The organism is Mogibacterium diversum (genome assembly GCF_938028775.1).
GTDB classification, from domain to species: domain Bacteria; phylum Bacillota; class Clostridia; order Peptostreptococcales; family Anaerovoracaceae; genus Mogibacterium; species Mogibacterium diversum_A.
On sequence record NZ_CALIZG010000008.1, the window covers coordinates 115,343 to 173,013 of the forward strand.

Consider the following 57,671-nt stretch of genomic DNA (forward strand, 5'->3'; position numbering starts at 1 on the left):
GCCTGCAAGGTAGAAGTTTCAAGCCTTCTGTGCTAGTATTTACTAAAATACGAAAAAAAATTTATGCATATTTTTTGCACTTCATTTGCACATACGAGCACAAGATATTGTGCCATATATGGAGGTAATACATATTATGAATAACTTCGATTGGTATGCACCTACGCACATTGTTTTTGGCAAAGGAACTGAATCCGAGGTGAGCTCTCTACTCAAATCATCAAAATGTAAACGTGTTCTCCTTCACTATGGAAGTGGTAGCGTGATTCGCACCGGTCTGCTCGGCAAAATCAAATCTTCGCTAGATAAAGCGGGGATAGATTACGTAGAACTTGGAGGCGTGGTCGCTAATCCAAGGCTGTCTCTCGTTTATGAAGGCATCGAACTTGCGAAATCTGAAGGTGTAGATTTCATACTCGCTGTTGGTGGTGGCAGCGTAATAGACTCTGCGAAGGCAATCGCATACGGCGCAGTATCTGATTTCGATGTCTGGGATCTATATGATAGAAAGAGAACTCCAGAGTCCGCCCTTCCGGTAGGGGTTGTACTCACAATCGCTGCTGCAGGTAGCGAGATGAGCAATTCTTCTGTAATCACTAACGAAGACGGGGGCATCAAGCGTGGCTATAGCAACAATATGGTTAGACCTAAATTCGCTATACTAAACCCAGAGCTGACGATGACTCTTCCAGACTACCAGACAGCATGCGGCTGCACAGATATCATGATGCATACGATGGAAAGATATTTTACGTCAGCAGAAAATATGGAATTGACCGACGGGATTGCCGAAGCACTGCTCCGTACAGTAATAAAAAATGCATTGATACTAGTAGAAGATCCGAAGAACTACGAAGCTCGTGCAGAAGTGATGTGGGCTGGAAGTTTGTCTCATAATGGTCTTACAGGATGCGGTAATGGTGGTGACGATTTCGCTACGCACCGAATTGAACATGAGATTAGTGGCATGTTCGACGTAGCACATGGTGCGGGGCTAGCAGCAATCTGGGGAAGCTGGGCTAGATACGTTCTAAATGATTGTCCACCTAGATTCAAGAAATTTGCTACAAATGTATGGAATGTTGAGGATTCTGGTGATGACCGTGAAGTCGCACTCGAAGGCATAGCGAGAACCGAGGACTTCTTTAAAAGTATTGGTATGCCTATATCTCTGAAGGATTTTGGATTTGAGCTAACAGATGAAGTTATAGATGAGCTTGCTGAGAAATGCGAGAAAGCTGTTGGCGGCAAAGTAGGTGCTGCAAAGGTTCTGTACAGAAACGACTTCAAAGAAATCTACAGAATGGCTTATGATACCAAGTAGGGAACTAACAGAAAAAGATGCGCAAAAATGCGCCCCGTATGGGGCGCATTTATATTGCTTTATGATTCTGCGGTCTCTACCATCCGTCCTCTCACGTTAAATCGCCGCACTCACGTTCAGATGCAGGGCCTTTTACATGAAGTCTCTTATAATTGCGAAGATTAATAGCGCAGAGCAGTAAACTCCGATCAGGATTTTGTTCCACAGTGGCATGCGCTTTTCTGCATAGCTCAAATACACATTATACACTATCTCAAACAGTATAAATGGGATAGTTGTGAAGATGAACGGATTGGCATAGAAAGCGTCGATAAACCTGAACCTCAGTATACTTACGCACATCGTTGTCATACCACAGCAAGGACACCTATAACCGGTTATTGATCTAAAGATGCAAGGGATGTACAAGTGCGTCATCCTTAGCCAAATATAATACACGAATCCTAAAACCACAAATGGAGCAGTTTTTCTTATTAAATATTGCAGAAAATTGCACCCCTGATCATCATCCAATGGTTTCATATTTAGCCCTGACTTCATGCACTTGGTAAAATTCTAGTTAATTATCCTCTTAACTGCCAATATACTCTTGCCGCTATAGGTAGTCTTAGTACCTGGCTTATAGAGATCAATCTCACAAATATCATGTGCTGGATCCATAGCGTGTACAACGCGGCCATTTCCCGCATACATTGCAACGTGAAGTCTCCTAGTACCTCTGCCAAAGAAAATTATATCCCCTGGCTTCATATCATCTACTGACACAAGTGTACCACCGCAATTATCATAGAGCGTATTAACCGAACCCATCTTCCAGTTGTAACCATACTCCTTATATACCAGTGTTATGAATGAAGCACAATCACATCCGTTAGTGAGGCTCTTTCCACCGAGCACATACGGCTTACCGATAAACTGCCTTGCAAATGAAATTACACTCGCCCGCTTTTCCTCTGACACCTTGATATTCCTCTCAGTCTCAGCATTAGTGATTGTCGCCTTCATCCCAGTCGATTCGCTTGATTTATTATCAGAGCTAATTGTCTTGAGAGTGGCCAGGTTTAGATACGTAGTCACAACACGTCGGTCATTTATAGCATCTGCTTTAACGACAATAGTCGATACCATCACTACCATGAGTAGCAATTCAGTAACGACTATCACCTTAATATTCTTAAAAGCTGTTCTTAGCTTTGATACCATACGTGCTTTTCCAATCCTTCTGTTCTAAATAATATAGTGGATACTATATTATCATAAAATGTACGGTATGGCATGTGTAGTTTTTATATAAATTCTTACTGGAACTTCTCCTTGTAGTGTTCCATGATTTCGTCCATCACCTGAACGCATTCAAGAGTTCCTACATATTCACCATTCGCGTCTCGAACAGCCCTGTAGCTCACGAGGACATCGCTTCCGCCTTTATTCATCCATACCTCTACCTTGTCTTGCGCACCTGATTTGAACGAAGATATGATGCTGCGAACCATAGGTTCAATCGTTGGTGGGTGGCAAGTATACACCTCTCTATCGAGCGAACTGATAGGCCTCTTGAAGAGCTTCTTCTCACCGTTATCATTGTAGTATCTGTTCATGTCTACATGGTCAACGAACGTCAATTCGAGCGGAATAGTGTTGAGCATAGCCTCCAGCTGGTATGGAGTCATATGACCTAGTGCAAAGATAACTTCGTCATTTCCAGCAGCTCCGTTCTTACCTTCTTTTGCGGCTCTATGCGTATAATCTTCCTTCGATGCCTTCTCCCACTCTGCTGGCTCTTCCTTAAGCAGGCAGAAATCGTACTCCTTGAGGTCACGACCAACTTCCTCCCACTCCTCATCCTTGAAGAACTGTACGCAGATTGGAAAGAGGATATTGGCCTCTTTGAAGAGCATTTCATCTGCTCTCTTAACAACTGCCTTGGATCTCTCAAGCCACTCTTCGTCAGGTAGTGTTCCGTCAGTTACACGTCTTAGTTCATCTCTGATTTCATCATCGACTGTCCACATTACATCAGATGGGCCTGTTACATCGTATCTGCTCTTAAGTATCGTGTAGATTATGTCGCCTTTCTTTGCATAGTGAATAGAGACATCACGAAGTTTATTTAGTTCATCTGTAATTACAGAACGGTCCGCACCTTCCTCAAATAGCTTGTTAATTACTGCAATCTGTTCAGCAATTCCCTCGTTCTCGAGAGTCAGCACATTTAACGGATGTCCAGGTTCAGCGATAAGCGTCTGAGCCTTAATTTCCGCCGCTTTTCGATCATTTGCGCCATTCATTCTTCTCTGAGCAGCTTCTTTTGATGCTGCAACGGCTTTCTCAGCATTCATAATCTTTTCCTGCTTAGTTGAACCGTGGAATAGTGCAGAATGCACATCACAAAGCTTCTGAACCTCTTGGTAAGGCACTCCACTTTTTATCAGATGCTGCTCCGCATTAGCAATCTCAAGAGCATCGACTTCTTTGAAGTTCTGGACGAACTCTTTTCTTACCGTTTCAAGATCTTCGCCCTTAGTAAGTCTCTCTATGTAGCTGCGAAGCAGAACCTCTCTCTCACTAGCATTCTTAGGCTTGTTAGTTTCCTCGGATGCAGGTACTTCTTCACGCTTCGCATCACTACCTGATGTAAAAGATGGTAGCTTGCTTGGATCGATTCTTCCATCAGCATCTAGAAAGTTCTTGACGAAATCAGGTACTTTATCTACATCCACAGTTCCGTCTTCTCTGATGTAAGCCTTTGCAAAATCAGGAATATTAAGCCTGCTGATATCGAATGCTGGCTTTGAAGATTCTTCTTTAACCTCAGGGGTTTTAGCTGCTTCCTTCTTCTTTAGCTCAGGAACATTTATAACCTCAAATCCCTTTTCTTCAAACAGAGATACAATTGAATCCAGGTCTATTCCCTTAATCTGTGAGCCCTTTGGAATTGTCATCACCCTTCCCATAGTATTAAGAGCAACCGGATTCGAGATGTCCTTGAATCCAAGCTCAATCATGATATCTATCACCTCTGGGTATTCTGTAGCCAGATCGTGTACATTTTTCTTCATATCTAATACTTTTTCAGCCATGTCTATTTCCTCCTTTAAATTAATCTTATCTTTTTTCATAATCCGCCGATGTTGCGGCCGTCATACTGTGTTTAATTTACTTTTTATTGTATATACATTATACATTAAATGCATCTAATCTCCGTAACAGATGTTACAATTTATTGTTATTTAGAAAAAAATTCTTGATAACAGCAAAAAAAGACGCTTTCCAACCGTTATCTGAAGTTCATTCACTTCAGATAACGATTTAGTTAAGCATCTAATTTTCTTCGCATTATGCTTTCACAACGAAGGCATTGTATATAGCTCTAATAGCTCTCTGATAATCGGATTCCGATACACCTACTTGCACGCTGATACGCTCTGGTGCATGATCGATGAACCTTACATTAACATGAGCACTGGATAATGCTTCAAATATCTTCATTGCAACAGAAACTTCTCCTGAAATATTCCTCCCAACTACAGCTATCGCTGCAATACCCGTGGAGATAGTGATCTCATCAGCATCAGTTGCGCTTCTTAGCTTCTCCGTTAGCGCTTCCTCACAGTTAGCTACACTTTCTGAACCGACGATGACCGAGAATGAGTCGAGCCCAAGCTGCTCACTTTCAACTGTGATGTTGAACTCGTCGAGAATGCTCTGTATTCTTTCGCGATACTTCGCATCATCATTCAGTTTCTCTCGCTCGATAAGAATTGAAGAATACCCCTTCTTACCGGTTATACTGGAAATTTCAAGGCGGTTCTCGTATGAGTCAGCATTCTTAACTATGAGAGTGCCAGGCTTTTCTGGCTCTAATGTACTCTTAATATTGATTGGAATTCCGCACTGGCTCACAGGTCTAACGGCATCTTCGTGGAGAACTTCAGCGCCTCTGAGCGCAAGCTCCCTAAGTTCTTTGTATATAATTACAGGAACACTGAGTGGATGTTTCACAATGCGAGGATCCGCCATCAGTAGTCCAGGCACGTCTGTCCAATTCTCATATAGATCAGCCTTTGCCGCTGATGCTATAATCGCGCCAGTGATGTCTGATCCACCTCTCGAGAAGGTCACAACTTCCCCTGTTTCATTTGAACCATAGAATCCAGGAAATACTATTCTCTTATGATTTTTAATAAGCTTCTCGATGTTAGTTCTCGTCGCATCATCAAGCAGTTTCCCCGTGTCATCAAACTTAATAACTTCAGCTGTGTCTACAAAATCATACTGAAGCTGTTCAGCCATAAGCTGGGCAGTTATGAACTCCCCTCTGCTGATGAGATAATCTCGGCACCTAGAATCCTTATACTTTTCAATTATCTTATCAAAGATTTCATCGATATTAATCTCTGAACCTAGTCCAATTGCAAGGTTCTTGAATCGATTTCGAGCCTGAGTCATCTTGGTATCGAATTCATCTGGGTTTTCGTGAGCAGAAATCAGAAGATCTGTAATCTTTACCTTTTCGTTATCGTGGACACCTGGAGCCGAAACAACTACATAGCGTCGTGCTTTATTTTGACGGACTACTTCTGCGGCGTTCCTGATACGCTCAGCTGTAGCAAGTGACGATCCTCCAAACTTCGCTACTGTGAGTTCAGAGTTGTTTCTAAGCGCAGGTGCAAGGTCCTCATTATGGATGAGTTTTATATCGTACGGAGTTGACTGATATACAAAATAGTTCAACCAATTTGAGAACAGCAGGCTCCCGGATGATCTCCAGCGAACCACAGGTTTTTTCGAATCGTCATCATCAGGGAAATAATTTGCAGGAATCTCCGGATTAAGACCTGCTTCCTTGTCTCTTACATACTCCTTAAGGAGTGTATTCCAATCATACTCAGTGTGCCCGGTAACGAAAATCTGTCTATCATTATCTGACTTAACGCAGAAAACACCGCCTTCTTCTGAAGTGGAAAGAACAGTAATTCCTGGAGTATTATCGATGTCCTCCTCATCTACAGTTGTATTCCTGGATTGGGGAACATAAAATTCATCATCAAACCCTCTAAATAGCATGCTGCGTTTAGTTTTAAGTGTATGCTTGAATACTCCTGATAGCTTCTTAGGAAGTCTTTTCTTGTTTATGCCATAGTGATAGTAAAGCCCTGCCTGAGCTCCCCAGCATATGTGGAAAGTACTGTGAACATGAGTTTTCGACCATTCCATTATCTCACAGAGTTCTTCCCAGTAATTGACCTCCTCGAACTCAAGGAGCTCTATCGGAGCGCCTGTGATAATCATTCCATCGTAATATTCATTCTTTACGTCGCTGAACGTCTTGTAAAATGCCAGCATGTGCTCCTGAGAAGTAACGTGAGGTTTATGTGTTGCAGTCTGCAGAAGCTCGAGTTCCACCTGCAGTGGTGTGTTACTGAGCATACGCGTAATCTGCGTTTCAGTGTCAATCTTTGTCGGCATGAGGTTGAGAAGAAGTATGTGAAGCGGACGCATATCCTGCGTCATAGCACGCGTATCCGTCATTACGAACACGTTTTCATTAGTAAGCGTCTCTATCGCTGGTAAATTATTTGGTACTTTAATTGGCATTTTATTCTCCTCCCAAAACCCCTTTTATATTAGTTCAGCTGCGATGGCACACCATTCTCCTAGTTGAGCAACTGCTAACATTTCAAAGCCGTTCTCCTTAAGTGCTGCAATCACCTTATCTTGCTGAGTAGTTAGTATACCAGACATTATGTATCTTCCGCCACTATCAAGGTGATTACGGATGTCACCAGTGAGACGAATGACAAGATTTGTAAGAAGGTTGGCTACTACTATATCTGCCTTAAAGTCCACTCCTTCTGTCAAATCAGCTTTTTTAATAACCACATTATGCACGTCATTAGCCTCGCTATTTTCTATTGAAGCTGCCACTGCCTCATCATCTATGTCTATACCTAGCACTTCACTAGCTCCGAGCTTACTAGCTAATATAGATAATATTCCTGTGCCGCAGCCTACGTCCAGCACCTTATCGCCCTCATTGATATACGATTCTAGCAAATCTGCTGATAGCGAAGTGGTTTCATGAAGACCAGTCCCAAAGGCCATGCCTGGATTTATGCGTATAATCTCTCTATCAGATTCAAATTCCTTTGAATAGTCAGCAATATCTACCCATGGAGGGGCAGCTATGTAGCTAAATCCAAGTGCAGCTGGCTTAAGAAATTCCTTCCAGCGGTCTTTCCACTCTTCGTCGCCCCTGATATTGACCGTTACCTTCAATGAGCCGAGATCAGTAACAGTGCCGAATAGACCTTTTTCTGCATTTTCTCTAACTGTTTTGGCAGCCTTCTTCACCGCATTAATAGTACTATCAGCTGTCATATCATCCGCTGCATATACTACAAGACTTGGCGACTTGCTACTCTCCCTTTTAAAATCCTCTGGTGCTAGGTAATCTGTCTCACCAAGTTGATCATTCATAAATAGAGCATCTGCTGGATCGTTTACTTCTGCAGTATCTATACCTTCACAGATAAGCGCTGCCAGCATCGGTTCAATTCCGAGCTCCGATACTTCAATTTTTATTTCGTAATATTTCATCTAAGTGTCTCAATCTCTCTCGCATAACCTTCGAGGTCTTCCTGCGGGGTCTCGAGGATGCATGGAAGCCCTATTACATGTGGGTTATTAATTACTGACAGCATCGCATCAAGACCTATTTCTCCGTCACCAATCTTCTCATGTCTATCCTTTGCCGCCCCCATAGGATTCTTGCTATCATTGATATGTAGCGCACATAGTCTATCTAACCCTATAATTCTATCGAACTCCTCCAGCACTCCAGCGAAGTCATTCTTCACATCATATCCCGCATCACTTATATGGCATGTATCAAGGCAAACCCCTATCTTATCTTTGATTTTTACGCCATCGATAATCTGCCGAAGCTCTTCAAAATTCTTACCTATTTCACTACCCTTGCCAGCCATTGTCTCGAGTAGAACTACTGTATGCTGGTCCTCCCACATCACGTGGTTAAGCGTATCAACAATCATCTGTATTCCCAGTTCACTGCCTTGGCCAACGTGACTGCCAGGATGGAAATTATAGTAGTTTCCTGGCAAATATTCCATTCGCTTTAGATCTTCTAGCATGCATGTTCGTGCAAATTCCCTCACGCTTTCCTTACCCGAGCATGGATTTAGCGTGTACGGTGCATGAGCTACAAGCTTTCCGAAGTTGTGCTCATCCATCAGCTTTATCAAAGCCTGTGCATCGGCTTCATCGATTGCCTTCGCCTTACCACCACGTGGATTTCTAGTAAAAAACGCAAATGTATTTGCACCAATCGATAGTGCAGCTTTTCCCATCGCTTCAAACCCATCTGAAGACGATAGGTGGCATCCCAAATATTTCTCCATCTACAGTCCCTTTCTCTCTTTACTCCTAGCCTTACAATTATGTCTAATATTATATAACTATAATGTTAATTCTATCCTTCTAATCAATTTTCCTATCTATTTTCATCGAGGAACTCTCTAATCTCCTGCAGAGCTGTTTCGATATCAAGAAGGAATTCCCGAGATGATACCCTGAGAGCGCCGTGCCCTAGCGACATCTCTTGAACGAGTGCATCAGATGATACCACCGTAATACTTTCTCGCTTCCCAATCTCTTTTGTAAGCTCAGCGATATATGCGTCCGCTGTCTCATTTTCCTTAGTATATACTACCTCGGTATCACTTACTTTATATTTTCTTCCGAAGCTGTATGGCACTCTGTACGCATCAAAGACGATAGTCATCTTGCATCCTAGATATCCGCGATAATTCGCAAGAATATTTATCAGATGATCCCTAGCCGCCCCAATATCAGCCTTAGAAAGTTCTTTCATATGCTCATCAGCATTTATAAGGTTATAGCCATCTATAACGAAGTGAGTATCTGGCTTTCCAATTCTTTCAAGTCTATGAAGTGAACGCTTCTGCTGCTCCATAGCTCGATATTCGGACTCTTTCGGTTTTGTCTTATGCTTTACTAGATTTCCCTTTGAAATTTTCCCGTATGTCCTCTCAAATATCGCCAGCAGCTCTGCATCACTCGCTAGTTTGCGGCCAGCCGCCATTGTTTCAGCTCTAGCGGAATCTTCGTTTATACCAGAATCCTTTTCTTCCTCGAGCACAAAGGGTAGATGCATATAGTCTTGAACCTCATCCCATTTGACAGTCCTCCCAGCCCCATGGTAACAGAATATTGAATCTCCTGTCTCTGTTTCATCCTTATCTTGTTCGTACTTTGACTCCTCAATAACTTCTGATTCGTTATGACAAAAGTCATACCCAATTAGCATGCAGCTAATATGCCCTCTACCACCTGTGTAAGAAGTAAGCTTTCTCTGATAGTCAATTAATGATACTACAGGCGCTTTTCCTTTCAAAGTAGACATATCACCATCAATAATTGGCTCACTAAACGACCCGGAAGCATTCCTTATATCGGTCATAGCCATTCCAATATTAGCACTAGGCAGTTTTATCTCAAAGCTAAACCAAGGTTCTAGTATGCGGCAATTACCACGCAGAAGTCCATTTCTAACCGCTCTATAAGTGGCCTGTCTAAAATCGCCCCCTTCAGTGTGTTTTTCATGAGCTTTTCCTGCAGCTAATGTAATGCGCACATCTGTGAGCGGGGCTCCAATCAGCACGCCACGAAATACCCTCTCATCTAGATGCGATAGTATTAAATTTTGCCAATTTCTACTTAAAACGTCCTCTGGGATAATGCTATCTGTGACGATACCACTTCCGCGCTCACTTGGTCTAATAATTAGATGTACTTCAGCATAATGCTTAAGTGGTTCAAAGTGACCAATGCCTTCAGCTGCCTCTATTACAGTCTCCTTATAGATTATATTTCCTGCCTCAAAGCGAACTCTATATCCAAACCTGCTCATTATCTGAGTTTCAAGAATCTCTTGCTGAACCTCACCCATAAGCCTGATATTAACACCACGGAGACCCTGCTCTACGGAAATATGCAGCTTTGGGTCTTCTTCTTCGAGCACTCTCATATCCGTTACAAACTTGTTTTGCTCCACGCGTTCTTCAGGAATGATTATATAAGAAAGGTATGGTTCAATTATCCCGTTTCTCGTCTCATCCTCCGCAAGTGCTCCTATTCCCCCGCCTGCTCTTGATGAGCCTACACCAGTTATTGCGCATATGTCGCCAGGAGATGCTGAATCTACCATCGTGTATTTCTGACCGGAGTAAATTCTTATCTGATTGATCTTTTCATGCAGTAGTTCACCGCTTTCGGTTCTGACTGCGACGTTATCCTTTAGGTGAAGCACACCTTGCATTACTCGTATAAATGAGATTCGCTCATCCCTCTGATCACGGGCTATCTTATAGACCAGCGCCCCCATTTTATCGTCTGATGAGGTTCCTCCTCTAAGCTCATCAAAGCCGAAGGTGTATGATGATAGTAAATCGAGCAATTTATCTACTCCATCCTGGTGGAGAGCTGATCCGAATAAGCACGGAAATATCTGGCACTCTCGGATTGCCCTGCGGACACCTTCTTCCGACAATTTAAGATTGTTCAAAAAATCCTCCGCAAGCTCCGGAGAATAAAATGTCACACCATCTATAAAATCTTCGTCGTTATTACCTACACTAAAATCGACGAATCCTTCACCAAGTCTGCCCTTGATGCGGCTGATCTGTTCGTGCCTATCAGCGATAGCAAGATCCATCTTATTGATGAATACAAACGTCGGAATTTTTCGTGTTCTGAGGAGCCTCCAGACTGTCTCTGTATGGCTTTGAGGTCCATCCACACCACTCACAACTAGTAATGCATAGTCTATTACATCGAGAACTCTCTCCATTTCAGCCGAAAAATCATCATGCCCAGGAGTGTCGAGTATAGTGATTTGACTATCATTCCAGTTTAGTCTCGCCTGCTTTGAGAAAACAGTAATCCCGCGATTTTTTTCAACCTCATAATTGTCGAAGAACGAGTCGCCATTGTCGACTCGTCCTAGTTTTCTTATTGTTCCAGCGGTATAGAGCATGGCTTCACTGAGCGTAGTCTTACCCGCATCAACATGTGCCAATATCCCAAGTGTCAGCTGCTTACTCATGCTCCCTCCCTCTTAAAAAATTTTCTCTTATAAATCAATACAGTTAAATCACGTAAAACCACTCGTCCTGCTTACGTTCTTTCTCCTGCCCCGCCTTGTGCGACTGCTTGTCATAAACCATTTCAAGCGTCTTAATTGTTACGGTCGTATGAGGATCTACGGACTTTGTTACGAATGCATTTCCTCCGATTACAGCACCCTCTCCGATTACAGTGTTTCCACCTAGTACGGATGCTCCAGAGTACAGTGTAACATTGTCCTCAATTGTTGGATGCCTCTTTGTTCCATGAAGCTTTTGACCCGCCTTTGTAGAAAGTGCACCTATGGTAACCCCTTGATATACCTTAACGTGTTCGCCGATTACGGAGGTTGATCCTATTACTACGCCCGTTGCATGGTCCATACAGAAGTATTTACCAATCGTTGCTCCTGGATGAATATCCACACCGGTTTTTCTGTGCGCATACTCAGTCATAATCCTTGGAATTAGTGGAACATCCAGTTCATGAAGTTCATGAGCAAGCCTATAAATAGCTGTAGCATAAAGCCCCGGGTACGCGAGAACGATTTCATCCTTGCTATTTGCCGCAGGATCTCCTTCATATGTGGCAATTATATCAGTATTAAGAAATTCTCTGATCTTAGGAATCTGCTTAAAAAACAACTTTACAATTTCCTTAGCCTCATCCTGCCTAATCGCTATGCATGCATCTTCAAACTCGGGTCTATGAAGTAAGGCTTTTTCTATCTGTTTAGTCATCATGAACATCACATCTTCTAAAATGACAAGAATTTTCTTATCTACACTATAAGTACGATAAGATTTCTCACGATAATATCCTGGAAGAAGCACCATCATCAGCTCACGAATGATTTCCTTAATGGCTTTCTGCTCAGGTAGCTCATACATTCTAATGGCATCGATGTCACGATCCTGCTTATAATCTTCTAGGAGCTGCTCAGCCAAATCACTCATATCCTTATCGATTTCTTCAGTAATTCTAGTGTCACTAGCATGACAAGTCTCCATCATCATTGTATCTTTATCCACTTAAGTCTCCTCTCTATAAACCTTACGCAGCACTCCTATATCCCATTAGTGTAGATTTTATATACGGTTAATGTCGTCATATATGATTCTATATTTAGAGCTCAGCCCCACACTCCATGCAGTACAAAGCTCCAGGTTGCACCTCAACACCGCACTCTGGACAGACCGTGACACTAGATTTATCTACGGCATCCATAATCGCAAGCTCTACTCCATCTCGAAGCTTATCAATAATCCTGTTCGCATAGCTAGAAATCTTGAAATCCTGGCGGCTAAATCTAGTTTCATTAGCAGTCATTTCGAGCAGTGCAAGCACATCATCGTAATCCGCCTTATTCCGGAACACTAGAGAAATGGCATATGGTGTTGGCCTCTTTACAATAAGAGATATAAAATGGCGCTTTTCGTAGAATAACACTGCGTAAAGCTGTTCGTTAATGTTGATTCGCGCTCCATCTATTGGTCCCTTATCATCTCCAATGAGGACATAGTCGCAAACAAAATTAAACGAATTAGCCCTAGACACCTTTTTATTTACGACAAACATACACTCTCCGGTGCAATTCAGCTTAGTTGCTCCCACATTTTCCTCCATAAATTATCAGTAATATATGCTATTTAGTAATAGCTGCAACCAGTGCCTCCATATCGGAGCAAATCGGGTTAGCTCTAGCACCCTCTAAAAACATTCTGTTTCTAAATCCCCAATCGACACTTATGCATTTTAACCCTGCATTATGTGCAGTTTTGATATCTACCTCGGTATCGCCTATATACACTGCCTCATCTCGGTCAATACCCATGAGTTCAAGTATCCTAAGTGTTGCGTCTGGATTAGGCTTCCTCCTGATTTTGTCATCTACACCCTGAACATATTCGAAAATTCCGGGGAAGTATCTATCAGCGAGAATCACCGCAGCCTCATGCATCTTGTTGGACACTACTGCTACCCTTACCTCTTGACGCCTCAAATCATTAATCGCTTCGATCACGCCTTCAAAAGGCTTAGTCTTCTCATCACAATGATCAGGGTACCATTCCTCAAATGAGTTAATTACCGCTGTCAGCTCAGCTTCGTCACCCTCATAGGATGTCTCGACACCTATGAGATCAACCTCATCGTCGCTGTATCCAGCTTCAGTCGCTAGCGCCCTAGCCATGGCAACCTTTACTCCGCTACCAAAAAATCTTGCCGCGTCTCTCACATTGTAATCACATCTATGCCCGTTTACTTTAAGCGCATGATTGGTGCTGTCCTTGAGATCCGTTATAGTATCAAGAATAGTTCCATCCATATCAAAAATTGCAGCTTTATACATCAATCTCTCAATCCCTTCTCAAATGCAGCTCGCACTGACTTTATCGATATCCCAAGCTCTGAAGCTATTGCCTTCATGCTCTCGTACTCCGGATATGTATACGTGTGCCCAGATGGCGTCGAGACCTGCTTTGCTTCAATACATCCTAGCTCCGTATCGACCAGAGTTCTATCCCTCGTAAGTTCCTCACGCTGCACTGGATAATATCTAACACCAATTGTAGTTGTTTCGTCAAAGATGATTTCGCTGAGTTTCTCTCTAGTTTCGGCCCTACATATAACTTCGAGCCTATACGCAGGTCTATTTTTCTTCATAAAGATTGGAGAATAGGAAACATCAAGAGCACCTGCATCCATAAGTTTCTCGAGCACATATCCGAGGTCCTCGCCACTTGAATCATCGATATTGGAGTTTATAACTATGATATCATCATTCTGAGTCTCGCCATCTACTGTTACCTCTTCTCCGAGAAACACCCTAAGTGTATTAGGTCCACCGATATTGCGGTTGCCAACTCCGATACCTATTTTATTTAGATTCATCTCCGGCATCAGACCATATGACTCGGCAAAAGTAGATATAATCGCTGCTCCCGTAGGTGTTACGAGTTCCGTTGGAACTTCGATTTGCTTAAATCTAATCTTTTCATTTTTATATATCATCGATGTTGCCGGCACTGGAACGCTTAGCACCCCATGCGCACACTTAATCGTGCCGTATCCGTCAGAAACAACACTTGATATAACTCTATCTGGCTTTATGTAATCCATCAGAATTGCTACACTGACAATGTCAACTATCGAATCAATAGCACCAACCTCGTGAAAATGCACCTCATCTATCGGCTTACCATGAACTGCCGCTTCAGCAGCTGCAACTTTCTGAAACATGGATCTAGAGAGTTCCTTTGCAGCTTCTGTAATTCCACTGCCTTCTATTATTTGCTTAATATCAGCATATGTCCTATGAACGTGATTGTGATTGTGATTATTATCATTGTCATCTTGATGATTATGACAGTGATTGTCTAAAGAGTGGTCATGGTCGTGATGGTGACCATGAGAGTGGTGTTCTGGACTGGAATCAAGCCCGTGATGATGACTATGAGTATGTCCGTGATGGAGCCCTAGAGTAGCACTGCTACCTACATTCGTGTTCCCATCATGTATTGCATCTACTGGTATTCCTGTATTAGCCTCTAATACCTCAACATATGTTCCGTCAATTCCATGAGAATCTCTCTTAATTACATTTAATTGATATCCTGGAACTCCAAGCTTGGCGAGCTCATCTCTCAAATATTGCTCACCATCACAAATCTCTAAAAGCGCTCCAATAGCCATATTGCCACTGATACCAGTCGCGCAGTCAAAATAAAGCATTTTCATCTAAACCTCTTAAACAAATGTAATTATTTTTTCATATGTCTATAATAGTAGAGCATTGCGCTCTGCGCAATGCTCTTAACCTCTTAAAATGATATTTTTCAAGTATTATAGCGCTTTTCCTGAACAGCCAAGAACATTTACAATCTTGTGCCTTACAAGCTCCTTGATATTAGTCCTTGCAGGCTTCAGATACTGTCTAGGGTCAAAATCTGCAGGGCACTCAACAAGATGCTTCCTAACTGAGCCTGTCATCGCTAGTCTAAGATCTGAATCTATATTAATCTTGCATACTGCCGAACGAGCAGCTTCTCTTAGTTGATCCTCCGGAACACCTATCGCATCCTTCATCGCTCCACCATAAGCATTTATCATGTGCACATACTCTTGTGGAACAGACGATGCTCCATGAAGTACTATTGGAAATCCTGGCAGTTTCTTCTCGCACTCGTGAAGCACATCAAACCTTAGCTGTGGCTTAGTGCCCGGTTTAAATTTAAATGCTCCATGACTCGTTCCAATCGCAATTGCAAGTGAGTCACAACCAGTTCTACGCACAAACTCCTCAACCTCTTCAGGTCGAGTATATGATGAATCCTCAGCTGAAACAACCACATCGTCCTCAATGCCTGCCAGTGTACCAAGTTCAGCTTCAACTACAACGCCATACTTATGCGCATAATCCACAACCTGCTTAGTAATTTCAATATTCTCTTCAAAAGGTCTTGAAGAAGCGTCAATCATTACAGAAGTAAACCCACCATCTATGCATGACTTACAAGTCTCGAAGTCCGGACCGTGATCAAGGTGAAGTGCAATTGGAATGTCAGGACAGTCCATAACCGCTGCCTCAACGAGCTTCATGAGATAAGTATGGCTAGCATAAGAGCGAGCACCCTTTGACACCTGAAGTATCACCGGTGAATTCTCTTCTTTGCAAGCTTCGGTGATTCCCTGTACGATTTCCATATTATTAACATTAAAAGCTCCGATAGCGTAGCCTCCATCGTATGCTTTCTTAAACATCTCTGTTGTTGTTACAAGTGCCATTAATAACCTCCCTTTCTCGGTTCGAATTTCAAATGACCGTAACCTTCATGATTAATTTACATTATAACACACAGAATGTAGATAAAAAACTATGTGTATAGGCTCAAATATGTTACAATTTAGTAGATATTTTTTGTTAAGAAAGGAATAGTTATGACAGAACAGAGCATTGCAAAGAAAGGTATAATTCTCAACACCGTACTCATAATCGCTACAGTAATAGCGTTTATAGTAATTAAAATTACAAACTCGTATGTATCATCTAATTTCGGATACTGCGGTTACTACATGGAGATGTTCACTTTACAGAGAGCCACACTTATCGGTCTCTTAATCGTATCAGTGGTAGTTACCATTTGTTCAGCAATACTTATGACCAAGAACCATGGCAAGAACACCGGATTTATACTGCTCATCGTCGGAGCTGTTATCGCAGGCATACTCGCATTACTCGGACTCGTACTTGGAATTATCACGTGGATTCTCTGCGGAGTATCGATCACCCAGTTCAGAAAACTACAGGGCGAGAGCAACTTTGAAAGCAACCTTGATTTTGGCGCAGTTGCAGAACTTAAGAAGTCTTCTGATAATGATACTTCTACCAAGGCTGAACCTGTACAGAAGGCAGAGGCTGTACCAGCTGAACAAGAAGCTGAAGCTGCACCTGTCGATGTCGATTACGAAGTTAAGTCTGAAGACAATAGCACTTCGGATAACACCGAAGCATAATCAGAGCTTAAACGCGATTTATTAGAACTAAAGAGATATTTGTCAAAGAGAGATATGAAAAACATAGAGACTAAGTTTTATTCGAAAGAAAAGCTAGAAAAGTCAATCAAACGATCGTTAATAGCATACATTTGTTTCGCAGTAATACGTATCGTGCTTTATCTTACCCTAGGAACATCGATATCAAATGACATCGTAGTCGGTAGCAGCTACTTCTTCTATCAGGATATAACTACGCTATTCAAGCTGATGTTCATGGGATTTGTCTTTATATTATTATTGATCGCATCCGTTACGGTATTAGCACTATGCTTAAATAATGCAGCCGATTTAAATGATAATTTTGATATAAAGAAAAGACAAGCGCTCTACTTGATTCCTATGCTCCTGGATATATTTGGAGTATTAATCTGCATTTTTATCCTTGTGATCGGAGGCCTAGCTCTGATTTTAGGTGTATTAGCTTCAATCGCTGAAATAGCGTTTATCATCTGGCTAATGCATAGCGAAAAGAAGGATATTTAAAGCTCTGCTTAGCAATCAAAATTTAAGGAGTAATATATAATGAATATATTAAAAGGGAACGTAAATATTAACGCTCCAGCCGAAGTCGTTCAAATCGCTCTTAAGGGACTCCTTTCATATAAGGGCGTGGACAACCCTCAAAGTTATTCTTTAGATCGTAAAGCGATAAAGGCTCTGCAAAAAACTCCCGAAGGCAGAAATCTTTCCGGTTTATTGATCAACATAAAAACTTTAAAATTCGATATCGTGTCGACGTCCGGAGGAACTTCAAACCTATCTTATGAAGCTGAGCCTAGAGGATACAAGGCTCCACTGCCAATATTTTTGTTTGTTGAGAGTGGTCTTCTCTTCCTGATAGGTATCATGGCTCAGATTATTACAGAAATGTTGCCACTTGCCTTGATATGCTTTATGGTAGGAGCTTTATTAATAGCTGTGACATTTATATTTGCGATACCTACGCAAAATAGGTTTGAAAAGATAATTCAAAAACTACTATTACCGAGGCTTGATCGCTATATAGACATTATTAACGAGCATATAGAGAGATAGCTTCACAATCAGAAATAAAAACAGCAGCCCACATGTGATATCCTGCGGGCTGCTGTTTTTTATGAATTCCATATAGCTACTTCAGATTTTAACCATTCCTCGAGCTCTTCAAAGCCTTCTCCAGTCTTAGCAGAAACGGGGAATATCTTGATGCTTGGATTTCTCCTTGTTGCATATTCCATTAATTTTTCCATATCAAAATCAAAATACGGCAACACATCAACCTTATTAACAACAAGTGCTTTACACACCTCGTACATGAGAGGGTATTTGAGAGGTTTATCATGACCTTCTGGAACAGATAAGATCGACATATTGAAAGTGGCACCGGTGTCGAACTCCGCAGGACATACTAGATTCCCAACATTTTCGAGTACCAACATGTCAAAGTCTTCATATCCTATCTCATCAAGCCCTTGCTCAGTCATTCCAGCATCAAGATGACACATCCCACCTGTGTGTATCTGTATAGCCTTTGCTCCAGTTTCAGCGATAGCCTCCGCATCTACAGTGGAATCGATGTCTGCCTCCATTACCCCAATTGAAATTTCAGTACTCAAATCACCAATTAACCTGCGAAGAGTAGTGGTCTTACCAGCACCAGGTGATGACATTAGATTTATTAGGCATGTCTTCTTAGATTTTAGTTTCTCTCGTACCCTATCCGCCTCTCTATCGTTATTTGCAAAAACGCTTTCCCTTACTTCAATTACTTTTACTTTATCCATCTCTAAACCTCTGGTACTTCTACTTCCTTAATCATAAATTCATTACCACGTATCAAATAAGTATTCCCACTCCCACAATATGGGCAAGTACGTCCATGCTTTACGGTTGAATATTCACGAGCACATGCCTCACAGTAAGTAACTGCCGGAATAGTTTCAATCAAGAGCTCAGCATTTGAAACAAATTCATGTTTTGCAGATGCCCATTTCCAGCAATCCTCAAGATATGAGGGTATTACAGAAGATACCTCCCCAAGTTCAAGGACGACTTTAGAAAACCTGGTCACATTGTTGTCATCTGCAACAACTTTCAGTTCATCGATAATATGAAATACCACTCCAAGTTCATGCATGAAATTTAACCTTTCTTTCCTGCAATCTTTACTTTCACTGCCTGTTTGATCGCGTATGGGATTATGTGTTTCATCTTTTCTTCGCTAGGTACCATCTTGGAACATTCTGGATGTTCACGATGTAGCTTAATTGCGTCAAATCCACATTTCGTAGTACATACACCGCACCCGATACACTTGTTCTCGTCTACGATTGAGGCTCCACACGATAAACATCTTGAAGTTTCCTTCTTGACCTGCTCTTCGGTAAAGGAGATTCTCTCATCTTTAAACGTCCTTGCCAGCGCTTCATTATATCCAATTCTCTCTCTTGGTGAATTATCGAATGACTCTTCGTTTACGCTCATATCTTTTTTATTAAATTCAACAAAGTTTCTGCGATCTCTCCCTAACGTAAGGCTTGATCGTGGCTGTACAAATCTATGAAGAGATACAGCCCCTTCTTTACCTGCGGCAATCGCATCGATAGCGAACTTCTGACCAGTGTAAACATCGCCTCCAACAAAGATATCCGGTTCGTCCGTCTGATATGTAACTGGATCCGCCTTTACAGTCCCATTTGCATTAAGTTCAATATCAGTACCTTCAAGTATCTCTCCACACTCTACCTTTTGACCTATACAGTAAATTACGGTGGTACATCTAGCAGTCACACGATCATTATCATCAAACCTTGGAGCAAATCTACCTTCGTCATCTCTCACTCTGAGGCACTTTCTAAACGATATCGCTTCACAATTATCTTCATTTTTTGAAATAGAGATTGGTCCCCATCCACCATGAATCGTTATTCCATCACGTTCACACTCACTTCTATCCTCTTCGCCGCAAGGCATCTTTTCATATTCTTCAAGGGAATACATATCCACGGCATCTGCACCAAGTCTTATGGCTGTCCTAGCAACATCGCAAGCGATATTACCACCACCGATAACAACCACTCGTCCCTTTAGTTCAGTTGCATCGCCGAGATTAACACTACGCATAAAATCGATACCAGATATAATGCCATTTGCATCAGCTCCACTTATATCTAGCTCTCCGCCAGACTGCAGTCCAACAGCTAAGTAGAATCCTTTGAAACCTTGCTCCCTTAGCTCTGGAATCGTGATATCCCTACCTACTTCAACTCCACATCTAAATTGGACACCAAGTTCTTTTAGCACATCGATTTCTGCCTCTACAACATCCTTTTCAAGTCTAAAACTAGGAATTCCATTGGTAAGCATTCCACCCATTCTGCGTTCCTTCTCGAATATTGTTGGACTGTATCCCTTTATAGCTAAATAATATGCGCAACTTAAACCAGCTGGTCCGCCACCGATTATGGCAATCTTTTCGTCAAACTCCCCACACACCTTAGGTATAACCTTATCAGGGACAAATCTTCTGTCGCTGTCAAGATCTTGCTGTGCGATAAACCTCTTCACTTCATCAATTGCTACTGCCTGATCGATAGTCCCTCTCGTACATGCATCTTCACATCTTCTGTTGCAGATTCTACCGCAAACCGCTGGAAATGGGTTCTCTCTCTTTATTAACTCTAGAGCCTCCTTATATTTTCCTTGTGCCGCAAGTCTTAAATAACCCTGAACTGCAATATGAGCAGGGCAGGCCGTTTTACAAGGAGCAGTTCCAGTTTCATAGCAATTGATGCGGTTATTGTCTCTATAATCTATATCCCATTTCTCAGGACCCCACTTCTCAAGTGAAGGCATAGAACTCTTTGGATACTTAACTTCCGACCCGTCCGCTTTACATAGCTTCTGACCAAGCTTAACCGCACCTGCTGGACAGTACTCTACACATCTGCCACAAGCAACGCAATTTTCTTTCTCTACTCTTGCAACATATGATGAGCGCGACATATTTGGAGTATTGAATAGCTGTGACGTTCTTAATGCATAGCATACGTTTACATTACAGTTGCATATTGCGAATATCTTCTGCTCTCCGTCAATATTAGTAATCTGATGAACGAATCCATTATCCTCTGCTTTTTTAAATATCTCAAGCGCCTCTTCTTTGGAAATGTATCGTCCGCCCTTCTTCGTTTCTACAACGTAATCCGCCATATCACCGACAGCTATGCACCAATCGTTAAAATCGTCAGCGCAGCCTTCGTCGTATGAACAGTTAGATTTACGGCAAGAGCATGGGCTCGCCGCATACTTGCCTTCATATTTCTCAAGCCAGTGCGAAATATGCTCAACAGAGATAGAAGTCTCCTCCATTGAAATTGCTTGCTCTACAGGAATAACATGCATTCCAACACCAGCACCCCCAGGCGGAACAATTTTAGTTACTCTCTCAAGAGGAAGAAACGTCATCCTCTCGAAAAATCGACCAAGCTCCGGATGCTCATTCATATTGGTCTCATGCATAGCTGCAAATTCACCAACTCCAGGTACAAACATAGGAACTATGTATCTCTTTTCATTCTTAGGATTTGTACCATCTAGATTCTCCCAATTATACTCGAGAATGCCCTGTTCGGACATATGATCTATGAGTTTCCTGCAGTGCTCTTCACTCATGCCAGAAAGCTTATGAATTTCTTCAAATGTCTTTGGTTTCCTCACTCCGAGTTTACTCGCTAGCTCAGCCTCCTCGTCAGAAATTAAAGCTGCCAGCCCCCAATACTCCGGGTCATCTTTTGTAATCTTCTTAAGACCTAGATGCTGTGCAGGTCTATCGGTAATCATCTTAGCAAGTTTAACTATCGGTTCGCGAATGGGGCCGTCATCCTTAACACATTCTGGTTTTTTATTTCCTTTAATCTTATCGTAATTAATCATACTGCTCTCCTATAATCACTAGAATCTGATTATGCTGCTCTCGCCATAGCCTCCTCAAAGTCACGTGTACCTTTAAATACTTCTTTTTTGTATGGATTAATGCCCTGAGCTTTTGCTCGTTTAACGATGTATGCAAATATTGCAAGGTTAATAAGAATTGAAGCGATTGCAACAACTCCACCAGCTCTAGGATTAGCGGCAGTTGGGTGAATATTGGACTTCATGAAACCATCTGCGTATAAGCTTGGTATTACGGAGAATCTGCTATAATCTTGGAACATTGGGAATACTTGTGCGAACATACACCAAGTAGCGAGTGTATTGGCACGATTCTGAATCCATCCACCTTTATTCCAGAACATCGCTGCAACAGTTGGTGCTAATAGTAGCGCAAATCCGCAGTACCACGAATGTGTTGGAAGATTTAAATACGTATACTCAAAATTCCAAATATCATAAGCTAGTATATAAGCCCATGTCATATCCGGCCATAGCATATCATCTTTCTTTTTAGACTGATAAATCCCCCACCATCCAGTCATGCAGAATATGTTTATAATGCCTGCAACACCATTGGCTACATTCCACCAGCCACCGTAAAGCCATACACCTTCAGAGGATAACCACCATCTCGTGCCTGTATTAGCCAGTGCAATAGATCCTCTTATTGCACTCTCGAAATCGCTACATACTGCGATTACTATGTTAATAGCCACAATTACAAACGGAAAGACTTTAAACCATTCGGTCTTTCCAATGCCCTTCTTGTATTTGAGCATCATAAACCCTATGCATCCTGCTGTAGCTGCATAGAGCTTAGCATAATGGAACCAGCTGGTCATATGAACGTATGTAGGGTTCTTAAGCGCCCAGGAAGCACCATTAGCCGCACCGATATAGATAGCGATAAAATAAGCAGTTAGTGCCGCCGGTAACACGAAAAAGAAAAAACAGCCTCCCGCTTTAGATCTTCTCTGAATCTCATTTGTAATAATAAGTCCTGCAAAAACCATAACCCATCCAATTAGCTGGTAAAATGAGTTATCACCATAAACCTGGAATAACATTTGGCGCCTCCTTCAATAAATAATTCGTAGCGTTTTATCCGACATCTGTGATTGATATCTTTTTATCAATTGTAATCTTGTTTCACGTTGTCCCGCAATTCAAAATATGATAGTATTTATTCTATATTAGAATATATAGCTTCGTTAATCGAAAGGCACGTTATGAATACAGAACATATAAAAGAATTTATTTTATTGGCTAGCAATCTTAATTTTAGCAAGGCTGCCGAGGATTCATTTATATCACAATCATCATTATCTAAACATATAAGAATTCTTGAGAAGGAACTCGGGGCACAATTATTTATTCGAACCACGCGATCAATTAGGTTAACTGAAGCAGGAATCATGTTTTTGCCTTATGCAAAAAAGATAATTGGACTATGCGACTCGTACTCGAATGAGTTAGAACTATTTAGCTCCAGGGATAACAACAAACTCGTTGTTGGAATTATCTCAAATCCACAGTATTACGACCTTGCAGGGTATATGATTGGATTTATGATTGCTGAACCCGATATAAATTTTAATCTTATCGAGGCAGATGAAATAGGCTTGCTAGAGATGTTTAAACAACGAAAATACAATCTATTTACGGCATTTCCTCCTAGTGAGTTAACTGGGAATTATGAGTTTCTGCCAATGGTTGAAACTAAATTTGTAGCATTAGTTAATACATCTCATCCACTCGCTAACAAAACCAGCCTATCGCTTAAGGATTTGTCTGGCGAGAAGATACTCATACCTGGGAGGAACTCCACTCTCCAGACTATTATTAAAGATGCCATGATTGCGCAGGAGCTTGAATTTTGTCCTACGTACGAAGGTAGTTCAATAGGAAGTATTGAGCTACTAAAGGCTGGAATGGGGATTTCACTTCATTCTGTTGAATTTTCGAATAATCTGCCAAATAATTCAAATATACAGGCTATACCAATTGAGCCAGATATAAAATTCGTATACGGTATAGGACATCGTCCTATAGATGAACTTTCTTCAAGTGAAAAAAAGTATTTAAACTACCTAAAGCAATTCGAATTAAAAAAAATATAGATATATGTGATATAAACAAAACATCAGCCTGCAGGTGATATCCCGCGGGCTGATATTTTTGATCAATGCATTTAGGTGATATGAATCATCGTTTTTATGTTTCGTACTAGATATGTAAATATGGAAAATTTATCGATTAACGCCTCCACTATTTCAGTTTCAGGTTTCGCTTCTTCACGCCTGCTTCCTGCCATGATTACGTATTATCTCGCGGTCGAGCACTAGCTCCTTGATGTTAACATTTACGCACTTTACCTGAAACGAAGTCATCTGCTCAATGCTGCGCTTAACGTCCCTTTGGAGGATAATGCAGGAGCGCATACAATCGACAGTCTTCCTGACCTTTAGATCCAGCTCGATTACCAGACTGCCAGTTTTACCATTGTTATAAAAATTCGTCACCCTGATGTTCCGTCGATACTTCCTAGCCACAATCCTGATAATATCACCAATTACGTTCTCATTAATCGTATAATTTCCATTATAGGCGTATTGTGGCATAACCACAGTTTTTTCATACTTATCTGTCTCATCGTTAGCGAGGTTCCAATTTTTGAGAAATCTCTGTGGGTTCATGAAATACCCTGCAAAATCTCTCTTTAAATCACCCATTGGCGCCGGAATAACGTGTTCCCCATGGTTGTAGCGACGCTCCGCTGCAAGTTTACGTTCACCGGCGCTGGTATAATCCTCTATGTATAGTCTCTCTATAGCCCTTGGTATTTCTAGTGTGTCGGTTATTATGTCCACCATATGGTCAGATGTACCGAGCACGAGTATTTTCTTAATCTTGAGGGATTTAATTTTTTTCTGTACGTCGATTCGGTGATCCTCATAATTGAAAAGTGCAGTGCGCATAGCTTTAGCTCTAGATTCACATTTTTTGGCTGATCTACCTGCCACAATTTTATTTTTATAAATCAAAAGACCATCATCAATCAGCGCCGGAATCCCCTTTTCTTTAGCAACCCTAATTGCTTGATAGCTCTTACCAGTCCCACTTTTTCCTGTAAATGAATATACCTTCATATAACATTATTCCTTGAAAACTTCACAAAAAGTTAACTTTATCAAACCCATTATACCATGATACAATGCAGATAAAGAAATTAAATGAATTGTTTATCATAGGAGGATTATTATGGCTTATAAGATTAGCGAAGATTGCATCAGCTGTGGTGCTTGCATGGATGGTTGCCCTGTAGAGGCTATTACAGAGGGAACACCTTATGTAATCGATGCAGATACTTGCATTGACTGCGGAGCTTGCGCAGATGTATGTCCAGTAGGAGCACCTGCTCAGGAATAATCCGTTAAGGATATACCAAAGGTAGCAAAAACCCCTGTGCTTTGTACAGGGTTTTTTTTATGCTCCTACCTCAAAATTTATACAAACAAAATGGCTGGGCACTGCCCAACCATTTCTTTTCTTTGAATTATGTCTAACTATTTACTTCTCAGCATCTTCTAGCTCATTGCTTCTGATTAAGAACGACAGTGTGTGTAAACTATCACTTAGATGAACATTCTCAACAGCGACATCGTTTGGCACATTGAGATCTACTGGTGCAAAATTCCAGATTCCCTCTATACCAGCATCGACAAGAACATCTGTGACTTTCTGCGCATTCTCACGGTTAACGCAGATAATCGCAATATCTATGTCATTTTCCTTTACAAAATCGCTCATCTCAGAAAAATCGCGAACAAGTACATCATTGATGCTTAGACCTACTAGCTTTGGATTAACATCGAAGAGACCAACGATATTAAATCCAATCTTGTAGTAATAAGTGTAGTTCGTGATTGCCTGACCAAGATTACCAATACCAACTACGATAGTCTTGTACTCACGGTCAAGACCTAGAATCTTGTTAATCTCATTGAATAGAGAATCAACTGAATAACCGTATCCCTGCTGGCCAAAGCCACCAAATGTATTGAGATCCTGTCTAATCTGAGATGCAGTATAACCAATAAGCTCACTTAATTCATTAGAAGAGATTTTCTTAACGCCCTGCTTACGAAGTTCGTTCAAATATCTTCTATATCTTGGTAGTCTGCGGATAATCGCATTTGATACCTTTGTATTGTTGCTTTTCATAAATACTTCCCACCCCAACTCGACAATTTTCGTGTTTCTTACTTGTGTGAATCTACGTACTCTACTAAATCCTTAACAGTCTCAAACTTTTCAGCTTCTTCATCTGGAATGTCTAGACCGAAAGCTTCCTCAACGCCAAGAATGATTTCTACAGCATCAAGCGAATCTGCTTCGAGATCTTTCATCAAGTTGGTGTCCATCTGAACCATATCAGCATCAACTCCAAGCTGCTCGACTACTATATCTCTTATTGTATCAAAAGTCATAGCTCTAACCTCCTTTTGAAATTCAACGTTAATTATAAATTATACAATCAATTCTTGCAAGTTTTTTATCAATCATATGCATATTAATCACGATAAATGTAAATAATTCCGTATATTTTTTCATATTTGTAGAGCTATAATTCGCGATTTAACAATTGATTTTATTTTTATAGTGAGGTATCCCCACATTATCAGAAAGAAAAGGCTGGGGTCATATCACGGCCCCATGCTTTTCTTCGATAAGACTCTTCCTTTTACATATTAAAAGAAATATTAGTAATGTATTAATGAGTTTTAAAAGTCTACCTCTGTATCGTAGTAGCAGGCCTTAAGTAGGTTTTCCATTTCTTCTTGATTAATTTTACGAGGGTTTGCACCGGTACAAGCATCGAGGATAGCATTTTTTGCAATCTCAGGTAATCTTGCTAGGAATACATCTTCTGGAACAAATCCTTGATCTGCTGGATAGCTATCTGCACCGTAATTTTTGATGCCGTGAGGTATATTTAAAGCGTTATTCATACCTCTCAGCCATTCAATCAGATTTTTAATCTTCTCATCTCTGCTCTCTCCACCTAACTTGAGTGTATCTGCAATTACAGCAAATCTCTCCGCAGCCCTCTCATCCTTTGCATTGAATGCGATAACCTTTGGCAGGTACATTGCATTTGCAGCACCATGGATGATATGCGCACCATAATCGTCAAATGCAGCTCCTGTCTTATGTGCCATAGAGTGTACTATACCGAGCAGTCCGCTTGAGAATGCAATTCCAGCTAGACACTGTGCATTATGCATAGCATCTCTCGCTTCCATATCTCCCTCATATGACGGAACTAGATTCTTCTGAATCATCTGTATAGCGTATAAAGCTGGTGCATCCGTGTAATCTGATGCGGCTAATGATACAAAGGCTTCTATCGCATGTGTAAGAGCATCCATTCCTGTGTGAGCTACAAGCTTCTGTGGCATCGTCTCTGCAAGATCTGGATCGACAATAGCTACATCTGGTGTAATCTGAAAATCTGCGAGTGGATATTTGATACCCTTATCATAGTCAGTAATTACGGAAAAAGCAGTAACTTCTGTAGCCGTTCCCGATGTAGAGGATACTGCGCAAAAGTGCGCCTTCTTTCGAAGCTCAGGAAGACCAAACACCTTGCACATATCTTCAAATGTACATTCTGGGTACTCGTACTTAATCCACATAGCCTTCGCAGCGTCAATTGGAGAGCCTCCACCAATTGCAACAATCCAGTCAGGCTCAAATTCGAGCATCTTACGGGCACCATCCATCACTGTAGTTACAGATGGATCTGACTCAATTCCCTCGATTAGAGCAACCTCCATACCCGCTTCCTCCAGATATTGCTGAGCCTTATCTAGGAAACCGAACCTCTTCATGCTTCCGCCACCAACGCAAATAACAGCCTTCTTACCTTTTAGCGATTTAAGTGCTTCCAGAGCACCCTTTCCATGATATAAATCCCTAGGATTTGTAAATCTCATCATCTCAAATACCTCCTCAGTAAAACTTACTATTTTGATACAATCTTAACGATATTGTCTCATGAAATCAATATTTGCTGCAAATTGTTATCACTGATAGATTTGTCATATATTATAAATATTTTTTATGAAATTATAATTTTATTTCATTTAGATTAATCATTTTATTAAGTTAGGGTCTTACTATTTCCGCTGCACTTTGCATCAGTTGTGCTATTAATCCGATTAGTATACTGGATAATCATCGTTCATGAAATTATAAACAGACATGGAAAAAGGGCTGCCGACTGCAGCCCTTCACACATTATTAAGATTATTCAACTATCAGTCTTCCTGTAAGCTGAGCCATTCGTCGTAAATGCTCTCGAGTTCGGTCTTGTACTCATCAGCCTTGTCACCAGCCTCCCTGAGATAGAACACATCAGAAGCATGTTCAGGCTTACACATTTCAGACTCGATATCATCAATCTTGGCCTCTATATCGTGAATAATCGCTTCTAATTCAGAGACCCTGCGAGATCTGCGCCTCTCTTCAGCTTCTCGTTCCTTCCTGCGTCTACGCTCTTCTTCAGCGCTTAGTTCATCATTTGTATTTTCATCGTCACCAATATCGTTATCTTGCTTGTCAAACTCTGAACTTTTCTCGAGATAGTAATCAAACTTGCCTTTGTATTCCCTTATTCCTTCGTGTCTTAGCTCGAGGATTCTGTCGGGAATCTTACTGAGAAGATATCTGTCGTGAGATACGATGAGAACTGTCCCTTTGAATTCCATAATTGCCGCCTCAACAATTTCCTTTGACTCAATATCAAGATGATTGGTCGGTTCGTCGAAGATTAGGGTATTAGCCCCGGATAACATTAGCTTTAGAAGCGACAATCTCGCTTTTTCTCCGCCTGAAAGCGACGAGACGCTTTTGAATACATCGTCACCTCTAAATAGGAATCTACCGAGGATATTTCGCATTTCCGTGTCGGTATAGAGATGATATGCGTTTTTCATCTCACCTAATACAGTCTCGTTCTCATCAAGTAAAAGCTGCCCCTGGTCATAATAGCCAAAATCAACATTATATCCGATTTTTAAATATCCTTCATCTGCTTCTTCCTCGCCCATGATGATGCGCAGCAGGGTGGTTTTACCTACACCATTCTCTCCGATAAAACATATCTTCTCTCCACTTTTGATATCAAACTTGACATCCTTAAAGAGCTGCTTCTCTCCAAAGCTCTTAGACAGCTCTTCTGTCATGATTACATCCTTACCACTCTGAAAGTCAGCATCAAATGATAGTTTCAGTTCGGCCTGCTTAAGTGACGGTCTATCCAGCACTTCTAAATGCGCAAGCCTCTTCTCTCTAGACTGTGCCCTCTTGACAAGATGTTCCGTATTATGCTGCTTAAATCTGCGGATTATTTCTTCCTGCCTAGCGATTTCTTTCTGTTGCTTTTCGTACTCTCGTCTCATCACCTCTTCGCGCTCACTACGCTTTACGAGGTATTCTGAGTAATTCCCGCGATAATCTACAAGGTGCGTCCCTCGCATATCAAATATGCGATTCACTATCCTATCCAAAAAATATCTGTCATGAGATACAACGATTATCGTCCCTTTATAAGTCTTTAGGAATGACTCGAGCCAAGCAAGCATCTTAAGATCGAGATGATTAGTTGGTTCGTCAAGCATGAGGATATCTGGCTTTTGAAGCATCATACAAGCCAGTGCAAGTCTGGTTTTCTCACCGCCAGAAAGCATGCTTATCTCCTTATCGTGAGTATCTGCACCAAATCCCATACTCGCCAGTACACCGATTAGTTCGCTCTTGTATGAATATCCACCAATAGCTTTATACTCATCCATAAGGTGGGTATAGGCTTCTAGATCTTGATCAAATCTCGGATTATTCGTATCAGAGATTGCCTTCTCCAGGCTTGAAATCTCCGCTTCCATCTCATAAAAGTGCGTAAAAGTCTTCGCAGCTTCCTCGATAACTGTTCCTTCTGAGAAAAAGTGATCCTTCTGTTTGAGATACCCGACGACATACCCACTGCGGATAAAAACATCGCCGCTAGTCGGTTCATTCTCGCCTGCAATTATGCTTAGCAATGTGGTTTTTCCAGCTCCGTTCGGACCGACTATTCCAACTTTGTCTCCTTTATTTACAGAAAACGAAACATCCTCTATGATGATGTCAGTTCCGTACGACTTGCATATATCTTTTGCCGACATTACAAGCATAGTTAAAACTCCAGTCCGGGGCACGCATCTAATGACATGTCCGCGAACTCTCCTTTCTTCATCTGATAGTATGCAGAGCAAGCGATCATCGCACCGTTGTCTGTGCATAGGATCTGAGCTGGCTTAAGAATCTCGATTCCAGCTGCTTCGCCCTTGCTCTCAAGCAATTCTCTAAGCCTGCTGTTAGCAGCAACGCCACCAGCCACTACGATTTTATTATTTCCATAAGAAGTAGCCGCGCTGATTGCCTTATCTGCAATAACTTCCATAATTGCTTCTTGAAACGAAGCTGCCAAATCAGGTATATTTATATCTCTTTCTGCCTGTCTTTCACTATTTATGTAGTTTAGTACCTGCGTCTTGAGACCGCTAAAGCTGAAGTCATAGCTTCCATCATTGAGATACACCCTTTTAAATTTGATAGCATCTCTATCCCCTTCGCGAGCAGCTTTATCTATCTTTGGTCCACCTGGATATCCTAGTCCGACTACCCTAGCAACCTTATCCAAAGCTTCACCTGCAGCGTCATCTCTAGTCGCTCCAAGTATTTTACACTCGTTGTAATCATCGACTTTTATGATGTTGGTGTGTCCACCAGAGACCACGAGTCCAATGAACGGTGGCTCAAGCTCCTTATAGTCTAGATAGTTCGATGCGATATGACCATGCATATGGTTTACCCCCACTAGCGGAATGTCGCGAGCCCACGCCATTGCCTTTGCCGTTGCCACTCCAACAAGTAGCGCACCAACCAGTCCTGGCCCATAAGTTACTCCTATGAGGTCTACCTTATCCATAGTAACTCCAGCTTCATCTAGCGCTTGCTCTATTACATCGTTGATATTCTCAAGGTGACGCCTCGAAGCAATTTCAGGTACTACACCACCAAACTTAGTGTGTATGTCAATCTGCGATGAAATGACATTTGCTAGAACCTCACGTCCGTCTGCAACTATGCCTACTGCCGTCTCATCACAGCTCGATTCTATTCCCAGTGTAATATGCTTATTATTATGCATAACCACCTGTCTCCCTCTTCATAATCAGCGCATCCTCACCATTATCTAGATAATACCCTGGACGCACTCCGCACTCATTAAATCCGTATTTTTTGTAAAGCTTTATCGCAGGCATGTTGCTAACTCTCACCTCGAGGTTTATAGTTGCCACGCCACTTGTTGAAAGCATTTCAATCATAGCGAGCATAATCGCATCACCTATTCCCTTCCTTCTGAAGTCAACTCTCACTGCGATACTGTTAAGATCAGCTTCATCCAGAACTGTCCAAATATCAGCATATCCTGCAAATTCGCCTTCATACTCAGCCACAATCACGAACGCACTATCGTTTTCAAGTATATCGTAGCTAAGTGCCTCCTTGCTCCATGGCATTGCAAACGTCTGCACATCAAGCTCATATATATCATCAAGATCTGAGGACTTTGCAATTCGGACTCTGATCTTAGTCTTATCCCGATATGTTTCCATTATCATCTAAGCTTCCCTATCTTGCTACTGAGAGTACCGGATTCAAGTCTCATCTCAGCTTCACTCTTTCTCATATAGTTAGGAAGAAGATAATCATAAGTGATTGTATTGTTACTGTTATATTTTTGAAGTGCTAGCCCAGCCACTGACGAAGCATCTTGATAGCGCCACTCCTCATCAGCTAATCTATATAATCCAGCTTCACGAATTTTATCTTCATATGCATCTATGCCATCACCAACAAAGATAATCTGCTTCTCCTCAGAATCGATTTTATCAATCTCTTCCAAAAACTCATCTGTCATGTACTGCCTCTCACTAAGTACAGCATTATATCTGGCGCCATCTCTCTCAAAAAGTGCACCGTAGAGCTGTCCTCTCCTCGCATTGATGATAGGTGCGAAAAATCTTACTTCCTCACCCACATGAGCGTCAGCAAGAGCCGCCATTCCCTCTAGAGAAGATATCGAAATACAAGGTATATTAAGCATCTCGGCGATTCCCCTCGCACTAGATACCCCAATTCTTATACCTGTAAACGAGCCTGGACCTATAGAAGCCGCCACTGCTTCGATGGAATTAGTTCCAATCCCTTCTGCCTTAAGGCATCCATCAGCAAGTAGCATGATATCCTTAAGGTGATTCATTTCTTCATGGGAGCTTTTTGATGAGATTCTGCCATCTCCATCTATGAGTGCAGCTGAACCATATTTTCCTGTTGTCTCAATGCTTAGAATATACATCTATAAACTCGCTCCCCCTGTTTTTCACCATACTCTATCAATATTACCTTTGCTTTCTCAGGTACAACATCCGCCACTATATCAGCCCACTCAATTATGCATACTCCATCAGAATAGAAATATTCATCAGCTCCGATATCGAGAAGTTCATCACCACTCGATAATCTATACACATCAAAATGGAAGAGCGGTATTATACCGCTCTTGTGTTCCTTAACAATATTGAAGGTTGGACTATCGATATTCTCAGTAACCCCAAGCCCCTTTGCGATATACTTCGTCAAAGTAGTCTTGCCAGTTCCAAGATCTCCAATAAGAGCCACAATATCGCCCGGCTCCAATGAGGAAGCCAATTTCATTCCAAACTCTTCAGTGTCATGCTCATTTTTTATATAAACAATCCGTTCCTGAACACCCATTTCTCTTCCTATACCTACTTACAACAAAGCTTATATATGGTCGAGGCATATATCTTTGCCATCTTGTCATACGAATCAAGAGAGATTCTCTCATCTGTCATATGCATGCAATCATCTTCCCACGGAAAGAGTCCTCCGAATGCTAATACACCATCAAAGTGCTTAGCATATGTTCCGCCACCGATTACTACTGGTTCACTATCTAAATCTCCCGAGTAATCTCTATATGCTTCCATCAGAGTTTTTACAAACTCGTCTTCTGGATCAATATATATCGCTTTATCGTCTGTACCCTTTACTATGCCTTGATTTGGTCCTAATACACTTTCAATACCTTTCATAACTGCTGAATTCTCATACGTTACGGGGACTCTAATGTTCATCTTCATAGTGGCAACTTCATCATTAATATCAATCGTTCCGACGTTTACGATTACCTTACCTGATTGATTATCTTCAAACTGACATTCTAAGCGTTCACCATTTAAATCAAATCCGATATGCTCATTATAGAAATCGATAAACTCAGTTACCTCATCTCCAGAGAGGTCAAGCTTACCAAGGAATTCCATAAGAATGCTTATAGCATTGAGTCCTTTCTCTGGCATTGAGCCATGTGCCGAGGCTCCATGAGCCTCAACGGCTAATGATGTCCCAGTCTTTTTAGCGGTAACATCATACCCGCTCTCTTTACTATATGATTTAGCGAGTGCAATAATATCGTCATATCTTGCTCTCTCATCTGAAGCTATAACTGCTCTAGCATGCGCTGGAACTGCATTTGCTGCCAGTCCACCTTGAACCTTGCTCAGCACAATCCCTTCCTTCACTGTATGCTTCTTGAGCTTCTGCGCGATATCAAAGATAAGAATACCCTTCTCCCCATTAATAACAGGAAAATCAGCATCTGGGGTAATCCCAAAATCAGGCATCTTTGCCACTTCTCTATAATGGATCGCGCTTTCCTTGCCAGTCTCCTCATCGAGACCAGCGATCAGCTTAATTGTCTTCTTAGGTGTAATGCCTGCATCTTTAATTGCTTTCATAGCAAAAAGTGCAGCGATAACAGGTCCTTTATCGTCAGCTGTTCCTCGTCCATACATAAAACCATCTTCAATCACAGGATTAAATGGTCCATACTTCCAATCATCAGCCACCGGAACTACATCGAGGTGTCCAACTATACCGAATGATTCTTCGCCTGGCTCTCCAGGAAAAACGATTTCTCCAACGTAATTATCATAGTTGTGGACCTCGAATCCCATGCTCTCACCAAGTTTAAGCAGCTCTGTAAGAGACTCCTGAACGCCCTTTCCAAACGGGTAAAGCTCCCCTTCAGGTGTTCTTACTGGTTCTGACTTTACACTGTCAATTCTTACTTGTTTTGCAAGCTCTTCAATCATTTCAGAATTTGAATTTTCTAAGTACTCTATATAATTCATTCTACTACCTCTAACTGCAAAGTATATCACACTAAACATTACTTCAAATGCTTGATTATACTTGATTTACTTACTTAATCTTTCCCATATTTTCCGCTGTGGTCTTGTCGTTAGTCACATACAGCGAAATAACCTTTCCAGACTTAATTGTTGATAGGTTTACTGATTTTATAGGATTTCCATATTCATCAAAAGTGAACACACCGGTCGCACCTCTGACATTTGATAATTCTGACAAAGCTTTTCGTATTTCGACTGGATTCTTAGAATTTGCTCTATTGATAGCATTGATGGCCAGCAAATATGAATCATATCCAAGAGCGGCATTACTCGTTGGTTCGGAATCATTACCGTACTTCTTTGCATACTCAATAATAAATCTCTGAGTCTCAGCCGTTACGGACTTTGTCGTCGTTTTTCCACCGCTGAACACGGAGTCCGACGGAAATACAACTTTAATCTTTGGATGGCTCTTCATCATCGCTATAAAGTCTTCATTATTCCAGTTTGAGCTCCCTACAAATGTTATCTTCTTCTCTAGATTTTCTTTTTCTATTTCTGAAAAGAGCTTATCGGAATTCTCTGCGCCAAACGGTACAACCACAACATCTGCATCAGATTTCTTTATACTTTTAACTAGCTTTCCATAGTTTTCAAAATCGACATCAACAGCCTTCTTGTAGACTATGGATGAAGCGCCGGAAGAGTCACCTGCTGAACTCTGCTCTAGCTCACTAATCTTGGAGTTGAAGCCTCTCTGCATGGCAGTGTTAGCACTATCATTCTTCATGGATATCGTTGCAATTTTTCTTGATCCAAGCACACTGTACACGTATTCGGCTAGACCTGCTCCGCGCTGTGATTCGGTAATAGATGCCCTGAAATAATACTTGTTGTTCTCCGTAATCAGCGGATTGACTGCAGACGGCGTAATAGTCGGAATCTTTGCTGCCTCAATATATGGTGATGCAACCATAGAGTTTGCCTCACCGGCACTCCCAAGTATTACAGTTGGTTTCATCTTGATGAGGTTCTGTATCGCACCTTTTGCTGAATTGACATCAGACTGGTTATCGACTCTAACGAGTTTAATCTTAATTCCATTTACATTGCTATAAATAGAATTTGCGAGCTCAATTCCTCTGATTTCCTCTTCACCTTGTTCTTTAAATTCTCCAGAACTAGGTTCATATATACCGATGGTTATGGTGTTATCATCACCAACTACCTGCTTATCTACAAAAGTCTTTTTGAAATTGTCAAAGGTCGTGCATCCACCAAGTACACTAGCTATCATTATCAGTAATAACATGATGGATACCGCTTTAAGTTTCTTCTTATTACTCAATGTTCAAAGCCTCTTTCATCTCTGCATGTGTTTCAATATTATTAATCTTACCACGGAGTTTAGCTGCTCCCTTCACCCCTTTAGTATACCATGCGACAAACTTCCTCATCTCTCTTACCGCAGAATATTCATCCTTAAGTTGAACCAGTTCGTCTAGGTGTCTAATCATCATCATGCTAAGTTCTCTTACAGTTGGACGAGGTGGTGCCTCCTCGCCATGGAAGGCTGCATTTAATTCTTTAAATATCCAGGGATTTCCCATTGCACCTCGTGCTACCATGACAAAGTCGCATCCTGTCTCCTCCATCATGCGCACGCCATCTTTACCTGTAAATACATCGCCATTACCTATAACTGGTATACCTACAGCTTCTTTGACCCGCCTTATGATATCCCAGTCAGCATTGCCTGAATAGTATTGTTCCCGCGTTCTCCCATGAACTGCAACAGCAGATGCCCCTGCACTTGATATGGCCTTTGCAACTTCTGCTGCATTGATAGACTCCTCATCGAATCCTTTTCTTATCTTAACAGTAACTGGTTTCTCAGAATTTTTCACAACCGCATATACGATATCATAGACAAGGTCAGGGTTCTTCATTAGAGCTGCACCATCACCATTTTTTACAACCTTAGGTACTGGACAGCCCATATTAATATCGAGAATCTTATTGGGTTCTGAGTTCAAAGCCGATGCAGCATACGACATCACATCAGGTTCACTGCCAAAAATTTGGACTGCTGTTATTCCGGATTTCGGAGGTATATATAGGAGTTTTGGCGTTTTCCTATCTCCATAATATAAACCTTTTGCACTCACCATTTCAGTGCACGTCATCGCCGCCCCCTGCTCCTCGCATAGTCTTCTCATAACTGCATCCGTGACACCTGCAAGCGGTGCTAACAAAAATGGATTTGGTAGCTCAACATCACCAATAATATATCTCGTATCTGACATTAGTTGCGTTTCTTTCTCTGTGATTTGTTCTTTTCATAGATGAGCACTAGACCATCGAGCGTAAGTCTCTTTTCAATGACATCTATGCACTTTACTCCATTCTCTACCATTGGAGCAAGCCCACCTGTCGCAATGACTTTAATGGCATCGTAATCCTTCCCGTAGTTTTCTACGAGCTCTTTCTTCATGCCTTCAACGATGTATTCGGTAAGCCCCATATGACCATATACTAGTCCCGACTGCATGCCTTCAATGGTATTCTTACAAATCATATTTCCTGGGACCTCTAGATCTACATGTGGTAGCTTAGCTGTCTGCTCAAAAAGTGCCTTAGCTGAAATTTTTATCCCGGGTGCAATCGTACCACCTAGATAGTCTCCGTCCTCAGTTATCGCGCAGAAAGTCGTAGCTGTTCCAAAATCGATGACAATTAGCGGATTCTTATACTTGTGATGTGCTGCAACGGCATTCACAATCCTGTCAGAACCGATTTGGCGCGGGTCGTCACACTTAATCTTGAGCCCCGTCTTCACACCCGTCTCAACAACAAGCGGTGATACGTGCAAATACTTATAGCACATGTGCTGTAAGGCAAAAAGCAGCGAAGGCACGACAGTGGATATAATCACATCGTCAATGTCAGATGGGTCTATCCCCTCATGTCTGAACATCTGCTCGACCAGAATCCCATACTCGTCTGCACTTCGCCTGCTATCTGTAGCAAGTCGCCAGCTGGTAATGAGCTGCGACTTGCTGAACACGCCTATCACTATATTTGTATTTCCTACATCTACAGCTAGAAGCATTTTAGTGATCCTCCATTCTCCTTAGAGCCAGTGCCATAGTGAGCCCTGGGATAATTCTGTTTCCTGTTAGCTCTGCGCCGAGAATCTCATTGATTCGCTTTAGTCTGTATTGAACTGTGTTGTTATGAATATTCATAAACTCTGCAGTCTTGTTACTATTCATTCCGGCATCAAGCACGAATGTTTCGAGTGTCTCGAGGAGCAACCTTCCCTTATTTAGAGATACTTCTCGTTCAAATGGCTCGAGTAAATCTAGGTAAATCTTCTTGAGCACACTACTCTGCATCTGAATATTGATACAGTTGCAGACCATCGACATCTCGTACTTAGTAAACACCCTCTTATATGGGAACACAGCCTCTACGTTATTCCAAGTCTCGTTAATCATCTTGAAACCGTCTATAGCGCTGTCGAGCTCCTCAATACCTGTAGAGTGAAAAATCCTTACATCCTTACGACCTTCCTTGAGATCATCGTACATTCTGAGGCAATCATTCTTGAGCTGAACGCCCTTCTCTTCACCTGCATCGGCATAAATCATCCCGTAAAATTCATTTCCTTCAATGAGTGGAAGTATGCCGAATCCCTTGTCTGATTTATATTTCTCGAGAATATCCTGTGATGCTCGGTTGTTTATCCCATTCGCATAGAATACACTGACAAACTGTTTGCCTTTGAGTCCAGCCTCGTCGATTAGGGTGTAGCAGAATGTCAAATCTCCTCTTATAGCTGACTTGATAAATTCAGCCCTTGAATCTCTCTCAGGAGTGTACTTCCACATACCCATCGCAAGCTCGATAATCTCAGCTAGTTTCTTGATCTCAGTAGCAGAGTAATTGTCCTCATTATCCACAATCATCAAGATGTGCTTCTCATTATTTATATCTATAGTTCCCCAGTAAGTGATTACGTCATTAATATTGACCTGGGTGAACATGGTCGAGTGCGACACATCCATCTTCTTGGCCTGAACTATCGCATTATCAATAGTTTCCTCATGGCGAGTCTCAATCGTGAGTATTGGATTAAACTCAGATGTCATCAAAATAGCCTGATAGTCATTATTTATAGCCGCTTCCTTTAGCGCACTCTGGAAGTTTCTATGCTTTTCGAAGTTAAGAAGATGATAAATTGTGTTGTTTAAAATATTGTCACTGTAGTTGTGTCCGTACAAGATTTTATCAAGTACCTGTTCCATGAGAACGGCATACGTAGTCTCTTTATCGTCTGGAATTACGATAATCAGGAGTCCATTTTCCTCCGCTGTCTTGATTACCTTTTGGTCTACAGCTCTCACACCTTCCTCATGCAGGAATATTACGAGTGTAGCGATTGCCTTTTTACCAAAACCAACGACAATTCGGCACTGAGCATCAATATCATCCTTACAGTTCCAGAAATGGGTAAGAACCATCTGTTCCTTTACTCCGTTACGCTCGATTCCCTTCTCATAATCAATTTCATCGAAAACTGAGATGGTTCGCACTCTTCTGTCCATCTTTCTCTTGCAGGAAATTACGGTGCTCCCTTTGAACGCATCTAGATTAAGGCAATCTTCTACAGTTATCCTCATTTTATTGCTCCTTCAATTTCTTTGACTCCGATCCTATCGCTCTTTTACTCTTTGTCAGCTTCCGTATCATTCTTGGATTCATCTTTAGATTCAGGCTCTGCTTCCTTTGCTGCATCTGCATCTGTATCCGCATCTACATCAATCTCATCATCTTGCGGCTCTTCTTTAGCATTAGAAGGCCATCCTACGCTAGACTTCGCTTGTTCTTCTTCAGATAGCTTTTCCGAATCATTATTATCTGCATGGTTGTTTTCTTCTGCAAAAGTAGAGTCTTCAAACTTTAAATCACCAACGATAACAGACTGAAGTTCCTTTAGCCTCTCCTCAGCCTCCTGACGTCTCTCTTCCTCGAGTCTTTCACTTTCCTTTGCCTCTGCCTTGTTTAACTCCGCAATTTCTTTATCACGAGCCTTTACATTCTCAGCAAGCTCCTCAGGTGTGATTTTTCCTTCATAGAGATCATTAAACTGTTCTCCATCAAGTGTCTCGATGAGCAGAAGGGCCTGAGCAACTCTTTCAAACGCTTCATCATTCTCCTTAAGAATGTTAGTTGTTGCTTCATAGCAGTTCTCGAGTATGTGTTTAATCTCAGCATCGATTTCTGAAGCAGTTTCCTCGGAATAATTCTGTCTTGTGGAAAAGTCCTTTCCAAGGAACACTTCATCACTTGAGCTAAAGCTCACTGGTCCAAGCTTTGAGCTAAACCCATACTTTGTAATCATCTGTCTAGCGATAGCTGTTGCACGTTCAAGGTCGTTACTTGCACCGGTGCTTATGTCATCTAGCTTAAGCGCCTCTGCAACTCTACCGCCTAGTAAATGTTTAATCATATTAACCATGTCACCCTTTGTCATGAAGAACTTTTCATCTTCAGGAAGTGACATCGTGAATCCGCCTGCCATACCTCTCGGTATGATAGTGATTTGATGAACTGGGTCGGAGTTAGGTATGGCCTTCATAACTATCGCATGTCCGGCTTCGTGGTATGCAGTAAGCTTTCTCTCAGCCTCAGAAATCACTCTCGATTTCTTTGCAGGGCCAGCCATTACCTTAGTAGTAGCCTCCTCAATTTCATCCATTCTAATCTTAGTACCGTTGCGTCTAGCTGTTAAAAGTGCCGCTTCGTTAACCAAGTTCTCGATATCTGCAGGTGAAAAACCAGGTGTTCTCCTAGCGAGAATCTCAATTGTAACATCGTCAGCAAGCGGTTTATTCTTGGTGTGAACCTTGAAAATTTCCTCTCTGGCTTTAACGTCAGGCATTCCGATTACAATCTGCCTATCAAATCTGCCTGGGCGAAGCAGTGCAGGGTCTAGTACATCAGGCCTATTTGTGGCAGCTAAAATAATGATGCCTGAGTTTCCATCGAAACCATCCATCTCAACAAGAAGTTGATTGAGCGTCTGCTCACGCTCATCATTACCCCCGCCAAGACCAGCACCTCTCTTACGTCCTACGGCATCAATTTCGTCTATGAATATGATGCACGGAGCATTCTTCTTAGCTTGGTCAAAAAGATCTCTTACACGAGAAGCACCCACACCTACAAACATCTCGACGAAGTCAGAACCTGAAATCGTAAAGAATGGAACTCCAGCCTCACCAGCTGTAGCTCTAGAGATGTAAGTCTTACCAGTACCTGGATTTCCTACGAGTAGTACCCCCTTAGGAATTCTAGCACCTAAATTAGAGTATTTGGAAGGATTCTTAAGGAAATCAACAATCTCCTCGAGCTCCTCTTTTTCTTCCTTTAGCCCAGCTACATCAGCAAAACGTATATTCTTACCATTTTCTTTGTACAGCTTAGCCCTGTTCTTACCGAACTGGAATGCTTTGTTGTTACCACCCTGACTCATCATGAAGTAGAACAGGAATCCGAGTGCGACAACCATAATAATCGTCGGTAGCAGTGAGAAGAAGTTAACACTACTCTGCGGTGGATCGCTAGAAAGCTTCAGCTTACCGGACTTAACCTGCGGGAACACATAGCTGTTCTCAAGCCAGCTGATTTCAACAACCGATGGCGCATAGGCGTATTCCTTGTTGCCATTCTTTAGCGTTGCCGTCATCTTTCTATCCGTTATATTTATTGTCTTATATTTTCCTTTTTCAAGGTGAGTTGCAAATGTTGAGAATTTCACTTCGGCAGTCTTCTTCGCACCATCTGCTCCCTTGTAGAAAAAAGCTACTCCGAGAACAACCGCAAATATAACCAAATATATCGCAAAATTCTTAATAAATCTCTTCAATTATCGTACCCCTCATATTTCTTTAGTAATATTTTTGGTCTAAAATTTGTTATTTTACACAAACTGTCGTGTTATTTTATCATACGAATTAGCGCAGTTCAAGAAACAAAACCCTCTCTGAACTGTTGTCAACCTGATATTTTTGTGAATATTTCCCCTTAATCCTATATCGCGCTGACTTAAACATTTCATTAGGTAAAATCCAAAGTATTTCACTACCTATTGCAGCCAATTTTATTTCATCTCGAGATGTCTTTGGTACCTTCTCATCTACTAAAAAATCCTGTAGCTTTTTGCTGCCGTTTCCTGTTCCGATATAGTCCCCAGACCTTCTGGTGCGCAGTCTAACGTCAAGTCTGGAGCTTTCATCTGATACGCCAATCATTTCCGCTTTAAATCCCCTTTCCTTAAACAGCTTGTCTAGGTCAAATGCTGCATATGGATTATCTTTTTCTTCGCTACCTTCTGCACTTCCTCTGAACTCTTGATATTCTGCAATAGATATAGCTTTTGTAGAAATCCCTCTTATATCATGCCTTCCTGAACCTGAGCGAGGTTCATTCACGTATTTTTTCTGTAAAAACACCAGCCTCTCATATCTGCGCTCTGCTGTTATTCCCCCAGGCAAGTCATAGCTTGCTGAAGGGCTCCTTGAATCGATGATTCCTACTAATGAATTGACGAGCTCATAGGTTGGATGAACATCCTCTGCCTCAAGCATCATAGCTGCTATACGCCTCTTTAGCGCTTTATGCACATCCCTCACTTTATAAAGCTTATATTCATGATTACCAGAGGCAATTGCCTCATATATTTTCACAGCTTCCTTCATCATGTATTCATCATCACAAGCCGCTGACTCGCTCAGCCGTGTAATTGCCTTTCGAAATGAAGGATTATAATCTCTTTCGAGCTCTGGTATCAGTTCAAGTCTAATCTTATTACGGCTGTATATAGGCTCTTCATTGCTCTTATCTATGCTTGGTTTTAGACCGTAGTCATTTACATATACCTCAATCTCGGTTCGACTTATACCTATAAGTGGTCTTATTACAGTGTATCCATGCTCGTCTAACCTTCTAATAGGTATACCAGCTAAACCACGAACTGCAGTGCCACGCAGTATATGAAACAGTACAGTCTCAACTTGATCGTCCGCGTTCTGAGCCACTGCTATCTTTATTCTATCTCTAGGTGTTCCGCAACGTTCTAGTTCATACGCCATATCAGAAAATGCTTCGTAGCGAACCTTGCGGCCAGCCTCTTCTTCCGATATCCTTTCGCGTTCTGCGATCTCCTTACAGTCGCAGATAACAAGTTTAAATGGAATACCAAGCTCTATGCATATGCGTCTAGCATGTTCTGCCTCAACATCACAGTCCACAGGTCTAATCTTATGATTAATATGGACCGCATATATTGATATTCCAAGCTCCTCCCTAGCTGAATTCAGCGCATGAAGAAGTGTCAGTGAATCAGGTCCACCCGAAAAACCGACTATTACTTTATCTCCATTTTCTACTGTTTTGCTATCAATAATCTTTTTTATAATTCCATTCATAGGTATCCCAAGTTAACTCCTAATTAGCGCATTTATGCGTAATCATATGAATATGTTTCCGAATTGCAAATAACTCTGCCTATAATACCTCTATATTAAAGAAGCGTCTCGCATTTTCTGATGTTATCCGTACTGCTTCATCAAACCCGATGTCCTTTAATAGCGCCATTCTTCTCACAACATGCTCAATATACGGCGTCTTATTAGGCCTCCCTCTCTTCGGTTCTGGTGCAAGAAAAGGCGCATCAGTCTCACTCATTATAAACTGAAGCGGTATTCCCTCTAGTACCTCTACTGTTTTTCTCGCATTTTTAAATGTAAGCGGTCCACCTATAGAGATTGTCGCCCCCAGCTTCACATACTCTCGCGCCAGTTCAAGGGAACCCGAATAGCAGTGTAGCTGCACTCTGGCATCAGCAACCATCCCCCCTTGTCCATCTGGTCTCTTGGGAAAATGAGCTTTCCTCTCTTCTCTGAATGCTCCTTCCTCGATGAGGATATCTCTTGTAAGCGCATCGGCTTCTCTTGTATGAATCATAATCGGCATCATGAGTTCATTCGCAATTCTTATCTGCTTCCTGAAGAGCTCAATCTGTTCAGCCCTGGAGTCCTTTCCATAGTGGAAGTCTAGACCTATTTCACCGATTGCTTGAACCTTTGGTGCGCTTGCGAGCTCCTTGATCCTATCTATATCATCATCAGAGTATGTGAGTGCCTTATCCGGATGAATCCCAACAGCAGCATAGCACCAAGAATAATCAGCTGCATCCTTAATCGCCTGCTCTGACGATTCTACAGAGTCTCCGACATCGATGATAAACTCCACATCAGACTCTTCTATCTCCCTTGCCCTATCAAGCCGCTCTTCTTCGCTGAACTCTTCATAATTCAAATGAGTGTGTGCATCAAATAGCATTTTTCTCCCCCTCTTATATTGGTAAAAAAGACCTCAAGTCTATACTTGAGGCCTCATTCTTATTATTTTTTTCGGTTGTTCTTCTTTATAGCAACCTTTTCCTGTTCTGTATTAGATAGAACTTCAATCTCCTTAGCTACATCTAGCCTTGGGAATAGAGCATCTCCTTTGTGGACATGTGCCCCAGCCATCATGCGGAACTCTTCGAGATCCGACCACTTTGCCTCTTGATTTGAAATTCCGAGCTGATCTCTCATCCTATCTGAAGTCGTATGCATATATGGGATGATTAACACAGAAATCATTCTGAGCACCTCTGCTAGATTGCTCATGACTGTATCAAGTTCGGCTTTCTTACTCTCGTCCTTTGCAAGAACCCAAGGCATCTTTTCGTCGATATACTTGTTAGCTCTCGAAATAACTATCCAAATCTCCTCGAGCGCATTGTTGAAGCGGAATTCATCCATGTGAGCTTCAACCTTCGCAGCGCATCCGAGTGCTGTAGCAATCAGGTCACGATCGAAATCATCCTCAGTCGTAGCTTCTGGAACCACTCCGCCGCAATACTTTTCAATCATCGAAACGGTTCTCGATAGGAGGTTTCCAAGGTCATTAGCGAGGTCGTAATTGATGCGGTTCAGCATGATTTCGTTGGTATATAGCCCATCTTGACCAAAAGTATACTCTCTGAGCAAGAAATACTTAAGCGCATCTATTCCATAACGATCAATTAGAATCTCTGGATCAACAATATTGCCCTTCGATTTCGACATCTTGCCACCATCGATTAGAATCCATCCGTGACCAAGAACCTTCTTAGGCACTGGCTCGTTCATAGACATGAGCATTGCTGGCCAGATAATGGAGTGGAATCTTACGATTTCCTTACCTACTAGGTTTATTCCTGGCCAGTACTTTTTGTACTGTTCTTCATCCTCACCAGGGAATCCAAGGGCGGTAATATAGTTTGATAGTGCATCGAGCCACACATAGATTACGTGTCTCTCATCAATTGGAACTTTGATGCCCCAATCTAATGAAGCTCTCGAGATACATAGGTCCTCGAGCCCCTGCTCTACAAATGAAATCATCTCCTTCGCACGAGATTCAGGCTGAAGGAATGTGCCATTTCCAAGGAGCTCAACAAGCTTGTCAGAATACTTTGATAGCTTAAAGAAGTATGCATCTTCGCTCATCTTCTTAACAGGTCTACCGCAATCAGGGCAGTTTCCTTCTACTAGTTGGCTCTCTGTCCAAAAGGACTCACAAGGAGTACAGTACCACCCCTCGTACTTATCCTTATAGATATCACCATTGTCGTACATCTTCATGAAGATTTCCTGAACGCGCTTTTCATGGCGCTCCTCTGTGGTTCTGATAAAGTCATCATAGCTGATTTCCATCGTCGCCCAGAGTCTCTTAATTGTATCAACAATTGGATCGATATATTCAATCGGTGTCACGCCAGCTTCTTGTGCACACTTAGCGATCTTCTGACCGTGCTCGTCAGTACCTGTGAGGAATCTTACATCATATCCGGTAAGCCTCTTAAATCTCGCCATCGCGTCTGCCATAACTGTGCAGTATGTGTGTCCAATATGCAGCTTAGCGCTTGGATAGTATATAGGTGTAGTAATATAAAAAGTGCCCTTTTTTTCCGTCATCGTATTCCCTTTCAAAATCTATAGCATGTGTCAAAGGATTGGTTTAATATACGCCGTAGTCCTCGTCTTCTTCTCCCCAATCTACATCTGACCAATCATCCTCAACAAAAATTTCGTCGAAAATCTTCTTAGTTGCAACGACAAGAGTAGCTCCTGCGATTATGCTGAGACCAGCTATTCTCATGCTCGTTTTGAGCATCTTCTGTCTTCTAGCTGCTTTTCCCTCTTCAATTAGAAGTGCTTTTTCTGCATCTGTCATACGTCTTCTTCTAACCATTATATCCTCCTTGCCATCAGGCAGTAATTACATGTGTTACTTCTCTCGATTATATCTAAATACCTTGTTTTTTTCAAGGTGTTTAGATGTTGACCTTATACATTTAGCCATTTCGTCAGAAGGCAATAAACCGCACATGTGCTTCGTTGTCTTGTATATATCATATAAAAAGCGATAATCTTCTCTGATGATGAGAATTGATTATCGCCTATATTTTATTCATATATTAAGACATTTAACTAGTTGGCATTTTCAAAGTTTACACCTAGTATACTCTTAAGCTTTCCGCCTACGCAAAATGCTACATGAAGCTTTATCATATCTCCAATTATGAACGGCAGTACCGTAAGCTGGAGAACTTTCGTAAATGGAATATTATTTCCAAGATGTACACTCTGCACAAAATAGAAGTATACCGCACCTACCGCATATATCACAAAGGTCGCTATAGCAAGGCTAGCATATCTCTTCACATTTGAACTTGACTCATAGCCTGCACCTACTATATATGCTGCTAATATGAACGCTATTATGAACCCAAATGTTGGAGCAAATATATACTGCGGTCCTCCTTTTAATCCGGCAAATACCGGAAGTCCAACAAGCCCTGCTATTACATACACTGTAACAGCCATCACACCGAGCCTCTTGCCCATAGTTATTCCTATCGAGAGCACTACGAGCGATTGCAGACTAATGGGAACTGGGCCGATTGGTATGGAAATCGCAGACCCTATTACGAGAAGAGCTGTCGCAAGTCCGACGCTTGTAATAGTGCGTGCGTCTAGTCGGTTGTGGCTTTTAACGTGACCATTATTACAATTCTTGTTAATATCGCAAATGTCGTTTTCTTTATTTCGATTCTTATCCATTTTTAACCTTTTCTTTCTCATCTGTTACATGATTATTTTCCCTGAAATGAACTTTTTCATGCCCGATTCTGTCAAAAGTAAAAGCGCTCCGTCTTCGCCGACTCCAGTCAGCGTACCTTCATAGCGCTTATCCGATTCAAAAGTTACAGTTAATCCCTTTGCAAAGAGATGTGAGTTCACTTCTCTTTCCATATACTTCGTATTATCCGAACTGTTATCCTTAATGTGTTCAAATATCTTTACAATAATGTCTGCAAGGATCTCACATCTATTAAATTCTATACCCTTATATTCATATAAAGATGTCATATTATATAGAGTCATCTCTTCTTTAGTTTGGTTAACGTTGATTCCAAAACCTATTATTAATTTTTCAGTTTTCCCGTTCTCTATAATTGTCTCACAAAGTATACCGCCTAGCTTCTTGTCGCCTATATAAATGTCATTTGGCCACTTGACCTCAGCTTCAGCCCCATGCTCTGCCAGCACTTCACGGATGATAGCCCCTACTAGAAGCGGATACACAATTGTTTCAGCTGGCTCAAGATCAATCGACAACATAATCGTCGCCAGTATCGATTGACATGGTGATGACCACCAGTGAGATGAATTCTTACCTACACCAGCATATTGGTTTTCAGCCACAATTATTGCATTCTCAAGTTCTCCAGCATGTTCCTTAGCATATTTATTTGTTGAATCGATATTTTCGAAATATATATATCGAAACCCATTAGGCAAGACGCTATCCACCTTATGTTTTCTGTTAATTTCTGAAATTACCGAGTCCTCATGCAACCTAAAATCATGCATCTAATCGACCTTGTTGTCCGCGATAAATCTATTAACTTCACCCATAAACTCATCGCTCATGACCTTAAGAATGTGCTCTAGGTTATCGATTTCTTCTTCAGTAAACCTCTTCGCCAATCTGTCGAGCACTATCGGTATATAACTATTCTTCGCCTTGTAGTACTCGTGAAACTTCTCGGTCTCCTTGAGAATATACTCTCGCTTATCCTCTTTAGACTGAATCTTCTCTATATATCCCTTCTTCATCAAGGAAGATATCTTATAGGCAACATTAGGTGTCGACATCTCCAGGAATTCCGCAAGCTGGCTCACCTTAGGGTTCTTCATCGCATGAATAACCTCTAATGTAAATGTCTCTGTCGCTGTAAGCTCATGCTCCTTGCCTCCGCCATTTACAAACATATGCTTATACAAGTTCAATTTGAACTTCTCGTATACCTCTGCAAATACCTCTGTAAGCATCTATTCAAATCCGCCTTTCTTAACTACAGGGATTAAAGTTCTGGCGCTCTACATGATGGCAAATGAAATCTCGCATGACATCGCTTTCTCACCGTCAACTAGGATGTAGCCTTCTCCAAATCCAATATTCCCGACTCTCTTATTGATTGCGCAGTGGATCTCCAGCTGATCTCCCGGAACGATTTTCTTATGAAATCTAGCCTTCTTGATTCCCGCAAGGAACGCATTAGCGCCCTTTTCTTGATCGATCAAGACTGCAACAGCGCCGACCTGTCCCACTGCTTCCACTTGAAGAACTCCTGGCATTACAGCCTCACTAGGGAAGTGTCCCTGAAAGAAAGGTTCGTTTCCGCTAACATTCTTAATTCCAACAGCTTTATTTCCCGCCTCAAGTTCGACAATTTTATCAACCATGATAAATGGGTATCTGTGCGGCAAAATATTTCTCACTTCTTCATATGTCAATTTCATTCGGTCCACCTCTTTACTACGATTGATGCATTATGCCCTCCGAACCCAAGTGAATTCTTGAGCGCATAGTTGATTTCTGCTTCCTTATACCTATTAACCACCAGATTAAGATCGCATGCGTCATCTGGATATTCGTAGTTTATAGTTGGAGGAACTATCCCTGCCTGCATGGAAATGATAGTCATCGCTAGTTCCGTTGAACCAGAAGCTCCAAGAAGGTGTCCTATTTGTGATTTTGAAGAAGATACGAGTACATCTCTGTAGTCCTCGCCAAATGCACGCTTTATAGCTGTCGTTTCATATTTGTCATTGAGAGGAGTTGACGTTCCGTGCGCATTGATGTAATCGATATCGCAAGTCATAATCCCAGCATCTGCTATTGCCTGTACCATGGCCTGCGCGGCAAATTTCCCATCTTCGCAAGGAGCTGTGATGTGATTTGCATCGCAGGTATCACTGTACCCTACAATCTCCGCTAGTATGTTAGCACCTCTTTTGACCGCATGCTCGTATTCCTCTAGAACTATCACAGTCGCGCCTTCACCCATTACAAATCCATCTCTCTTCTTATCGAATGGAATCGATGCCCTGTTAGGATTCTGAGAGAGCGATAGCGCCTTCATAGAGGTAAATCCACCTACCGAGAGTTCCGTGATAGGAGCCTCGCTGCCTCCGGCAAACATGATATCAGCATACCCATGCTTGATGTGGCGGTATGCCTCACCGATGGCATTGGTTGCACTGGAGCAAGCCGTAACCATAGCCTGACAAGAACCGTGAGCATTTAAATCAATGGCGATATTTCCAGCTGTTAGATTTATTATTGCCATCGGGATGTAATATGGCGACACCTTGTCGAAGCCACGACTCATACCCTTGGCATGCTCTGACTCGATAGTGCTTATTCCACCGATTCCAGAGGAAACAAAGACTCCGGCTCTTTCATTTGACAAATATTCTCTTGTGAGATTAGCATTTTCCAAAGCTCTTCTGCCGGCTATTATACCAAATTGAGTGACTCTATCCAATCGCCTCTGTTCTCTTTTATCAAAGTAATCGTCGGGATTGTAGTCCTTTACTTCTGCGGCTAGCTTAACAGCTCTATCACTTGCATCATATCTCGTGATTTCTCCGATTCCGCAGCGCGAATTTTTGATTCCCTCAAGCACTTCAGCTGCACTGTTTCCTAACGGAGTAACCATGCCGATACCAGTTACTACTACTCTACTCATTATATGTTCATACCCCCATCTACTGATATAACCTGACCTGTTATGTAACGCGATTCATCTCCAGCGAGAAACGCTGTCAGATTCGCAACATCGCTCGGTTCCCCAATCTTGCCGAGTGGAATTTCAGCCTTAATTTTATCTTTTACCTGCTCCGTCAAATTTTCAGTCATCGGTGTCTCTATAAAACCCGGTGCTATCGCATTTACTAGGATATTTCGCGATGCGAATTCCTTTGCGAACGATTTGGTCATACCTATTAGTCCAGCCTTTGCTGCAGAATAGTTGGCCTGACCAGCGTTACCATGTAGACCTACGACCGAAGACATGTTGATAATTCTGCCACTACGCCTCTTCATCATGTATCTCGACACATATTTGCTTAGGTAGAAAGCTCCATTTAGGTTGGTGTTTATAACATCTTCAAAGTCTGCTTCGCTCATCTGCATTACAAGCTTGTCTCTTGTGATACCTGCGTTGTTAACCAGCACGTCAATCTGATCCTGTTCCTCAATGACTTCCTCTACTATCCTCTTACAATCTTCAGCTCGTCCAATATCACCGATCACTACCTGCACGTGACATTTTTCGTCCGATAGTCTCTCTACTAGCTCTTTAAGCTGTGGTTTCACGGTACGAACATTTAGTGCAAGATTAAATCCTTCGGTCTTCAGCTTTTCGGCAATTACTGTACCTATTCCACCAGCAGCTCCTGTAATAAGCGCTACTTTATTCGCCATACTTATACTCCTTTTTATTTCTAAGAATTTGAACACTTAATCTAGGCTTCAAGTAGTTCAATCAAATCATCATCGTTCTTAATCGTGCTAACCTCTAGCCCTTCAAACTCTCTCTCTAGGATTGTGGAAAGTACACCACCTGGACCTATTTCCAGAAAATGTGTAATCCCATCATCTACCATATTTTTGAATGTCTTGTAGAGGAGCACCGGTGATACTATCTGTTCCGATAACACATGAACCATCGACGTCCCGTTGTACTTCTCGCCAGTAACATTTGGATAATATGAAATTTCTGGTACTCTAAATGAAGTCCCTTCGAGGGTTTCCATAAATTCAACCCTTGCCGATTCCATAAACGGAGTATGGAATGCTCCGCTAACTGCAAGAGGTTTAGCAAGCTTCCTGTTAGCCTTTAGAAAATCCTTAAGTTCATCTATTGCGTCACCTTCACCTGATACGATGATCTGCCGACTGCTGTTTATGTTAGCGATATATACTTTGCCCTCGAATTCAGGATTGCCCTGCAGAACCTCTCTAACTTCGTCTTCAGTCATCTTGAGAATTGCTAGCATTTTGCTATTTCTATTCTCTGATGCTTCTCCCATCAGGGCTCCACGCATAGCAACAAGTCTTAGTGCATCTCCTTCGTCGATTATTTCTGATAGTGCGAGTGCACTGTATTCCCCTAGGCTGAGTCCGCACGTTGACATAAGTCCCTTTAGAAGATCAGGCTTATGTGTGCGAATCAGTTTCAACACGGCAAGCTGAAAAGCAATCATGATTGGCTGAAGATTTTTAGTCTTAGATATGTCATCGATGCTGCCTCTGAAGGACATGTCTGTGAGTTCTCTCCCTAGTCTGTCATATATGCCTCTAATCTCAGGATATCTATCGTACAGCTTACTGCCCATACCCTCATACTGCGAACCCTGTCCAGCGAATATTACTGCTAAATTACCCATTATCTCCTCTATTTCTCTGATAGATTTACTTTACTGTCATTTATGTAAATAGGTCTCTCTATTTAATGCTATTCTTTGCGAGCTGATATTCGCTCATCAATTTCTCAAGTAGCTCAGGAACTGAATACAGCCTATCGAACTGAGCAGCTGTGTATCCTGCCATAACAGAACCCTGATCCACATCACCTTCGTATACTGCTTTTCTCAATCTTCCAAGCGTGAAATCCTCAAGCACTTCCTTGTCACTCTCGCTCCTTTCAAGCTCCTTAAACTCTCTGGTCATCGGATTCTTGACAAGTCGCATAGGTCTTCCATTTAGATTCCCGATTGACGTAATGCGATGGGATTCAGTATGCATCAGCAGATTCTTATAGTTCTGGTGAACGGGAACTTCATCGGTGAAGAGAAAGGCTGTTCCGATTTGAACACCTTTAGCTCCCAGCACTTCCGCAGCTAGCATCTGTGCACCCGATCCGATTCCACCACCTGCAATTATCGGTTTATCAGTTGCACCCGTTACCTGATAGATCAGAGTCATAGTCGTCATTTCTCCGATATGACCTCCTGCTTCCATCCCCTCTGCAATGTAAGCAAACACATCGAACTTATCGAGGCGCTTAATCTGAAGCGGCGATGATATAACCGGCATAACCTTTATTCCAGCAGATTGGAAATCCTCCATATATGGACCAGGACTGCCTGCTCCAGCGATTACATACGGAACCTTCGCCTTGCACACAACCTCAACTAGCTCCTTAATATCTGAACGGAACATAATCAAATTTACTGCAAAAGGCTTATCTGTTAGGCCTTTACATATATCAATTTCTTTGGCAAGCACATCAGCCTTCATGCCGCCCGAACCGATCGTCCCTAGAGCTCCGGCGTTAGATACAGCAGCTGCAAATTTACCATCTGTTATATTCGCCATTCCTCCCTGAATTATCGGATATTTAATATTTAGTAATTTATCTAAGTTCATCTCTACCACTCCATAAGTACCGAATTAACAATTAGTCCCGCTCCAAAAGCCGTGAACAGCACCTTATCCCCATCTTTAAACTTATCCCTGTACTCGTACAAAAGTGTTGGAACAGATGCTGCCGAGGTATTTCCTCGTTCTCTTATATTCTTTAGAACCTTATCCTCGTCTATTCCAGTTCTCTTGGAAATCTGCTCGAGTATCCTCACATTAGCTTGATGAGCAGCTACATAATCTATATCGGCTCCAGTGAGATCAGCTCTCTCGAGTAGACGCTCGAGTGATTCTGGGACTTTACTTATCGCGAATTTGAACACCTCTTGACCATTCATTTGAATGAAATCATCATCGTCCATTACGATTACACGGTCATCTCCATACGTACTTGCATCACTCAGCCACAGCTTATCATTCTTCTCAACTACAATGCCTGCGCATCCATCTCCAAACAGTACGGCTATCCCTCTGTCGTTAAAATCTATATATCTGCTAACCTGTTCGCTGGCAACGAGAATAGCCTCTTCTCCAGGATCAAGCATGCGCTCAGCCATAATCATAGCCGACACAAAGCCTGCGCAGGCAGCATTTATATCTACAGAAAAACAGCTGTTTTTAAGTTCTAATCTCTTGTGGAGGATACCCGCAATCGAAGGAATTCTAATGTCACTCGAGAACGATGCGACGATAAGAACCTTTACTTTATCTCTATCGAACACAAGTTGGTCAGCGAGTTCCTTTGCCATCTCTGACGGGGTTTCCTCCGTTATGTAACGATTTTCAATCCCCGTACGAGTTAGAATCCACTCATCAGTCGTATCGAGTCTTTCTTCATAGTACTTATTGCTACGCTTAACTCCTCTAGTCAAGCTTTTAATGTCCTTAACTTTAAGTCCCATCTTATCCTCTAATCTCTCTAAATTTATCGTATCTGCGCTCTCTAATTTCCTCGCCAGTCATGTCTGACAATGTTTGAAGCTCAGTTGAAATCAAATTTCTTAGCTGTGTAAAGTTTACCTTATCTCCATTCTCATCTATGATTTCATCTACGATTCCGAAGTCATATAAATCCTGTGATGTAATCTTCATTACGTCAGCAGCTTTTTCAGCAAGTCCTGCATCCTTCCATAGAATAGATGCAAAACCTTCGGGTGAAAGTATCGAGTACACTGCATTTTTAAACATAAATATCTTGTTAGCTACGGATAGCGCTAATGCACCACCAGATCCACCTTCACCTATAACTACTGCAATTACAGGAACTGTTAGCATTGACATCTTCTCTAGTGAAGACGCTATAGCTTCAAACTGTCCACGCTCTTCTGCACCTACCCCCGGATATGCACCTGGTGTATCTATAAATGTAATTACAGGTCTTCTGAATTTTTCAGCCTGATCCATCAACCTCATGGCCTTGCGATATCCTTCAGGCATCGGCATTCCGAAGTTCGTTTCTACCCCCTCTTCAATACCACGCCCTTTCTGAATCCCGATAAAGGTAACCGGTCTTTCCTCAAATAATCCGATTCCGCCGATTATCGTTTTGGAATCCCCGAAGCACCTGTCGCCCTTAAGGTAGACTATGTCTTCGAAAAGCCTTTCGATAACTTCTTTAGATCTAATCCTGTTACTAGATCTGGCCTTTTTAACTATTTCATAAGCATTACTCATATTTCGCTCCAATCTTCACATGGTGCTTGAGCAGCTTAGCAATTAGTCTACGCTGGCTCTCTCTTTCGCATATAATATCTACAAAACCACATTCCTCGAGTTTTTCAGCTCTTTGGAATCCTTTTGGAAGCTTCTTTTTGATGGTCTGCTCAATTACCCTTGGTCCAGCAAATCCAATCAGCGCATTAGGTTCAGCTATAATGATATCCCCAAGGGATGCAAAGCTCGCTGATACTCCTCCTGTGGTAGGATTTGTCAAAACACTTATATAGAGCAGTCCTGCATCTTGAAACTTTCCAATAGCAGCGCTCGTCTTGGCCATCTGCATGAGAGAAAAAATTCCCTCCTGCATTCTTGCTCCTCCCGAAGCTGAAAAGACGATAACTGGAAGATCATTGCTAATCGCATATTCGAACATCTTAGTCAGCTCTTCGCCCATGTATGTGCCAAGACTTCCCATCATGTATTGAAGCTCAAGCACCGCCACTAAGGCAGGATTACCCTCTATCGTACCCTTAACGATAGAAACAGCTTCATTAAGTCCTGACTTCTTTTCTTCCTTAGCACGCTTTTCATCATACTTAGGAAAAGAAATTGGGTCTCTTAGCTCACTACCAAAGCTGATTTTTTCATATCCCTCATCCATGAGGTACTCGAAGCGTTCAAGTCCGTTCATCTTCATGTGGTATCCGCACTCTGGGCATATCTTAAGATGTTCTACGAACTCCTTGTAGTCGATTACTGACTTACATCCCTCACACTTAAGAAAAAGGTCGGGAAGCGCTCTTCGCGGCTCACGCCTAACCTGATTCTGCCTGCTCCCGCCTCTTATACTCTTAATTGCGGACAATAGATTTTTTCGCTTATTTAAGCTTCCCATTTTCTGCTATTCTCCCGTTACATGCATGCTTTCCAGAAGCTCAGCTTCCTTATGAGCAACATAATTTGTATCAATATTTCCAAGGATGAAATCCTTGTCATACAGTATCGCATAGATAAATCCTAGGTTAGTTGGAACACCGTCTATAATCGTCTCAGAAACTGCACGTCTAAGCTTCTTTATAGCATCCATTCGCGTACTTCCCTTTACGATTAGCTTTGCCATCATAGAATCGTAGAATGGCAGTATTTTTGCACCTTGATATAGCGCAGTCTCAAACCTTGTGTCTAGTCCACCTGGTGGTAGAAAGAAGCTTATCTCACCACAACTTGGTCTGAAATCATCATAAGGATTTTGGGCATTAACTCTAACCTCAATCGCATGACCATTAGCTGCTACATCCTCCTGCTTTACAGATAGAGGAAGCCCCGAAGCAATTCTGATCTGCTCCTTGATAAGGTTAATTCCTGTGACCATCTCTGTTACCGGATACTCGACCTGGATCCTCGTGTTCATCTCCATAAAATAATAATTGTCATACTTATCTACGATAAACTCTACCGTTCCAGTACCTTCGTAACCACACGCCTTTGCACACATCACTGCAGACTGATACATATTTTCCAGTAAATCGCTATTAGCTCTGCTAGGGCTCTCCTCGATAATCTTCTGGTTATTTCTCTGGATACTGCAGTCTCTCTCTGGTAGGTACACCACATTCCCGAGGCTATCCGCAAGTATCTGAATCTCGATATGTCTAGGATTCTCAATTAGCTTCTCAATATAGATATCATCGTTTGCAAATGACGCCTTTGCCTCTCTCCTTGTTAGTTCCCAGCCAGGAACGAGGTCTTCACGCTTATAGATTCTGCGCATGCCTTTTCCACCGCCACCCGCCGATGCCTTCAGAAGCACGGGATAACCAATCTCATCAGCAATCCTGTAGAGCTGCTCTTCATCATGTACTACATCATTGCATCCAGGTACAACTGGAACACCACTCTCTTCCATGAGACCTCTGGCGGAAAGCTTATTACCCATAAGATTAATCACCTTCGATGATGGTCCTATGAGCTTTAGTCCACAAGCCTCTACTTTTTCTGCAAAATCACCATTTTCAGCTAGAAAACCATATCCAGGATGGATAGCTTCGCAGCCCGACTCAATCGCAGCGGTCAGGATATTCGCAACATTTAGGTATGATGCGGAACTCTTTCCTGAACCGATACATATTGATTGATCTGCCAAATATATCGCCGGTTGACCTTTATCTACATCTGAATAAACCGCAACAGTCTCAACACCCATTTCATTACAATTTCTCTGTATGCTCAGCGCAATCTCTCCGCGGTTAGCTATTAAGACCTTTCTAATCATTCACCTTTCTCCAGCACAAACATAACCTGATCAAACTCTACAAGCTCTTCGTTCTTGCACTTGATTTCCTTGATTACCCCATCATAATCAGATCTAATCTCATTCATCATCTTCATCGATTCTAGGATGCAGAGCACATCACCTTTCTTCACAGTATCTCCGACCTTCACGAATGGAGGTGAATTAGGATCCTTTGCTGCGTAGAACACTCCTACAATCGGTGATTTTACAACTTCTGTGTTAAGAGAGGCTGTATCCAACTCCTTAGCAGGCGCAGATGCTTCTAAGCTAGATGCATCATTTGTCTCTGCTACGGCCCTTGTCTGCACGGCTGGTACCGAAGCAGGAGCGACAGGCTGCAGAGATACTGTAGGTGCTACTACTTCTGTCACAGGCACTGATGGTACTGCACATACAGACGAGCCTTTCTTAAGAGTTAAAGCATAGTCCGATATCTTAATTTCTAAATAGTCACTACTACTACGATCGAACACGCCAACTAGCCTCTCGGTTAGCTCTAAATACTTTTCCATAATTAGTTACCACCATTTGCGAACTTCAGCACATCTGCAATAGTCTTGCACTCTGGGAATTTTTCCTCAGGAATTGAAACTCCATGAGCTTCTTCCATCATCATCGAAAGTTCTACAGCATCTAGCGAGTCAAGCTTTAAATCCTCCTGAAGATCTGCAGTCTCAGTTACCTTATCCTCACTAACACCAAAATTCTCGCAAATTAGTTCCTTTAGCTGTTCAAAAGTCATATCATTTACTCCTTTTTCTCTTAATCTCTGTATTTGATAAAATAATTTAGTTAAATAATTTTATCTATTATTTTTTTACTATTTTATTTGCCTTAGCTACTTTCGTCAAGTGAAAGTTTTGTGTGCAATTCTTTTTTTCTTTAAAAATAGCTGAATTTCAACGTTAAAAAGCCTCAGATTAAAATTTTAAATTTTTTCAAAAAAAAGAAAAGATGGCTGAAATTCAGCCATCTCCCCTCATACTTTATGGATTATCAATATACGCCCATTACCTAGCGTATGCCATTACTGTCTAGCTTCAGCACCAATATCAAGACCTGTCTTGAAAGCCTTGTCATTTAGTGGAATTACCTTTGGCTTGTGCTCAAACTTGTGGTGAATTCCATCATAAATAACCTGCTCAGGTACTGCATTAGAGTATCCAATGTAAGCTCCAAGCATAATGATGTTAAGAACTCTTGGGTTACCCATCTCGAGAGCCATCTCTGTAACTGGAACAGATACTACAGTGATGTCATCTCTATCAATTGGATCCTTTACGATTGAGCTGTTAATGAACAATGTACCACCCTTCTTAAGAGTTGGAAGGAACTTGTGTAGTGAAGGTCCGTTCATTACAACAAGGTCATCTACACTGTTAGATACAGGTGCACCGATTTCATCATCAGAAATTACAACGTAACAGTTTGCTGTACCACCTCTCATAGCTGCGCCATAAGAAGGGAAGAATGTTACATTAAGGTCTGTTGACTGACATGTAGCTTCCGAAAGAAGCTTTCCCATGGTCATTACACCCTGTCCGCCGAA

56 protein-coding genes and 1 pseudogene (1 of these 57 cut by a window edge) are annotated in these 57,671 nt (G+C 41.8%); 7 read left to right on the top strand and 50 right to left on the bottom strand.

Going from position 1 to position 57,671, the window contains the following annotated elements:
* The first annotated feature begins 136 nt into the window (after positions 1 to 136).
* Entirely contained in the window at positions 137 to 1,324 is a 1,188-nt protein-coding gene (locus Q7O90_RS02160; protein WP_304126886.1) for an iron-containing alcohol dehydrogenase, read from the top strand.
* A gap of 132 nt (positions 1,325 to 1,456) precedes the next feature.
* Here the strand turns inward: Q7O90_RS02160 and Q7O90_RS08215 are convergent, their stop codons facing one another.
* From Q7O90_RS08215 to fba, 12 genes are all read right to left on the bottom strand, one after another.
* A complete protein-coding gene (locus tag Q7O90_RS08215; protein ID WP_442929227.1) occupies positions 1,457 to 1,864 on the bottom strand; it encodes a DUF2752 domain-containing protein in 408 nt (135 codons plus the stop codon).
* Between the two features lie 15 nt (positions 1,865 to 1,879).
* The gene (locus Q7O90_RS02165) at positions 1,880 to 2,527 is read right to left on the bottom strand and encodes a C40 family peptidase (protein ID WP_304126889.1); all 648 of its coding nucleotides are present in this window, start codon (positions 2,525 to 2,527) and stop codon (positions 1,880 to 1,882) included.
* A gap of 95 nt (positions 2,528 to 2,622) precedes the next feature.
* Positions 2,623 to 4,404, bottom strand: a complete 1,782-nt coding sequence (locus Q7O90_RS02170; RefSeq protein WP_304126891.1) for a DUF438 domain-containing protein — start codon at positions 4,402 to 4,404, stop codon at positions 2,623 to 2,625.
* Between the two features lie 256 nt (positions 4,405 to 4,660).
* Positions 4,661 to 6,922: a homoserine O-acetyltransferase MetA gene (metA, locus tag Q7O90_RS02175; protein ID WP_304126894.1), complete on the bottom strand. Its 2,262-nt coding sequence runs from the start codon at positions 6,920 to 6,922 to the stop codon at positions 4,661 to 4,663.
* Between the two features lie 24 nt (positions 6,923 to 6,946).
* Positions 6,947 to 7,924, bottom strand: coding sequence for a 50S ribosomal protein L11 methyltransferase (prmA, locus tag Q7O90_RS02180; protein WP_304126896.1), 978 nt, complete (start codon positions 7,922 to 7,924; stop codon positions 6,947 to 6,949).
* Positions 7,921 to 8,745 (bottom strand): deoxyribonuclease IV, encoded by an 825-nt coding sequence (locus Q7O90_RS02185; protein WP_304126899.1) that lies wholly within the window; start codon positions 8,743 to 8,745, stop codon positions 7,921 to 7,923. The genes prmA and Q7O90_RS02185 overlap by 4 nt, the downstream gene beginning before the upstream one ends.
* Before the next feature lie 92 nt (positions 8,746 to 8,837).
* The gene (locus Q7O90_RS02190) at positions 8,838 to 11,471 is read right to left on the bottom strand and encodes a translation factor GTPase family protein (RefSeq protein ID WP_304126903.1); all 2,634 of its coding nucleotides are present in this window, start codon (positions 11,469 to 11,471) and stop codon (positions 8,838 to 8,840) included.
* Positions 11,472 to 11,514: 43 nt separating this feature from the next.
* Entirely contained in the window at positions 11,515 to 12,522 is a 1,008-nt protein-coding gene (locus tag Q7O90_RS02195; protein ID WP_304126905.1) for a serine acetyltransferase, read from the bottom strand.
* A gap of 94 nt (positions 12,523 to 12,616) precedes the next feature.
* A complete protein-coding gene (locus Q7O90_RS02200) occupies positions 12,617 to 13,105 on the bottom strand; it encodes a zinc ribbon domain-containing protein (RefSeq protein WP_304126907.1) in 489 nt (162 codons plus the stop codon).
* A gap of 31 nt (positions 13,106 to 13,136) precedes the next feature.
* Complete coding sequence (locus Q7O90_RS02205; protein WP_304126910.1) at positions 13,137 to 13,841, bottom strand: HAD family hydrolase; 705 nt, start codon at positions 13,839 to 13,841, stop codon at positions 13,137 to 13,139.
* The gene (gene larC / locus Q7O90_RS02210; protein ID WP_304126912.1) at positions 13,841 to 15,229 is read right to left on the bottom strand and encodes a nickel pincer cofactor biosynthesis protein LarC; all 1,389 of its coding nucleotides are present in this window, start codon (positions 15,227 to 15,229) and stop codon (positions 13,841 to 13,843) included. Before larC ends, Q7O90_RS02205 begins: the two co-directional genes overlap by 1 nt.
* A gap of 105 nt (positions 15,230 to 15,334) precedes the next feature.
* Positions 15,335 to 16,276 carry a class II fructose-1,6-bisphosphate aldolase gene (fba, locus tag Q7O90_RS02215; protein WP_304126915.1) on the bottom strand — a complete coding sequence of 314 codons (942 nt, stop codon included), beginning with the start codon at positions 16,274 to 16,276 and terminating at the stop codon, positions 15,335 to 15,337.
* 153 nt (positions 16,277 to 16,429) lie between these two features.
* Between fba and Q7O90_RS02220 the strand changes: the two genes are divergently transcribed.
* From Q7O90_RS02220 to Q7O90_RS02230, 3 genes are read left to right on the top strand one after another with little or no spacing between them, the layout of a single operon-like run.
* A complete protein-coding gene (locus Q7O90_RS02220) occupies positions 16,430 to 17,005 on the top strand; it encodes a hypothetical protein (RefSeq protein ID WP_304126918.1) in 576 nt (191 codons plus the stop codon).
* Positions 17,006 to 17,059: 54 nt separating this feature from the next.
* Positions 17,060 to 17,530, top strand: coding sequence for a hypothetical protein (locus tag Q7O90_RS02225; RefSeq protein WP_304126921.1), 471 nt, complete (start codon positions 17,060 to 17,062; stop codon positions 17,528 to 17,530).
* A 39-nt stretch (positions 17,531 to 17,569) separates the two neighbouring features.
* Positions 17,570 to 18,082, top strand: a complete 513-nt coding sequence (locus Q7O90_RS02230) for a hypothetical protein (RefSeq protein ID WP_304126924.1) — start codon at positions 17,570 to 17,572, stop codon at positions 18,080 to 18,082.
* 59 nt (positions 18,083 to 18,141) lie between these two features.
* On the opposite strand, the gene hypB is transcribed toward Q7O90_RS02230, so the two are convergent.
* Genes hypB through Q7O90_RS02250 form a run of 4 tightly spaced genes read right to left on the bottom strand, consistent with a single transcriptional unit; the run spans position 18,142 to position 23,028 of the window.
* Positions 18,142 to 18,810: a hydrogenase nickel incorporation protein HypB gene (gene hypB, locus Q7O90_RS02235; protein WP_304126926.1), complete on the bottom strand. Its 669-nt coding sequence runs from the start codon at positions 18,808 to 18,810 to the stop codon at positions 18,142 to 18,144.
* 2 nt (positions 18,811 to 18,812) lie between these two features.
* Positions 18,813 to 19,163, bottom strand: coding sequence for a hydrogenase maturation nickel metallochaperone HypA (locus Q7O90_RS02240; RefSeq protein WP_273135505.1), 351 nt, complete (start codon positions 19,161 to 19,163; stop codon positions 18,813 to 18,815).
* 5 nt (positions 19,164 to 19,168) lie between these two features.
* The gene (locus Q7O90_RS02245) at positions 19,169 to 21,961 is read right to left on the bottom strand and encodes an FAD-dependent oxidoreductase (RefSeq protein ID WP_304126927.1); all 2,793 of its coding nucleotides are present in this window, start codon (positions 21,959 to 21,961) and stop codon (positions 19,169 to 19,171) included.
* 29 nt (positions 21,962 to 21,990) lie between these two features.
* Positions 21,991 to 23,028, bottom strand: coding sequence for a DUF5692 family protein (locus tag Q7O90_RS02250; RefSeq protein ID WP_304126929.1), 1,038 nt, complete (start codon positions 23,026 to 23,028; stop codon positions 21,991 to 21,993).
* Positions 23,029 to 23,190: 162 nt separating this feature from the next.
* Here Q7O90_RS02250 and Q7O90_RS08220 point away from each other — a divergent pair.
* Together Q7O90_RS08220 and Q7O90_RS02255 are read left to right on the top strand one after the other, a co-directional pair.
* Positions 23,191 to 23,361 (top strand): annotated as a pseudogene (locus Q7O90_RS08220) (LysR family transcriptional regulator); the annotation flags it as partial.
* Positions 23,362 to 23,376: 15 nt separating this feature from the next.
* Positions 23,377 to 24,081, top strand: a complete 705-nt coding sequence (locus Q7O90_RS02255) for a LysR family transcriptional regulator substrate-binding protein (protein ID WP_304126932.1) — start codon at positions 23,377 to 23,379, stop codon at positions 24,079 to 24,081.
* Between the two features lie 174 nt (positions 24,082 to 24,255).
* On the opposite strand, the gene Q7O90_RS02260 is transcribed toward Q7O90_RS02255, so the two are convergent.
* On the bottom strand, positions 24,256 to 25,110 hold the full coding sequence (locus tag Q7O90_RS02260; protein WP_304126934.1) for a hypothetical protein: 855 nt from the start codon (positions 25,108 to 25,110) through the stop codon (positions 24,256 to 24,258).
* 112 nt (positions 25,111 to 25,222) lie between these two features.
* On the opposite strand from Q7O90_RS02260, the gene Q7O90_RS02265 reads away from it, so the two are divergent.
* On the top strand, positions 25,223 to 25,390 hold the full coding sequence (locus tag Q7O90_RS02265) for a DUF362 domain-containing protein (RefSeq protein ID WP_106056437.1): 168 nt from the start codon (positions 25,223 to 25,225) through the stop codon (positions 25,388 to 25,390).
* A 141-nt stretch (positions 25,391 to 25,531) separates the two neighbouring features.
* On the opposite strand, the gene Q7O90_RS02270 is transcribed toward Q7O90_RS02265, so the two are convergent.
* From Q7O90_RS02270 to Q7O90_RS02430, 33 genes are all read right to left on the bottom strand, one after another.
* Entirely contained in the window at positions 25,532 to 26,185 is a 654-nt protein-coding gene (locus Q7O90_RS02270; RefSeq protein WP_304126936.1) for a redox-sensing transcriptional repressor Rex, read from the bottom strand.
* Positions 26,186 to 26,223: 38 nt separating this feature from the next.
* Entirely contained in the window at positions 26,224 to 26,451 is a 228-nt protein-coding gene (gene acpP / locus Q7O90_RS02275; protein ID WP_106056433.1) for an acyl carrier protein, read from the bottom strand.
* Positions 26,452 to 26,745: 294 nt separating this feature from the next.
* On the bottom strand, positions 26,746 to 27,963 hold the full coding sequence (locus tag Q7O90_RS02280; protein ID WP_304126938.1) for an iron-containing alcohol dehydrogenase: 1,218 nt from the start codon (positions 27,961 to 27,963) through the stop codon (positions 26,746 to 26,748).
* A 321-nt stretch (positions 27,964 to 28,284) separates the two neighbouring features.
* Positions 28,285 to 30,198, bottom strand: coding sequence for a ribosomal protection-like ABC-F family protein (gene abc-f / locus Q7O90_RS02285; protein WP_304126941.1), 1,914 nt, complete (start codon positions 30,196 to 30,198; stop codon positions 28,285 to 28,287).
* 2 nt (positions 30,199 to 30,200) lie between these two features.
* A complete protein-coding gene (gene tsaD / locus Q7O90_RS02290) occupies positions 30,201 to 31,217 on the bottom strand; it encodes a tRNA (adenosine(37)-N6)-threonylcarbamoyltransferase complex transferase subunit TsaD (protein WP_304126943.1) in 1,017 nt (338 codons plus the stop codon).
* Positions 31,210 to 31,692: a ribosomal protein S18-alanine N-acetyltransferase gene (gene rimI / locus Q7O90_RS02295; RefSeq protein ID WP_304126945.1), complete on the bottom strand. Its 483-nt coding sequence runs from the start codon at positions 31,690 to 31,692 to the stop codon at positions 31,210 to 31,212. The genes tsaD and rimI overlap by 8 nt, the downstream gene beginning before the upstream one ends.
* Positions 31,689 to 32,429, bottom strand: coding sequence for a tRNA (adenosine(37)-N6)-threonylcarbamoyltransferase complex dimerization subunit type 1 TsaB (gene tsaB, locus Q7O90_RS02300; RefSeq protein WP_304126947.1), 741 nt, complete (start codon positions 32,427 to 32,429; stop codon positions 31,689 to 31,691). Before tsaB ends, rimI begins: the two co-directional genes overlap by 4 nt.
* Positions 32,417 to 32,848, bottom strand: a complete 432-nt coding sequence (gene tsaE, locus Q7O90_RS02305) for a tRNA (adenosine(37)-N6)-threonylcarbamoyltransferase complex ATPase subunit type 1 TsaE (RefSeq protein WP_304126949.1) — start codon at positions 32,846 to 32,848, stop codon at positions 32,417 to 32,419. The genes tsaB and tsaE overlap by 13 nt, the downstream gene beginning before the upstream one ends.
* A 14-nt stretch (positions 32,849 to 32,862) precedes the next feature.
* Entirely contained in the window at positions 32,863 to 34,290 is a 1,428-nt protein-coding gene (pepV, locus tag Q7O90_RS02310) for a dipeptidase PepV (RefSeq protein WP_304126951.1), read from the bottom strand.
* A 70-nt stretch (positions 34,291 to 34,360) separates the two neighbouring features.
* Positions 34,361 to 35,638, bottom strand: a complete 1,278-nt coding sequence (locus Q7O90_RS02315) for an ABC transporter substrate-binding protein (RefSeq protein ID WP_304126953.1) — start codon at positions 35,636 to 35,638, stop codon at positions 34,361 to 34,363.
* The gene (gene dusB / locus Q7O90_RS02320) at positions 35,631 to 36,596 is read right to left on the bottom strand and encodes a tRNA dihydrouridine synthase DusB (RefSeq protein WP_304126954.1); all 966 of its coding nucleotides are present in this window, start codon (positions 36,594 to 36,596) and stop codon (positions 35,631 to 35,633) included. The genes Q7O90_RS02315 and dusB overlap by 8 nt, the downstream gene beginning before the upstream one ends.
* A complete protein-coding gene (locus Q7O90_RS02325; protein WP_304126957.1) occupies positions 36,596 to 37,402 on the bottom strand; it encodes a type III pantothenate kinase in 807 nt (268 codons plus the stop codon). Before Q7O90_RS02325 ends, dusB begins: the two co-directional genes overlap by 1 nt.
* A 1-nt stretch (position 37,403) precedes the next feature.
* Positions 37,404 to 38,975, bottom strand: a complete 1,572-nt coding sequence (locus Q7O90_RS02330; RefSeq protein ID WP_106056410.1) for a PucR family transcriptional regulator — start codon at positions 38,973 to 38,975, stop codon at positions 37,404 to 37,406.
* Positions 38,976 to 39,019: 44 nt separating this feature from the next.
* On the bottom strand, positions 39,020 to 41,224 hold the full coding sequence (gene ftsH / locus Q7O90_RS02335; protein WP_304126959.1) for an ATP-dependent zinc metalloprotease FtsH: 2,205 nt from the start codon (positions 41,222 to 41,224) through the stop codon (positions 39,020 to 39,022).
* A gap of 88 nt (positions 41,225 to 41,312) precedes the next feature.
* The gene (gene tilS, locus Q7O90_RS02340) at positions 41,313 to 42,785 is read right to left on the bottom strand and encodes a tRNA lysidine(34) synthetase TilS (protein ID WP_304126962.1); all 1,473 of its coding nucleotides are present in this window, start codon (positions 42,783 to 42,785) and stop codon (positions 41,313 to 41,315) included.
* Positions 42,786 to 42,864: 79 nt separating this feature from the next.
* Positions 42,865 to 43,701, bottom strand: a complete 837-nt coding sequence (locus tag Q7O90_RS02345; RefSeq protein ID WP_304126965.1) for a TatD family hydrolase — start codon at positions 43,699 to 43,701, stop codon at positions 42,865 to 42,867.
* Positions 43,702 to 43,763: 62 nt separating this feature from the next.
* Positions 43,764 to 45,365, bottom strand: coding sequence for a methionine--tRNA ligase (gene metG / locus Q7O90_RS02350; protein ID WP_304126968.1), 1,602 nt, complete (start codon positions 45,363 to 45,365; stop codon positions 43,764 to 43,766).
* 43 nt (positions 45,366 to 45,408) lie between these two features.
* The gene (locus Q7O90_RS02355) at positions 45,409 to 45,642 is read right to left on the bottom strand and encodes a hypothetical protein (RefSeq protein WP_106056399.1); all 234 of its coding nucleotides are present in this window, start codon (positions 45,640 to 45,642) and stop codon (positions 45,409 to 45,411) included.
* A 239-nt stretch (positions 45,643 to 45,881) separates the two neighbouring features.
* Positions 45,882 to 46,514, bottom strand: coding sequence for a biotin transporter BioY (locus Q7O90_RS02360; protein ID WP_304126970.1), 633 nt, complete (start codon positions 46,512 to 46,514; stop codon positions 45,882 to 45,884).
* Positions 46,515 to 46,538: 24 nt separating this feature from the next.
* Positions 46,539 to 47,327, bottom strand: a complete 789-nt coding sequence (locus tag Q7O90_RS02365) for a biotin--[acetyl-CoA-carboxylase] ligase (RefSeq protein WP_304126972.1) — start codon at positions 47,325 to 47,327, stop codon at positions 46,539 to 46,541.
* Positions 47,328 to 47,789 carry a MarR family transcriptional regulator gene (locus Q7O90_RS02370; RefSeq protein WP_106056393.1) on the bottom strand — a complete coding sequence of 154 codons (462 nt, stop codon included), beginning with the start codon at positions 47,787 to 47,789 and terminating at the stop codon, positions 47,328 to 47,330.
* 48 nt (positions 47,790 to 47,837) lie between these two features.
* Positions 47,838 to 48,260, bottom strand: coding sequence for a 3-hydroxyacyl-ACP dehydratase FabZ (fabZ, locus tag Q7O90_RS02375; RefSeq protein ID WP_106056391.1), 423 nt, complete (start codon positions 48,258 to 48,260; stop codon positions 47,838 to 47,840).
* The gene (gene fabF / locus Q7O90_RS02380) at positions 48,257 to 49,492 is read right to left on the bottom strand and encodes a beta-ketoacyl-ACP synthase II (RefSeq protein ID WP_304126975.1); all 1,236 of its coding nucleotides are present in this window, start codon (positions 49,490 to 49,492) and stop codon (positions 48,257 to 48,259) included. The genes fabZ and fabF overlap by 4 nt, the downstream gene beginning before the upstream one ends.
* On the bottom strand, positions 49,492 to 50,229 hold the full coding sequence (fabG, locus tag Q7O90_RS02385) for a 3-oxoacyl-[acyl-carrier-protein] reductase (RefSeq protein WP_304126978.1): 738 nt from the start codon (positions 50,227 to 50,229) through the stop codon (positions 49,492 to 49,494). The genes fabF and fabG overlap by 1 nt, the downstream gene beginning before the upstream one ends.
* A gap of 41 nt (positions 50,230 to 50,270) precedes the next feature.
* Positions 50,271 to 51,194: an ACP S-malonyltransferase gene (locus tag Q7O90_RS02390; RefSeq protein WP_304126980.1), complete on the bottom strand. Its 924-nt coding sequence runs from the start codon at positions 51,192 to 51,194 to the stop codon at positions 50,271 to 50,273.
* Between the two features lie 58 nt (positions 51,195 to 51,252).
* Positions 51,253 to 52,176 carry an NAD(P)H-dependent flavin oxidoreductase gene (locus Q7O90_RS02395; protein ID WP_304126983.1) on the bottom strand — a complete coding sequence of 308 codons (924 nt, stop codon included), beginning with the start codon at positions 52,174 to 52,176 and terminating at the stop codon, positions 51,253 to 51,255.
* Between the two features lie 2 nt (positions 52,177 to 52,178).
* Positions 52,179 to 53,072, bottom strand: a complete 894-nt coding sequence (locus Q7O90_RS02400) for a 3-oxoacyl-ACP synthase III family protein (protein WP_304126986.1) — start codon at positions 53,070 to 53,072, stop codon at positions 52,179 to 52,181.
* A gap of 1 nt (position 53,073) precedes the next feature.
* Entirely contained in the window at positions 53,074 to 53,844 is a 771-nt protein-coding gene (gene accA, locus Q7O90_RS02405; protein ID WP_304126989.1) for a carboxyltransferase subunit alpha, read from the bottom strand.
* The gene (accD, locus tag Q7O90_RS02410) at positions 53,837 to 54,724 is read right to left on the bottom strand and encodes an acetyl-CoA carboxylase, carboxyltransferase subunit beta (protein ID WP_304126992.1); all 888 of its coding nucleotides are present in this window, start codon (positions 54,722 to 54,724) and stop codon (positions 53,837 to 53,839) included. The genes accA and accD overlap by 8 nt, the downstream gene beginning before the upstream one ends.
* 6 nt (positions 54,725 to 54,730) lie before the next feature.
* Entirely contained in the window at positions 54,731 to 56,101 is a 1,371-nt protein-coding gene (locus Q7O90_RS02415) for an acetyl-CoA carboxylase biotin carboxylase subunit (protein WP_304126994.1), read from the bottom strand.
* Positions 56,098 to 56,634 (bottom strand): acetyl-CoA carboxylase biotin carboxyl carrier protein, encoded by a 537-nt coding sequence (gene accB, locus Q7O90_RS02420; protein ID WP_304126997.1) that lies wholly within the window; start codon positions 56,632 to 56,634, stop codon positions 56,098 to 56,100. Before accB ends, Q7O90_RS02415 begins: the two co-directional genes overlap by 4 nt.
* 2 nt (positions 56,635 to 56,636) lie before the next feature.
* On the bottom strand, positions 56,637 to 56,864 hold the full coding sequence (locus Q7O90_RS02425) for an acyl carrier protein (protein ID WP_106056371.1): 228 nt from the start codon (positions 56,862 to 56,864) through the stop codon (positions 56,637 to 56,639).
* A 285-nt stretch (positions 56,865 to 57,149) separates the two neighbouring features.
* On the bottom strand, positions 57,150 to 57,671 hold the 3' portion of the coding sequence (locus tag Q7O90_RS02430; RefSeq protein ID WP_106056369.1) for a 2-oxoacid:acceptor oxidoreductase family protein. Its footprint extends 27 nt past the window's final position; only the last 522 of its 549 coding nucleotides appear in the window; its start codon lies off the right edge, out of view; it ends in the stop codon at positions 57,150 to 57,152.

What these genes read in the sequence shown, in the direction of transcription:
- Q7O90_RS02160 (WP_304126886.1), top strand. Translation starts at nt 137, where the DNA reads ATGAATAACTTCGATTGGTATGCACCTACGCACATTGTTTTTGGCAAA.
- Q7O90_RS08215 (WP_442929227.1), bottom strand. Translation starts at nt 1,864, where the DNA reads ATGAAGTCAGGGCTAAATATGAAACCATTGGATGATGATCAGGGGTGC.
- Q7O90_RS02165 (WP_304126889.1), bottom strand. Translation starts at nt 2,527, where the DNA reads ATGGTATCAAAGCTAAGAACAGCTTTTAAGAATATTAAGGTGATAGTC.
- Q7O90_RS02170 (WP_304126891.1), bottom strand. Translation starts at nt 4,404, where the DNA reads ATGGCTGAAAAAGTATTAGATATGAAGAAAAATGTACACGATCTGGCT.
- metA (WP_304126894.1), bottom strand. Translation starts at nt 6,922, where the DNA reads ATGCCAATTAAAGTACCAAATAATTTACCAGCGATAGAGACGCTTACT.
- prmA (WP_304126896.1), bottom strand. Translation starts at nt 7,924, where the DNA reads ATGAAATATTACGAAATAAAAATTGAAGTATCGGAGCTCGGAATTGAA.
- Q7O90_RS02185 (WP_304126899.1), bottom strand. Translation starts at nt 8,745, where the DNA reads ATGGAGAAATATTTGGGATGCCACCTATCGTCTTCAGATGGGTTTGAA.
- Q7O90_RS02190 (WP_304126903.1), bottom strand. Translation starts at nt 11,471, where the DNA reads ATGAGTAAGCAGCTGACACTTGGGATATTGGCACATGTTGATGCGGGT.
- Q7O90_RS02205 (WP_304126910.1), bottom strand. Translation starts at nt 13,841, where the DNA reads ATGTATAAAGCTGCAATTTTTGATATGGATGGAACTATTCTTGATACT.
- larC (WP_304126912.1), bottom strand. Translation starts at nt 15,229, where the DNA reads ATGAAAATGCTTTATTTTGACTGCGCGACTGGTATCAGTGGCAATATG.
- fba (WP_304126915.1), bottom strand. Translation starts at nt 16,276, where the DNA reads ATGGCACTTGTAACAACAACAGAGATGTTTAAGAAAGCATACGATGGA.
- Q7O90_RS02220 (WP_304126918.1), top strand. Translation starts at nt 16,430, where the DNA reads ATGACAGAACAGAGCATTGCAAAGAAAGGTATAATTCTCAACACCGTA.
- Q7O90_RS02225 (WP_304126921.1), top strand. Translation starts at nt 17,060, where the DNA reads ATGAAAAACATAGAGACTAAGTTTTATTCGAAAGAAAAGCTAGAAAAG.
- Q7O90_RS02230 (WP_304126924.1), top strand. Translation starts at nt 17,570, where the DNA reads ATGAATATATTAAAAGGGAACGTAAATATTAACGCTCCAGCCGAAGTC.
- hypB (WP_304126926.1), bottom strand. Translation starts at nt 18,810, where the DNA reads ATGGATAAAGTAAAAGTAATTGAAGTAAGGGAAAGCGTTTTTGCAAAT.
- Q7O90_RS02240 (WP_273135505.1), bottom strand. Translation starts at nt 19,163, where the DNA reads ATGCATGAACTTGGAGTGGTATTTCATATTATCGATGAACTGAAAGTT.
- Q7O90_RS02245 (WP_304126927.1), bottom strand. Translation starts at nt 21,961, where the DNA reads ATGATTAATTACGATAAGATTAAAGGAAATAAAAAACCAGAATGTGTT.
- Q7O90_RS02250 (WP_304126929.1), bottom strand. Translation starts at nt 23,028, where the DNA reads ATGTTATTCCAGGTTTATGGTGATAACTCATTTTACCAGCTAATTGGA.
- Q7O90_RS02255 (WP_304126932.1), top strand. Translation starts at nt 23,377, where the DNA reads ATGTTTTTGCCTTATGCAAAAAAGATAATTGGACTATGCGACTCGTAC.
- Q7O90_RS02260 (WP_304126934.1), bottom strand. Translation starts at nt 25,110, where the DNA reads ATGAAGGTATATTCATTTACAGGAAAAAGTGGGACTGGTAAGAGCTAT.
- Q7O90_RS02265 (WP_106056437.1), top strand. Translation starts at nt 25,223, where the DNA reads ATGGCTTATAAGATTAGCGAAGATTGCATCAGCTGTGGTGCTTGCATG.
- Q7O90_RS02270 (WP_304126936.1), bottom strand. Translation starts at nt 26,185, where the DNA reads ATGAAAAGCAACAATACAAAGGTATCAAATGCGATTATCCGCAGACTA.
- acpP (WP_106056433.1), bottom strand. Translation starts at nt 26,451, where the DNA reads ATGACTTTTGATACAATAAGAGATATAGTAGTCGAGCAGCTTGGAGTT.
- Q7O90_RS02280 (WP_304126938.1), bottom strand. Translation starts at nt 27,963, where the DNA reads ATGATGAGATTTACAAATCCTAGGGATTTATATCATGGAAAGGGTGCT.
- abc-f (WP_304126941.1), bottom strand. Translation starts at nt 30,198, where the DNA reads ATGCTTGTAATGTCGGCAAAAGATATATGCAAGTCGTACGGAACTGAC.
- tsaD (WP_304126943.1), bottom strand. Translation starts at nt 31,217, where the DNA reads ATGCATAATAATAAGCATATTACACTGGGAATAGAATCGAGCTGTGAT.
- rimI (WP_304126945.1), bottom strand. Translation starts at nt 31,692, where the DNA reads ATGATAATGGAAACATATCGGGATAAGACTAAGATCAGAGTCCGAATT.
- tsaB (WP_304126947.1), bottom strand. Translation starts at nt 32,429, where the DNA reads ATGTATATTCTAAGCATTGAGACAACAGGAAAATATGGTTCAGCTGCA.
- tsaE (WP_304126949.1), bottom strand. Translation starts at nt 32,848, where the DNA reads ATGGGTGTTCAGGAACGGATTGTTTATATAAAAAATGAGCATGACACT.
- pepV (WP_304126951.1), bottom strand. Translation starts at nt 34,290, where the DNA reads ATGAATTATATAGAGTACTTAGAAAATTCAAATTCTGAAATGATTGAA.
- dusB (WP_304126954.1), bottom strand. Translation starts at nt 36,596, where the DNA reads ATGTCAGATACGAGATATATTATTGGTGATGTTGAGCTACCAAATCCA.
- Q7O90_RS02325 (WP_304126957.1), bottom strand. Translation starts at nt 37,402, where the DNA reads ATGCTTCTAGCTGTAGATGTAGGAAATACAAATATAGTGATAGGCGTG.
- Q7O90_RS02330 (WP_106056410.1), bottom strand. Translation starts at nt 38,975, where the DNA reads ATGAGGATAACTGTAGAAGATTGCCTTAATCTAGATGCGTTCAAAGGG.
- tilS (WP_304126962.1), bottom strand. Translation starts at nt 42,785, where the DNA reads ATGAATGGAATTATAAAAAAGATTATTGATAGCAAAACAGTAGAAAAT.
- Q7O90_RS02345 (WP_304126965.1), bottom strand. Translation starts at nt 43,701, where the DNA reads ATGCTATTTGATGCACACACTCATTTGAATTATGAAGAGTTCAGCGAA.
- metG (WP_304126968.1), bottom strand. Translation starts at nt 45,365, where the DNA reads ATGACGGAAAAAAAGGGCACTTTTTATATTACTACACCTATATACTAT.
- Q7O90_RS02355 (WP_106056399.1), bottom strand. Translation starts at nt 45,642, where the DNA reads ATGGTTAGAAGAAGACGTATGACAGATGCAGAAAAAGCACTTCTAATT.
- Q7O90_RS02360 (WP_304126970.1), bottom strand. Translation starts at nt 46,514, where the DNA reads ATGGATAAGAATCGAAATAAAGAAAACGACATTTGCGATATTAACAAG.
- Q7O90_RS02365 (WP_304126972.1), bottom strand. Translation starts at nt 47,327, where the DNA reads ATGCATGATTTTAGGTTGCATGAGGACTCGGTAATTTCAGAAATTAAC.
- Q7O90_RS02370 (WP_106056393.1), bottom strand. Translation starts at nt 47,789, where the DNA reads ATGCTTACAGAGGTATTTGCAGAGGTATACGAGAAGTTCAAATTGAAC.
- fabZ (WP_106056391.1), bottom strand. Translation starts at nt 48,260, where the DNA reads ATGAAATTGACATATGAAGAAGTGAGAAATATTTTGCCGCACAGATAC.
- fabF (WP_304126975.1), bottom strand. Translation starts at nt 49,492, where the DNA reads ATGAGTAGAGTAGTAGTAACTGGTATCGGCATGGTTACTCCGTTAGGA.
- fabG (WP_304126978.1), bottom strand. Translation starts at nt 50,229, where the DNA reads ATGGCGAATAAAGTAGCGCTTATTACAGGAGCTGCTGGTGGAATAGGT.
- Q7O90_RS02390 (WP_304126980.1), bottom strand. Translation starts at nt 51,194, where the DNA reads ATGGGTAATTTAGCAGTAATATTCGCTGGACAGGGTTCGCAGTATGAG.
- Q7O90_RS02395 (WP_304126983.1), bottom strand. Translation starts at nt 52,176, where the DNA reads ATGAACTTAGATAAATTACTAAATATTAAATATCCGATAATTCAGGGA.
- Q7O90_RS02400 (WP_304126986.1), bottom strand. Translation starts at nt 53,072, where the DNA reads ATGGGACTTAAAGTTAAGGACATTAAAAGCTTGACTAGAGGAGTTAAG.
- accA (WP_304126989.1), bottom strand. Translation starts at nt 53,844, where the DNA reads ATGAGTAATGCTTATGAAATAGTTAAAAAGGCCAGATCTAGTAACAGG.
- accD (WP_304126992.1), bottom strand. Translation starts at nt 54,724, where the DNA reads ATGGGAAGCTTAAATAAGCGAAAAAATCTATTGTCCGCAATTAAGAGT.
- Q7O90_RS02415 (WP_304126994.1), bottom strand. Translation starts at nt 56,101, where the DNA reads ATGATTAGAAAGGTCTTAATAGCTAACCGCGGAGAGATTGCGCTGAGC.
- accB (WP_304126997.1), bottom strand. Translation starts at nt 56,634, where the DNA reads ATGGAAAAGTATTTAGAGCTAACCGAGAGGCTAGTTGGCGTGTTCGAT.
- Q7O90_RS02425 (WP_106056371.1), bottom strand. Translation starts at nt 56,864, where the DNA reads ATGACTTTTGAACAGCTAAAGGAACTAATTTGCGAGAATTTTGGTGTT.